We start from the raw sequence: 54,942 nt of genomic DNA, 5'->3' as shown, positions 1-54,942 counted from the left end.
CAGCTGCTGTTCGCCCAGCAGGCCGAGTTCGCCGAAGAATTCGCCGCTGCCCAGTTCGATCATGGTGTTGTCGGGCAGATGCACGGCCACGGCGCCCGAGGCCACGAAACACATCTCTTCGCCGTGACGGCCCTTGGTCAGCACACGCTGGTCCGGCAGCGCCAGGCGCGGCTTGAGCAGCTTGCTGATGGCGCGCAAAGAGTCCGCGGACAGGCCTTCGAACAGTGGCACGCGCTTGATCAGTTCGGCCGCACTCATTTCGATGTCCAGCGGCGGATGCTTGTCGATGTGGGCCCAGCGGCTCTTCAACTGCGCCATCAGGTCCGCGTACACCTCGCCGCTGATCAGGAACTGCTCCAGCATGTCGCGGTAGCGGATGCGCTCCATTTCGCGGGCCACGCGGCCCAGGTAGCTTTCCTGCAGCCACTGCGCGTAGGACGGGTATTGCAGGTTCAGGGCCTGCATGGCGTTTTCGATCAGGTCCAGGCGGCGCTGGTGCAGGGACACGATGCGCTGCGTGGCTTCCTCGCCCAGCAGCGGCGTGATCTGTTCGCGCGCGAAGGCGATCAGGCGTTGCGCCACCGACCGCTTGCTCATCAGGTTGGCGAAGCGCTGGCCCAGTTCGCGCGCCAGCCAGCCCTGGAAGCCGAACAGGTAGTGCAGGCGCAGGGCAAGGCGGAAACCGGTGGAATAGCGCACGTCGGCAACAATGGCGCGCTCGAAGCCGGGAATACCGCCCAGCCGGATCGCGTCCTCCAGCCTTTCCGCCCGCGCCAGCAGGGTTTCGGCCATGCGCCAGTCCACGATCTGCGCCTTCAGGATATCGAAGAACATTTCCTCTTCGCGCTGGGCCACGATGGCCAGGCCTACCGACACGCGCTGGTCGTCGGTCATCTGGCTGACCTGGCCGTCGTGCACGCTGGTCAGGCTGGCATCGAACACGGCGCGGATGCGGTCGCGGACCTCGGTGCCGATGTGCTCGGTCTTGGCGACCTCTTCGGTCTTGCCCTGCAGGTCTTCCAGCGCCACCGCCAGGGCCTGGTTGCGGATGGTGCGCTCGACCGGCGACAACTGGTTCAGGCCCAGCATGCGGATCAGCGGGCGCAGGCTGATGCCGTTGATGAACAAGGTCAGCAGCACATAGCTGGTGGTGGCCACCGCGATGAACTGGCGCGCCTCTTCGGCCACGCCGGTCTGCTCGGTCACGGCCAGCGCCAGCGCCAGCGACACGGCGCCGCGCAGGCCGCCCCACAGCATGACGACCTTATAGGGGTTGCTGACCTTGGTTCCCAGCCGGGTCAGCCCCAACAAGGGCAGCAGCCCGAAGACGACGATGGCGCGCGCCACCAGCGTCGCCACGAACACCACCGCCACCAGCGCCAGTTCCTGCCAGTCGGCGGCCGCCATCAGCTTGGGAATCAGCATGGCCGCGAACAGGAAAATCAGCGAATTGGCCCAGAACCCGAATTGCTCCCAGGCGCTGGACAGGTACTCGAAGGTGGTGGGCGACATGCGCGTGCGCCCGGTGGACCCGACCACCAGACCGGCGATCACGGTGGCGACCACGCCCGACACGTTCAGGTAGTGCTCGGAAATGAAGAAGGACAGGTAGGCCAGTGTCAGCGTCAGCGTGATTTCCGCGGTGGGAAAGCCGCGCAGCCAGGCGAACAGGAAGCAGGCCAACCGGCCCATGGCGAAGCCGGCCACGCCGCCGCCGATGAAGTGCACGATGAAGTCGTTGAAGATGCCGCTGGCAGTGAGTTCGCCGTGGCCGCCCAGGACGGCCAGCAGCACCGAGTACAAGGCGATCGAGGCCGCGTCGTTGAACAGGCTTTCGCCTTCGACCAGGGTAGTCAGGCGCTTGGGCGCGCCCACTTCGCGGAAGATGCCCACCACGGCCACGGGGTCGGTGGTGGCGACGATGGCGCCCAGCAACAGGCAGACCACCAGGCCGTAGGGCGAGATGGCGTCCAGCGTCAGCCCGACCACCACGGTGCAGACCACCACGGCCACGATGGCCATCATGAGGATGGGGCCGATGTCGTCCATCAGGCGCCGCACGTTCATGGACAGCGCGGTCTCGAACAAGAGCACCGGCAGGAACACCATCAGGAAGGTTTCGGACGAGATCTCGAAGCGTTCCAGCGAGTCCAGGAAGTCGCCGATCCAGCTGGGCGCCCAACCGTGCACGTGCACGATGATGCCTAGCAGACAGCCGACGATGGCCAGCAGCACCGAGTAGGGCAGCTTGAGACGGCCCGCCAAAGGCGGCATGAAACAGACCAGCGTCAGCAAGCCTGCCAGGCCGAATACGAGAAAACCTACATCCATGTTCTATTGGTGGAGCTTGTGTGAAGTTCCACAAGAATAGCGGCTTTTTCCCCCGCGATCGGGCCGGAAACTGTCTGGAATCGTGGAGAATGCACGTTTCGTTACCCCAATGCGGACAAGCGATACGCGTCGCGCCGTGTTTTTTGGGTAATGTGGAATCGCACAAAAACTTTGCAGGAGCGGCACTTGGCCCGGATCCATTCCTTGACCCGGCGCGACGACGCGCCCGCCATGCTGGTCCAGCTGACCGACAGCCATCTGTTCGGCGAGCCCGAAACCTCGATGCTGGGCGTCAACACGGACGCCAGCCTGCGCGCGGTACTGCGCCAGATCGAAGCGGACGGCAAGCATCCCGATCTGCTGCTGGCCACCGGCGACATGTCCCAGGACGGCGAGGCCGCGGCCTATCGCCGACTGGCGCGCGTTCTATCCGAGGCGCCCGCCCTGGCGCAGGCCAGCATCCGCTGCCTGCCGGGCAACCATGACCTGCCGGCCGTGATGCGCCAGGAACTGCCGCAATGGTCGGTTCCGGTGACCGACGTGGGCGCCTGGCGCGTGGTCGCGCTGGACACCACCGTGCCCGGCTCCAACGCCGGCCATCTGCCCGCGAGCCAGCTCGACCTGCTGGAAGCCGCGCTGGCCGAGACGCCGGGCCGCCACACGCTGATCGCCATGCATCACAATCCCATGCAGATCGACAGCCACTGGCACGATTCGATGATGATCGACAACCCGCAGGCGCTCTTCAAACTGCTGACGCGCTGGCCGCAGGTCCGCGTGCTGCTGTGGGGCCATGTGCATCACGAGTTCGACCGCCGCCGCCACAACCTGCGCATGCTGGCCACGCCGTCGACCTGCTTTCAGTTCAGCATCCGCGACGGCAAGCACGTGGTGGACAACATGGCGCCCGGCTATCGCTGGATCAAGCTGTACCAGGACGGTTCGATGGCGACCGGCGTGCGGCGCGTGCAGGACGCGCTGTGGCATGGCGCCAAGGCGGCTGCCGACAACGCCCAGGCGGCCTAGGCAAGTCGCCCTTTTTCGCGCCGGCGGCGCATGGCGTACGCCGAGCCCGCCATCCCAAACCGGACGCGCATAAAAAACGGGGCACCAGATATGCATGGTGCCCCGCAAGCATCCGTCTCATAGGGGAGGGGAAAGAGGAGAAGCCGAGACGGATGACAAGACTGCTAACCGAAGTTCGCGGTCTACATGAAGTTAGGCGGGGCGATCCTCATTAAGTTTCTTGCGCCGCGCAAAATTTCCGCTCGAATTTGTATCAATTTATTCATGCGCGGCCGCGGGTCCGCCGGAAAAGCAAAAGGGCCGCGATCAGCGGCCCTTTGCGTGGCTCAAGCAGGCTCAGGACGCGAGATTGCCACGCATCTTCTTCAGGGCGGCCGCTTCGATCTGGCGGATGCGCTCGGCCGACACGCCGAACTCCTGCGCCAGTTCGTGCAGCGTGGCGCCGCCGTCATCCTGCAGCCAGCGGGCCTCGACGATGCGGCGCGAACGCGGGTCCAGCGCTTGCAGCGCGTCGGTCAGGCCGGCGCTTTGCAACTGGTCGCGGGCGGCACGTTCCAGCACCCGGGTGGGTTCCTGGCGGCCTTCGTCGGACAGGTAGGCGATGGGCGCGTAGCTGTCATCGTCGTCGTCCTGGTTTTCCAGCGACATGTCGCGGCCGGACAGGCGCACTTCCATTTCGCTGACGTCCTCGCGGCGCACGTTCAATTCGCGCGCGATGTGGTCGACCTGGTCCGGATCCAACGTCTGGCCGTCGGGACGCATGCTGCGCAGATTGAAGAACAGCTTGCGCTGGGCCTTGGTGGTCGCAACCTTCACCAGGCGCCAGTTGCGGATGATGTATTCGTGGATTTCGGCCTTGATCCAGTGCACGGCGAACGACACCAGGCGCACGCCGCGCTCGGGGTCGAAGCGCTTGACGGCCTTCATCAGGCCGACGTTGCCTTCCTGGATGAGATCGGCATGCGGCAAGCCGTAGCCTAGGTACTGGCGGGCCACCGACACCACCAGGCGCAGGTGCGACAGAATCAGTTCGCGCGCTGCGCCCAGGTCTTCCTGGTCGCGCAGGCGGCGGCCAAGCTCGGTTTCACGTTCCGCGGACAGGACCGGCAGGCGGTTGACCGAGGAGATATAAGCGTCGATCGTGCCAAGTGCGCCCGGATTGGCGATGGCCAACGCCAGGGCGTTGCCGGAAGCGGCCAACGAGGTACTGGGTTGCTTCATAGCGGGGGTCTCCGGATGGCGAAGGGATAACGACATGGATTCGATGTTAGCACTCTAGTATTGGGAGTGCTAATTCGACTATTGCGGCGCGTCAAAGTTTCCTTGATAGAAATATGTCCCCATTTATTTTTTGATGTGGCGGGGTCCACCGCTACCTCGCCGTGTCACGGCGAGGGCCACACGCCTCCCAGGGGGCAGCCAGCTCGCTCAGCGGACGCGGTGCGGAAGCGCCACTACCAGCCCAGACGTTTCAGGCCTTCGGCCGTGGCCTCGCCGTCGGGTCGCACGAACAGCGCCCCGCGCGGATCCATCAGCACCTGGTAACGCGCACCGTCGAACATCGGCATATACGCGCCGCTGCCAAATTGGACATCGACAAAGGGGAACCAGTTCGGGAAATTCTTCTTCAGCGACGCCAGATCAGGCGCCGGCCAGTCGTCCAGCGCATGCACCGAACGCGTGGCCGAGGCCTCTCGCGCCGCGTCGCTATAGCGGCCGGACAAGCGTTCCAGCCGATACAGCGGCGGCACGCCGGCCATCAACGCCGGCAAGCGCCAGCGCACCACCCGCGCGTCGATCTGCCACTGGTCGCCGTAGAGCACGTACTGCTTGCTCCCGGTGCCGGGCGCGCTGGCGTTGACCTGGAACTGGCCGTCGGCCACCTGGCGGACTTCGATGCGCGCCACCGGCTCGTCGGCCGTCAGGCGGAAGAACTGCACCAGCGACAGCGCCAGCAGGCCCGACACACAACCCAGCAGCACCAGCATCAGGCCGAACAAGCGCCGCACCGGCCGGAACTGGAACACCTTGCGGCCGCGCTCGTCGCGCGGGCCGCCGCGGCCCAGCAGCATGACGATGCCAGGCAGCAGGACGACGACGGCGCCCAACAGTATCCAGACGAAGGGAGCGATTCCGTTGATCAAATCAGGCGTTCCTATTGAGCACAGACCGCAGGCGGCGCCCCAGGGCGCGATATAAGCCTGCGGCGGCAGGCTCGCCAGTATAGAAGCGCCCCCTCAGGGCGCCGGTTTTCCAAGCCGCTCGACGTGAAACCGGATGTGATCCTCGATGAAGGTCGAGATGAAGTAGTAGCCGTGGTCGTAGCCCGGGTGGCGTCGCAGGTCCAGCGGCTGTCCAGCGGCGGCGCAGGCCGCCTCGAATACCTCGGGATACAACTGTTCGGCCAGGAACTGATCCGACTCGCCCTGATCGATCAGGATGCCGGCGGGGAACGGGTTGGCCGCGCCCCGCATCAACGCGGACGCGTCGTAAGCGGCCCAATCCTCGACTTTGTCGCCCAGGTAAGCGCCGAACGCCTTCTTGCCCCAGGGGCACTGGCTGGGCGCGGCGATAGGCGCGAACGCCGACACCGAGCGGAACTTGCCGGGGTTGCGCAGCGCCAGCACCAGCGCGCCATGGCCGCCCATGGAATGGCCGAAGATGCCGGTGCGCGAGGCGTCGCCGGGCAGCGCCTCGCCTGTGACGATGCCGTGCAGTTCCTGCGTCACGTAGCTGTACATGCGGTAGTGGCCGCGCCAGGCGGGCGTGGTGGCGTCCACGTAGAAGCCCGCGCCGGTACCCAGATCCCAGCTTTCTTCTTCGCCAGGCACATTGGCGCCGCGCGGGCTGGTGTCCGGCGCGACCAGCATGACGCCCAGCTCCGCGGCCAGGCGCTGCGCGCCCGCCTTGATCATGAAGGTTTCTTCCGTGCAGGTCAGGCCAGCCAGGTAGAACAGCACCGGCACTGGACCTTGTTCTGCCTGCGGCGGCACGTAGACGGAGAAGCGCATGGGCAGGCCGATCTCCGCGGACTCGTGGCGGTAATAGCGCTGCCAGCCGCCGAAGCAGCGATGCTGCGAAATGAGTTCCAGGGCGACTGCCATTGCTTTCCTCCGGTCGTAGGGGTCGGAAAAAACGCCCGCGGATTAGGGGATACCCACGGTGCGACGTTCCGTCGCCGAATGTTAACCTGGGCTTTATGGGGTACGAACGACAGAAAAAAAATGCGATTTCCTGCCCCGACATGATCACGGGACTTGACCAGCGCCCACCGTGGCACTATTTATATACCGTGAGCGAAGACAACCCGTTCTTCCAGATACGCAAGTCCTGACACTATGGCCCGTCTGCCCCGTCTGTACGCCCCTGGGCTGCCCCAACTGGTGCAGGCCAACTTCATCCAGCCGCTGGCGGCGCCGTCGCAACCCGCGCCGGCCGACATCTTGAACCAACTGGCCACGTGGCTGGGCGAGTCCGCCCAACGCCACCGCGTCTCGGTTCACGGCTGGTTGCTGGCCAATGACCGCATCCTGCTGCTGGCCACGCCCGCGGACGAGGAAGGCCTGCCCCGCCTCATGCAAACGCTGGGCCGCAACCTGGCGGCGCGCCTACGCGGCGGCCGGGTCTTCGCGGGCCGCTACCGCTCGGCCTTGCTGGAGCCGGGCGCCTGGGTGCTGCCATCCCTGGTCTGGCTGGAAACCTATCCGGTGCGCAGCGGCGCATCGCAGGATCCGGATTCCTGGCCCTGGTCCTCCGCCGCCAGCCATACCGGCAATACTACCGCGGCTCCAGCGCAGTGGCAGTCGGATCACGCGGACTATTGGGCCTGTGGCAATACCCCGTTCGACCGCCAGGCCAATTACCGCAAGCGCTTGCAGGACGGCCTGTCGCGCGAGGAAACGCAGCGCATCGACCAGGCGGTCTCCGGACAATGGGCGCTGGGCGGTCCCGCTTTTATCGCCAGCCTGGCTCATACGGCCAGCCGCCGGGTCGCCCCGGGGCAGCGCGGACGTCCGCGCAAGAAACCTGCCGCCGCATCGTCCGACGCTGAGTCGAGTTCCGCGCCTCCCACCACGACGCCTACGTCGACCTCTTCCTGATTGAGGACCCGCCTGAATGGCGGGTTCTTCTTTTTCCCCGGCCGCGGCAGCGCAGGCCGGCGGATGCATTTGCATTTCCGCAACGCCAAGCATCGCTTCATACCTGCAAAATTCCCCATTAAATTGGGGACGTATAATCGGAAAAATGGCCATTTCCCAGGCGTGGAGGCACCCTCCTGGTGCATACCCCAGCGGCAAGCCCCGCGTGGCGCGGCTCTTGATGCGTCACCGAATTAACTCAGGATGACGCATCTTATATATAAATAGGGACACACCCTATTTATTCCTATTGCACCCTACTCCCACCGGGGGTATTGTCCGTCTCCTGCACTGCAACATTACGACGCAGGCCCACTGCGGAGCGCGCCATGCCCCAAATTACCCCGATCGACTCCTGTCCCCCGCCCAAGGCGACCCCCATCGATGCCAGCCGCATCGGGCTGCCTTCCGCGCAGGGTCTGTACAACCCCAAGAACGAACATGACGCCTGCGGCGTCGGTTTCGTGGCCCACATCAAGGGCAAGAAAAGCCACGCCATCATCCAGCAGGGCCTGAAGATCCTGGAAAACCTGGACCACCGCGGCGCGGTCGGCGCGGACAAGCTGATGGGCGACGGCGCCGGCATCCTGATCCAGATTCCCGACACGCTCTACCGCGACGAACTCGGCCATCAAGGCATCACGCTGCCGCCTCCCGGCGAGTACGGCGTGGCCATGGTGTTCCTGCCCAAGGAAACGGCTTCGCGCCTGGCCTGCGAACAGGAGCTGGAACGCTCCGTGCGCGCCGAGGGCCAAGTCGTCCTGGGCTGGCGCGACGTGCCGGTGGACGTGGACATGCCCATGTCGCCCACCGTGCGCGCCTGCGAACCCGTGATCCGCCAGCTGTTCATCGGCCGCGGCGCCGACGTGATGGTGCCGGACGCGCTGGAGCGCAAGCTGTACGTGATCCGCAAGACCGCCAGCCACGCCATCCAGAACATGCATCTGGCGCACGGCAAGGAATACTTCGTGCCTTCGGCCTCGGTGCGCACCGTGGTCTACAAGGGCCTGCTGCTGGCCGACCAGGTCGGCCGCTACTACCGCGACTTGGCCGATACCCGCACGGTGTCGGCGCTGGCGCTGGTGCACCAGCGCTTCTCGACCAACACCTTCCCGGCCTGGCCGCTGGCCCACCCGTACCGCATGATTGCCCACAACGGCGAAATCAACACGGTCAAGGGCAACTTCAACTGGCTGCGCGCGCGCGAAGGCATGATGCAGTCGGCCGTGCTGGGCGACGACCTGAAGAAGCTGTACCCCATCGTCTACGAAGGCCAGTCGGACACCGCCACGTTCGACAACTGCCTGGAACTGCTGGTGAATTCGGGCTACTCGCTGGCCCACGCCATGATGATGATGATCCCGGAAGCCTGGGAACAGCACACGCAGATGGACGAAAGCCGCCGCGCTTTCTACGAGTACCACGCCGCCATGATGGAGCCGTGGGACGGCCCCGCCGCGGTCGCGTTCACCGACGGCCGCCAGATCGGCGCCACGCTGGACCGCAACGGCCTGCGTCCGGCCCGCTACCTGGTCACCGATGACGATATGGTCATCCTGGCGTCCGAAGCCGGCACGCTGTCCATCCCCGAAAATCGCATCGTCAAGAAGTGGCGCCTGCAGCCGGGCAAGATGTTCCTGATCGACCTGGAACAGGGCCGCATCATCGACGACGCCGAGATCAAGCTGCAGCTGGCCAACAACCGGCCCTACCGCCAGTGGATCGAACGCCTGCAGATCAAGCTGGAATCGCTGCCGGCGCCGCGCCAGGCCGCCGTCGCCACGCAGTCGTCGGTGTCGCTGCTGGACCGCCAGCAAGCCTTCGGCTGGACCCAGGAAGACTACAAGTTCATCCTCGAACCCATGGCCTCGTCGGGCGAGGAAGTCATCGGCTCGATGGGCAACGACGCCCCGCTGGCCGTGCTGTCCGACCGCGCCAAGCCGTTCTACAACTACTTCCGCCAGTTGTTCGCGCAGGTCACCAACCCGCCGATCGACCCCATCCGCGAACAGCTGGTGATGTCGCTGGTGTCCTTCATCGGCCCCAAGCCGAACCTGCTGGACATCAACAACGTCAATCCGCCGCTGCGCCTGGAAGTGTCCCAGCCGGTGCTGGACTTCGCCGCCATGGCGCAGATCCGCGACATCGAGCAGGTCACGGGCAAGAAGTTCCGCAGCTTTGAGCTGGACATCACCTATCCCGCCGCCTGGGGCCCCGAGGGCATCGAAGCCCGCGTGGCTGCGCTGTGCGCGCGCGCCGTCGACGCGGTGCGCAGCGGCTACAACATCCTGATCGTGTCCGACCGCCTGGTCGACAGCGAGCGCGTGGCCATCCCCGCGCTGCTGGCGACGTCCGCGGTCCACCAGCACCTGATCCGCGCCGGCCTGCGCACCAATACCGGCCTGGTGGTGGAAACCGGCTCGGCGCGCGAAGTGCACCACTTCGCGCTGCTGGGCGGCTACGGCGCCGAAGCCATCCACCCCTACCTGGCGCTGGAATCGCTGGGCAAGATGAACGACCCCGAAAAGGCGGTCAAGAACTTCATCAAGGCCATCGGCAAGGGCCTGAACAAGGTCATGTCCAAGATGGGCATTTCCACCTACATGTCCTACACCGGCGCGCAGATCTTCGAAGCCGTGGGCCTGCAGACCGCCCTGGTGAACAAGTACTTCACCGGCACCGCCTCCAACATCGAAGGCATCGGCATCTTCCAGGTGGCCGAGGAAGCGCTGCGCCAGCACCGCGCCGCCTTCAGCACCGATCCGGTCCTGGCCAACGACCTGGACGCGGGTGGCGAATATGCCTACCGCGTGCGCGGCGAAGAGCACATGTGGACGCCAGACTCCATCGCCAAGCTGCAGCACGCCTCGCGCGCCAACAACTACCGCACGTACAAGGAATACGCGCAGATCATCAACGACCAGAGCCGTCGCCACATGACCCTGCGCGGCCTGTTCGAGTTCCGCTTCGATCCGTCGCGCGCCATTCCGCTGGACGACGTCGAATCCGCCAAGGATATCGTCAAGCGTTTCGCCACCGGCGCCATGTCGCTGGGCTCGATCTCCACCGAGGCGCACTCGGTGCTGGCCGTGGCCATGAACCGCATCGGCGGCAAGTCCAACACCGGCGAAGGCGGCGAGGACGAACTGCGCTACCGCGCCGAAATGCGCGAAGGCAAGAGCACCATCAAGGACGGCGACACGCTGGCCTCGGTGCTGGGCACGGACCGCATCGAAGCCGACGTCGAACTGAAGAAGGGCGACTCGCTGCGCTCGAAGATCAAGCAGGTGGCCTCGGGCCGTTTCGGCGTGACCGCCGAATACCTGTCGTCGGCCGACCAGATCCAGATCAAGATGGCGCAAGGCGCCAAGCCCGGCGAAGGCGGCCAGTTGCCCGGCCACAAGGTGTCCGAGTACATCGCCAAGCTGCGCTACTCGGTGCCGGGCGTGGGCCTGATCTCGCCCCCGCCGCACCACGACATCTACTCGATCGAAGACCTGGCCCAGCTGATCCACGACCTGAAGAACGTGAACGCCAAGGCTTCGGTGTCGGTCAAGCTGGTGTCCGAGGTGGGCGTGGGCACGGTGGCCGCGGGCGTGGCCAAGGCCAAGGCCGACCACGTCGTGATCGCTGGCCATGACGGCGGCACGGGCGCGTCCCCGGTGTCGTCCATCAAGCACGTGGGCACGCCCTGGGAACTGGGCTTGGCCGAGACGCAGCAGACGCTGGTGCTCAACCGCCTGCGCAGCCGCATCCGCGTGCAGGCCGACGGCCAGATGAAGACCGGCCGCGACGTCGTCATCGGCGCGCTGTTGGGCGCCGACGAATTCGGCTTCGCGACCGCGCCGCTGGTCGTGGAAGGCTGCATCATGATGCGCAAGTGCCACCTGAACACCTGCCCGGTGGGCGTGGCCACGCAGGACCCGGTCCTGCGCAAAAAATTCCAGGGCAAGCCCGAGCACGTCGTGAACTTCTTCTTCTTCATCGCCGAGGAAGTGCGCGAAATCATGGCCCAGCTGGGCATCCGCAAGTTCGACGACCTGATCGGCCGCGCCGACCTGCTGGACATGCGCTCGGGCGTGGAACACTGGAAGGCCCAGGGCCTGGACTTTGCCCGCGTATTCCATCAAACCCAGTCCGACGCCGACGTGCGCCAGACCGAAGAGCAGGACCACGGCCTGGCCGGCGCGCTGGACCACCAGTTGATCGAGCGCAGCAAGCCGGCACTGGAACGCGGCGAGAAGGTTTCGTTCATCGTCCCCGTGCGCAACCGCAACCGTACTATCGGCGCCATGCTGTCGGGCGCGGTGGCTTCGCGCTACGGCCATGAGGGCCTGCCGGACGACACCATCCACATCCAGTGCAACGGCACCGCCGGCCAGAGCTTCGGCGCGTTCCTGGCCCACGGCATCACGATGGACCTGGTGGGCGAAGGCAACGACTACGTCGGCAAGGGCCTGTCCGGCGGCCGCATCATCGTGCGCTCGCCCAACGACTTCCGCGGCTTCGGCCCCGACCACATCATCGCCGGCAACACCGTGCTGTACGGCGCGCTGGCGGGCGAGGCGTTCTTCAACGGCGTGGCCGGCGAACGCTTCGCGGTGCGCAACTCGGGCGCGGCCACCGTCGTCGAAGGCACCGGCGACCATGGCTGCGAATACATGACCGGCGGCACCGTCGTGGTGCTGGGCGCCACCGGCCGCAACTTCGCGGCCGGCATGTCGGGCGGCGTGGCCTATGTGTGGGATCCGGAACGCACGCTCAAGCAGCGCGCCAACCTGTCCATGGTCGAACTGGAAAGCATCGTGCCGCACGCGGAACAGCTTGCCCAGAACAACATCGACGTCTGGCACAGCGCGCAGCGCGGCGGCGAACGCGAAACGGACGAAACCATCCTGCGGCGCCTGGTGGAAGACCACTTCCGCTACACCGGCAGCTTCCGCGCCCGCGAAATCCTGGGCGACTGGGAAGCCTCGCGCGGCAAATTCGTGAAAATCATGCCGACGGACTACCGCCGCGCATTGGGTGAAATGTGGCGTGCAGCCAACCCGCAACAACTGGCTGCGTGAGGGATACCATGGGAAAGATAACCGGCTTTATGGAATTTCAGCGTCTGCAGGAGGCCTCCGAGGCCCCGCAGAAGCGGCTGAAGAACTGGCGCGAATTCGTGCTGCACCTGAGCGACGACCAGGCCAAGCAACAGGCGGCGCGCTGCATGGACTGCGGCATCCCGTTCTGCAACAACGGCTGCCCGGTCAACAACATCATCCCGGACTGGAATGACCTGGTGTACCGGCAGGACTGGAAGCGCGCGCTGGACGTGCTGCATTCCACCAACAACTTCCCCGAGTTCACCGGCCGCATCTGCCCGGCGCCGTGTGAAGCCGCCTGTACCTTGAACATCAACAGCGACGCTGTCGGCATCAAGTCCATCGAGCACGCCATCATCGACAAGGGCTGGGCCGAAGGCTGGGTGTCGCCGCAGGTGCCGGCGCGCAAGACCGGCAAGAAGGTCGCCGTGGTGGGCTCCGGCCCCGCCGGCATGGCGTGCGCGCAGCAGCTGGCGCGCGCCGGCCACTCGGTGACGCTGTTCGAAAAGAGCGACCGCATCGGCGGCCTGCTGCGCTACGGCATCCCCGACTTCAAGCTGGAAAAGCACCAGATCGACCGCCGCATCTCGCAGATGGAAGCCGAGGGCGTGGAGTTCGCGCCGTCGACCTACATCGGCAACCCCAGCGATCCCGTGGCCGACGGCCTGACGGTGCGCGCGCCGGAATCGCTGCTGGCCGAGTTCGACGCGGTGGTGATGAGCGGTGGTTCGGAAACCCCGCGCGACCTGCCGGTGCCCGGCCGCGAGCTGTCGGGCGTGTACTACGCCATGGACTTCCTGCGCCAGCAGAACAAGGCGGTGGCGGGCGACCGCCTCACCAACCAGACGCTGGCCAAGGGCAAGCACGTGGTGGTGATCGGCGGCGGCGACACGGGTTCCGACTGCGTCGGCACCAGCAACCGCCACGGCGCGGCCTCGGTCACGCAGTTCGAGCTGATGCCCCAGCCGCCGGAGAGCGAAAACAAGACCATGACCTGGCCGTACTGGCCGCTCAAGATGCGCACCTCCTCCTCGCACGAGGAAGGCTGCGAGCGCGACTGGTCCGTGACCACCAAGCTGCTCCAGGGCAGCAACGGCAAGGTCGAGAAGCTGGTCGGCGCGCGCGTCGAATGGTTCAAGGACGAAGCCACCGGCCAGATGAAGATGCGCGAGGTCGAGGGCTCGGAGTTCGAGATCAAGGCCGACCTGGTGCTGCTGGCCATGGGCTTCGTGTCGCCCGTGCAGACGGTGCTGGACGCCTTTGGCGTGGACCGCGACGCGCGCGGCAACGTGCGCGCCAATACCGATGATTACCGCACCAACGTCGAGAAGGTCTTCACCGCCGGCGACATGCGCCGCGGCCAGTCCCTGGTGGTCTGGGCCATCCGCGAAGGGCGCCAGTGCGCGCGCTCGGTGGACGCCTACCTCATGGGCAGCAGCGAACTGCCGCGCTGATCACCCCGATCAGGCTTAATCAGATCGCCGCCGAGCGCTTTGCGCCGGCGGCGATTTTTTTGTCTGCACGCCGGCGTGTTGCAACATAACCACTTTTCAATTGCGGTCTTTTCACGATTTGACACACATCAAGCGGGCCGGACGCCAGGTTTGAGAACCTGTTGTCTCACCCAATGGAAAGATCGGAGAAGAGAATGTTTTCGCTGAACGGCCGTATCCGCGCCACCGCCATCGCCGGCCTGATCGCCGCTGGCACGCTCGCCGCCCCCGCGCACGCCCACGAAGCGGGCGACGTGCTGTTCAAGGTCGGCGTTACGCAGGTCCGCCCCTCGTCCAACAACGGCACCGTGCTCAATGGCAGCGTCGGGCTGGACGTGAACAACAACGTGCGCCCGAGCTTCACGCTGACCTACATGGCCACGCGCAACATCGGCATCGAATTGCTGGGCGCTTGGCCGTTCCAGCATGACGTCAGCGGCAGCGGCCTGGGCAAGATCGGCTCGACCAAGCAATTGCCGCCGACGCTGAGCCTGCAATGGCACATCCTGCCCGACAGCATGATCCAGCCCTACATCGGCGTGGGCATCAACTACACCCACTTCTTCGACACCAAGGCGGAAGGCGCGCTGAAGGGCTCGAACCTGAAGCTGGGCGACTCCTGGGGCGTGGCGGCGCAACTGGGCGCGGACTTCAAGATCAACGAACGCTGGTTCATGAATGCGGATATCCGCTACATCGACATCCGCTCCAAGGTGAAGCTGGACGGCCAGCACATCGGTACCGCGCGCATCGACCCGTGGGTCGCGACCATCGGCGTCGGCTACCGCTTCTAAAGCAAGCGGAGCGCAGCCTGCCTCAGCCTTGCGGCGCCGCCAGCTTGTGCCGCAGGGCCTGCAACGCCGGCGTATCGTCGTCGGCGCGCCAGACCAGCTGGGTCAGGGCCCGGCCATGCGAGCCGGACAGGGCGCCGACGCGCACCGTGTGCTCCGCGCCCAGCACCGCCAGCACCGAGCGCGGCACGATGGCCACGCCCGAGCCCGCGGCCACGCAGGCGACGATGGCGTGATACGAGGCGAACTCCATCACCTTGCCAGGCGCGACACCTTCCTGGTTCAACCATGATTCCAGGATGCGCCGGTACGAGCATCCCGACGCGAAGGCAATGACGCTGCGGTCGCCCAGATCCCTGGGACTGTCGATCGGATCCCAGGCCAGCGGCGAAATCAGCGCCAGCTCTTCCTTGAACGCATCCAGCGCCGCCAGGCCCTCGGCCGGAAAGGGCTGGGCCACGAACGCGGCCTCGATCTCGTAGTTGCGCACCTTGGCCGCCAGCGCGGCCGACGTGCCTGTCACCAGTTCGATCCGCACCTGCGGCCAGGCCGCGTGATAGGCCGCCAGGATGGGCGGCAAGCGCGCGGCCGCCGTGCTTTCCATGGTGCCGATGCGCAGCACGCCCTGCGGGGAACCGTCACGAACCGCGGCCTGGGCTTCATCCGCCAGGCGCAGCAGGCGGTCGGCGTAGGACAGCAGCACGCGGCCCTGGTCCGACAACACCAGCCGGCGGTTCTGCCGCCGGAACAGCGGCGCCTGCAACGAGGCCTCCAACTGCTTCAGGCGCGTCGACACGTTGGACTGCACGCGATTCAGGTGCGCGGCGGCGCGCGCCACCCCGCCCTGGTCGGCGACCGCCTTGAAGATCTGTAGCGCATCGAGGTCCAAGTTTCTCATTTTGAGAACTCACTATCTTAATTATTCACTACTAAAGATATTAGTACAGCCGTAGAGTGGGGCTATGTCAACGCCCATTTACCCTTCCGTCTCCGCGTCGCGCAGCGCCGCCGCCCTGGCTTGGCCGGCGGCGCTGGCCCTGGCAGCCGCCATGGGGATAGGCCGGTTCGCCTTCACGCCGGTCTGGCCCCTGATGGCGCAGGAGGACGGCCTGTCGCTGGCGCAGGGCGGCTGGCTGGCCTCGGCCAACTACGCGGGCTATCTGCTGGGCGCACTGGCCGCCGTGGTCTGGCCCATCCGCCGCCTGCGCGGCACGCTGGCGGCCAGCCTGCTGGCGGTGGCGCTGCTGACCCTGGCCATGCCGCTCTGGCACGGCATGGCGGTCTGGTGCGCGCTGCGCTTGGCCGCCGGCTACGCCAGCGCCAGCGCCTTCATCTGCGTGGCGGCGTGGCGGGCGGTGCCCGCGGGCGACCCGCGCGAAGCGGACGCCTCCGCCGTGACCTTTGCCGGCGTAGGCGCGGGCATCGCACTGACGGGACTGGCTTGCCTGGCATTGGCGGCCTGGAACGCGCGCGCCGACACGGTCTGGATGGCCCTGGGCGGTCTGGCACTGACGCTGTCCGCCATCGCCTGGCCAGGCTTGCGCCGCCAGTCAGTAGCGGCCGCTACGTCGACGGCGAGCGCGGCGTCCGCCGCCCGGCTGCCGCGCGATATTCCGCGGCTGGCGCTGCACTACGGCGTCTTCGGCGTGGGCTACATCATTCCCGCCACCTTTCTGCCGGCGATGGCCAAGGAGATCATTCCCGACCCGGCCATTTTCGGCTGGGCCTGGCCCCTGTTCGGCTTGGCGGCGGCCGTGTCCTGCCTGCTGGTTCCACGCCTGGCTCGGGGCCGCGACAGCGTGCAGGTCTGGCGCGCCGCCCAGGCCTTGATGGCGCTGGGCATGGTGGCCGTGGCGTTGTGGCATCACATTGGCGCCGTGATCCTGGCTGCGGTGCTGGTGGGCGGCACCTTCATGGTGATCACGCAGGCGGGCATGATGGCCGCCAGGCGTTCGGCCGGCGCCTCGGCGCCGCGCGCGGCGGCTCTCATGACCGCGGCGTTCGCCGCGGGGCAGATCCTGGGACCGTTGCTGGCGTCGTACGCGGCGCGCTGGGGCGCGGGCCTGCCGCAAGTGTTGGCGGCCAGCGCGGCGCTGCTGGCGCTGTCCGCATGGCGTTTGGGAAAGATCACGACAGATGACGCTGGCGCTGGGCATAATGCGATCGGCCCGCGGGCCCGTTCACATTAAAAAAACAAAACCAGGAGTCATCTGTATGAAAGCATTGCGTCCCCTTATTGCCGCCCTGGCAGCCACCGCCGCCTTCAGCGGCGCCGCCCAGGCCCAGACCGCCGACTGGCCGGCCAAGCCCATCACCATGATCGTGCCCTACGCGCCGGGCGGCTTCGCCGACACCCGGGTGCGCCTCCTGGCGCGCAAGCTGGGCGACTCGCTGGGCCAGCCCATCGTGGTCGAGAACAAGGCAGGCGCGGGCGGCGTGGTCGGCACCAACCTGATCGCGCGCGCCGCGCCGGACGGCTACACCATCGGCACGGGCAACCTGGCGCCCATGGCGGTCAATCCGACGCTGATGAAGGACATGCCGTACAACCCGCAGAAGGATCTGGCCCCGATCATCCTGATCGAAAACAGCCCGCTGGTGCTGAGCGTGAACAACGAACTGCCGGTGAAGACCCTGGCGGACCTGATCGCGCTGGCCAAGAAGCAGCCCGGCAAGCTGTCCTTCGGTTCGTCCGGCGTGGGCGGCGCGCACCACCTGTCCGGCGAAATGTTCCGCGAACAGGCCAAGATCGACATCGTCCACGTGCCCTACAAGGGCGGCAGCCTGGCCGCGACCGATCTCATGGGCGGCCATATCTCGATGATGTTCGAAATGGGCTATTCCGCACTGCCCGCGATCCAGGGCGCCAAGATCCATCCCATCGCCGTCACGTCCGCCAAGCGCCTGGCCGTGCTGCCCGACGTGCCGACCATGGCCGAATCCGGCCTGCCGGGCTTCGAGTCCTACAACTGGCAGGGCATCGTCGCCCCCGCCGGCACGCCCGCGCCCATCATCGCCAAGCTCAACGCCGAGTTCAACCGCATCCTGAAAGAGCCGGACGTGCAGAAGGCCATCGCCGACACCGGCAGCCAGGCCGGCGGCGGCACGCCCGAGGAATTCGGTGCCTTCATCAAGAGCGAAACCGAGAAGTGGGCCCACGTCATCAAGGCTGGGAACATCCAGCTTCAGTAACCTTCCAGGAGACTTCCATGGCTTCCCGTCTGATTGATCTGCTCAAGCTGCACCATCCCATCGTCCAGGCCCCCATGGCCGGCGGCGCCACGACGGTGGAGCTGGTATCCGAATCATCGAAGGCGGGAGTCCTGGGTTCGCTCGGGGCGGCCTATATGAGTCCCGAGCAGATCGAGGCGGCGGCGCGCGACATCCGTGCGCGCACGCCGCTGCCGTTCGCCATCAATCTGTTCGCCGCCGTGCCGGAAGAGCCCATGCGCGGCGACGCCAACCGCATGCTGGCCCTGATGGCGCGCTACCACCAGCAGCTGGGTCTGGCGGCTCCCGCCGCGCCCGGCCCGCAGGCGGACCCGTTGCCGCAACAGATCGAGGCCATCCTGCGCGTGCGCCCGGCCGTCTTCAGCTTCACCTTCGGCCGCATGCCGGCCGCAGCCATCGCGCGCTGCCGCGAGCTGGGCATCCTGACCGTGGGCACCGCGACCACCGTGCGCGAAGCGGTCGCGCTGCAACAGGATGGCGTGGACGCCATCGTGGCGCAGGGCGCCGAGGCGGGCGGCCATCGCGGCACCTTCCTGGGCGGTTTCGAGGAGTCGCTGATCGGCACCATGGCGCTGGTACCTCAGGTGGCCGATGCAGTATCGGTCCCTGTTATTGCGTCTGGCGGCATCATGGACGGCCGCGGCATTGCCGCCGCGATCGCGCTGGGCGCCGACCTGGCCCAAATGGGGACGGCCTTCCTGACCACCCAGGAGTCCGGCATCAATGAGGCCTACAAGGCGCTCCTGCTCGCCTCCCGGGCGGAACAGTCCCGGGTGACCCGGGCGTTTTCCGGGCGGCCCGCCCGCGGCATCGAAAACGCCTTCATGCGCGAGGCCGACGCCATCGCGGCCGACATCCTGCCGTATCCCCTGCAGAACGCGCTGACGCGCCCCATGCGCACGGCGGGCGGCAAGGCCGGCAACACCGATGTGCTGTCCCTGTGGGCCGGCCAGGGTGCGCCGCTCGCGCGGCGCGAGACCACCGCTGGCCTGGTGGCGCGGCTGGCCCGGGAAACCGCAGCGGCACAGGCGCGGCGCTGACCCGTATTGTTCCCTGAACCGAAAACACTGTTCCACTTGCGGGGTCCCGCGTTGTGATTACAAAGCGTCGGGCTACAATGGCGCCTCGCCGCCGGGAGCCCAGGCACCATCTCGCCCCCGGCATATGAGTAACAGGGCGCTTCCCGACGCCGCCTGTCTTAGCCGCGCCGGCCCCACGTATTGCCGGATGCGCCTACCGGACAGCAGGGCAAGCTCCGCCGCCGAAACACCCTTTCGTTGCCCATGCCCGCTCAAACCAGCAAGACCCCGGAATTCGCCCTGCGCCTGGAAGGTGTGGCGCTAGGCTATGGTGATTTCACCGTCTTGCGCGACATCTCCATGGACGTGCGCGCCGGCCAGGTGGTCGCCATCATGGGCGGATCGGGTTCGGGCAAGACCACGCTGTTGCGCGCGGCCACCGGCCAGCTCACCGCGCAGCAAGGCCGGGTGCTGGCCTTCGGCCAGGACATGGCCCACGTCAACCGCGCCGAACTGGAATCGCTGCGCACGCGCATGGGCGTGCTATTTCAGCAGGGCGCGCTTTTCACCGACCTGAACGTGTTCGAGAACGTGGCTTTCCCGCTGCGCGAGCACACCAAGCTGGCGGAACCGGAAGTCACCGAGCGCGTGCTGGACAAGCTCGACGCCGTCGGCCTGCGCGCGGCCGCGCACCTGAAGGTGGCCGAGATCTCGGGCGGCATGGCCCGGCGCGTGGCACTGGCCCGCGCCGTGGTGCTGGAACCCGAACTCATTCTGTACGACGAACCGTTTGCCGGGCTGGACCCGATCTCGCTGGGCATTACCGCCCGCCTGATCCGCAGCCTGGCCGACCGCCTCGGCTGCGCCTCGGTGCTGATCACGCACGACGTGCACGAATCGTTTGCCATCGCGGACCAGGTGTACCTGGTCGGGCAGGGCAAGCTTGCCGCCGCCGGTACCCCCGAAATGCTGTCGGCGTCGCAGGACCCCTACGTGCAGCAGTTCCTCAAAGGGGAGCCCGACGGCCCGGTCGCGTTCCAATACCCCGAGACGCCCGCTTTCAAGAAGTGGCTTTCGCAACAGGAGGGACGCCGCGCATGAGCGGATCCAACAACGCCATCGGCGCGCTGGGCGGCTGGGTGCGCACCCGCGTTTCCGGCATCGGCTACTTCACCCGGTTCTTCGGCGCCATGCTGGCGCGCAGCGGCATTGCCCTGTCGCGTCCGCGCCTGGTGTCGCAGCAGGTCCACTTCATCGGCAACTACTCGCTGCTGATCATCGCCGTGTCCGGCATGTTCGTGGGCTTCGTGCTGGGGCTGCAGGGCTATTACACGCTGAACCGCTACGGCTCCGAAGAAGCCCTGGGCCTGCTGGTGGCCCTGTCGCTGGTGCGCGAACTGGGGCCCGTGGTCACGGCGCTGCTGTTCGCCGGCCGCGCGGGCACTTCGCTCACCGCCGAAATCGGCCTGATGAAAGCCGGCGAACAACTGGCGGCCATGGAAGTCATGGCGGTCGACCCCATACGCCGCGTGCTGGTGCCGCGCCTGTGGGGCGGCATCATCGCCATGCCCATTCTGGCGGCGGTGTTCTCCATGGTGGGCATCCTGGGCGGCTGGGTCGTGGGCGTGCTGCTGATCGGCGTGGACGCCGGCGCGTTCTGGTCGCAAATGCAGAACGGCGTCGACGTCTGGAAAGACGTGGCCAACGGCGTCATCAAGAGCCTGGTCTTCGGCGTCACGGTGACGCTGGTCGCGCTCTACGAGGGCTGGCAGGCCAAGCCCACCCCTGAAGGCGTTGCCCGCGCGACCACGCGCACCGTGGTGGTGGGCTCCCTGGCGGTACTTGGGCTGGACTTCCTGCTCACCGCCTTGATGTTTGGAAATTGATACGGATCGATCATGTCTCGCGAAAAAACCGACTTCTGGGTAGGCCTGTTTGTATTGCTGGGCGCGGTCGCGCTGGCGTTCCTGGCGTTGCGCGCCGGCAACTTGAGCACCTTTTCTTTCGCCCCGACCTATACGCTGACGGCCAACTTCGATAACGTAGGCGGCCTCAAGGTGCGCGCGCCCGTCAAGAGCGCGGGGGTCGTCGTGGGCCGGGTTGCCGGCATCTCGTTCGATGACAAGACCTTCCAGGCGGTCGTCTCGGTCAACCTGGAAACGGCCTACCAGTTCCCCAAGGACACTTCGGCGTCCATCCTGACGTCGGGCCTGCTGGGCGAACAATACCTGGGCCTGAGCGCGGGCAGCGAAGAGGAAAACTTTGCCGACGGCGGCAAGATCCGCTACACGCAAAGCGCTGTGGTGCTTGAACAACTGATCAGCCAGTTCCTGTACGGGTCGGCGGAGAAGCAAGGCTCGAACGCGCCGGAACCCGCCGCGAAAACGCCAAATTAAAGACAATGCGACAGACGCGGTAACAGCAGCGCGTCCGCAGTACGCAATATGATAAGAATCGTTGATAGGGATGTCCTGATCATGAACAAGAAAGCTATTAGCAGGATTGCCACCGTCGCCGCCGCGGGCGCGCTCATGGCAGGCTGCGCCGCGCCGCAGAACCCGGATCCGCGCGACCCCTGGGAAGGCTTCAACCGGGGCGTCTACAAGTTCAACGACACGGTCGACCGCGCCGTCTTCAAGCCGGTGGCGCAGGCCTATACCTTCGTCACGCCGCAGCCGGTGCGCAGCTGCGTGCACAACATCTTCAGCAACGTCGGCGACCTCTGGTCCGGCGCCAACAGCTTCCTGCAAGGCCGCGGCCACGACTTCGTCAACACGCTGGGCCGCTTCCTGTTCAACACCACCATGGGCGTGGGCGGCTGCTTCGACGTCGCCTCGGCCAATGGCGCGCGCCGCATCCCGAACGACTTCGGCACGACGCTGGGCGTGTGGGGCTTCAGCCAGGGCCCGTACCTGGTGCTGCCGTTCTTCGGCTCGTCGTCGGTGCGCGACGGCGCAGGCCTGATCGGCGACTACGCAGGCACGACCTACGGCTACATGGGCGTGGATTCCATCGACAACGTCCGCCTGCGCAACTCGCTGTGGGGCCTGCGCGTGGTCGATACGCGCGCCAGCCTGCTGAGCGCCACCGACACCATCGACCGCGTCGCACTCGATCCCTACAGCTTCGTGCGCGATGCCTACCTGCAGCGCCGCGCCGCCATGGTGCTGGGCCAGAAGGTGGACGACGAGTCCGCGCTGCCCAACTACGAAGACGACGAGGACGATGCCGCCCCCGCCGCGCAGCCGGCGGCACAGCCTGCTGCGCAACCCGCGGCGCAACCTGCGGCCAAGTAATCCGCCGCGTTGCGTCCTCAGTACAAGTAAGGAGTTTTGATGCGAGTTTCCTTTGTTTCCCTGCTGCAGCGTCTGGTTTTCACGGGCCTCCTGGCCCTGGGCCTGACCGCCGGCGCGCAGGCCAAACCCGACCCCAACGGTTCTCCCGACCAGTTCGTGCTCGCCACGGCCAATGAGGCCCTGGACGTGCTGAAGGCCGACGGCACCGTCAAGGCGGGCAACACCGCCCGCATCAACCAGGTCGTCAACGAGCACATCCTGCCTTACGTCAACTTCCAGAAGACCACCCGGCTGGCCACCGGCCGCTACTGGCGCCAGGCTACCGATGCGCAGAAAAAAGCGCTGGCCGAGGCCTTCCGCGGCACCTTGGTGCGCACCTACAGCGGCGCGCTGACCCGCGTCACGCCCAGCACCAACGTCACCGCGCTGCCGTTCCGCGGCGATCCCAAGGCCGACGACGTGGTCGTGCGCACGCTGATCAGCCAGGCCAACGGCCAGCCCACCGGCGTGGATTACCGCCTGGAAAAGACGCCCCAGGGCTGGAAGATCTACGACATGAACGTCGAAGGCATCTGGCTGATCGAGAACTACCGCAACCAGTTCGCCCAGCAGATCAATCAGAACGGCATCGACGGCCTGATCCAGGCGCTGAACCAGCGCAATCAATGACCGGCCTTGCGGCTATCGCGGCCCGGCGCGCCCTTGTGGCCCGCCGGGCCGATTGTTTTAGGGACAGACTAATCGGATACCCGGCGAGATGCCAGGGGTACCGACCCGGCCCGCAGCGACGCGCTTATATAATGATCAATTCGCTCTTTCCGGGCCATTTCCCCCCGTCATGTCCGCCGTCAGTCTAGAAAACGTCTCCAAGGTCTACTCCCCGCGCCAGCGCGGCTGGCAGAAGCTGCTCGGGCGCGCGCCCGCCGCCGGCTTCCAGGCGCTGGACAATGTCAGCCTGAATATTGAACACGGCGAGTTCTTCGGCCTGCTCGGCCCCAATGGCGCCGGCAAGACCACGCTGATCTCGATCCTGGCCGGCCTGGCGCACGCCAGTTCGGGCCGCGCCACGGTCTGTGGATACGACGTCGTGGCCGACTACAAGTCGGCGCGGCGAGCTTTGGGCGTGGTGCCGCAAGAGCTGGTCTACGACCCGTTCTTCACGGTACGCGAGACCCTGCGCATCCAATCCGGCTATTTCGGCCTGCGCAAGAACGACGACTGGATCGACGAAATCCTGTTCAACCTGGGGCTGGCCGACAAGGCCAACTCCAATATGCGGGCGCTGTCCGGCGGCATGAAGCGCCGCGTGCTGGTGGCCCAGGCGCTGGTGCACCGCCCGCCGGTAATCGTGCTGGACGAACCCACCGCCGGCGTGGACGTGGACCTGCGGCGCACGCTGTGGGAATTCATCTCGCGCCTGAACAAGGCCGGCCACACCATCATGCTGACCACCCACTACCTCGAAGAAGCGGAAGCCCTGTGCGGCCGCATCGCCATGCTCAAGCGCGGCCGCATCGTGGCGCTGGACACCACCCAGGCCCTGATGGCCCGCGTCGGCGGGGTCGACCTCGAAGACGCCTTCGTGCGCATCATGCACGCAGGCGACGAGCAGCCCGCGCCCGCCCTGCAACCCGAAGAGATCTCGTCATGACCCAGCCCGCCGCGACCGCCAGCCAGCCGCTGGTGCAGCCCCGCCTGGATGCGGGCTCCGGCTTCCCGACCTTGCTGCGCAAGGAATTGCTGCGCTTCTGGAAGGTCAGCTTCCAGACCATCGCCGCCCCCGTCATCACCGCGCTGCTGTACCTGCTGGTCTTCGCTCATGTGCTGGAAGGGCGCGTCATGGTGTACGGCAGCGTGCCCTACACGGCGTTCCTGATACCCGGGCTCATGATGATGAGCATGCTGCAGAACGCCTTCGCCAATCCCTCGTCGTCGCTCATCCAGAGCCGCATCACGGGCAACCTGGTCTTCATGCTGCTGCCGCCGCTGTCGCACCGCGACATCTTCGCCGCCTACGTGCTGGCGGCGATCGTGCGCGGCCTCGCGGTCGGGCTGTGCGTGTGGGTCGTGGCGCTGTTCTTCGTGTCGCTGATCCCCGCCCACCCGCTGTGGCTGGCCGTCTTCGCCGTGCTGGCCTGCGGCATCATGGGCGTGCTGGGCCTGATCGCGGGCCTCTGGTCCGAGAAATTCGACCAGCTCGCGGCCTTCCAGAATTTCCTCATCATGCCGGCCACCTTCCTGTCTGGCGTGTTCTATTCCATCCATACGCTCCCCGCCTTCTGGCAGAGCGTGTCCCACTGGAACCCCATCTTCTACACCATCGACGGCTTCCGCTACGGATTCTTCTCGGTGTCGGACGTCTCCCCCTGGCGCAGCCTGGCCGTGGTGACGGGGGTGTTCCTCGCGCTATCGCTCTATGCGCTGCGGCTACTGGCCAGCGGCTACAAACTCAGGAACTGACGTCCATGCTTCCCACTCCCGCGCAAGTCCGCCAATACATTGCGGACGGCCTGCCCTGTGAACATCTCGACGTGCAAGGCGACGGCTCGCATTTCGACGCCGTCATCGTCAGCACCGCCTTCGAAGGCAAGCGCCTGATCCAGCGCCATCAACTGGTCTATGCCGCGCTCGGCGACCGCATGAAGGCCGAGATCCATGCGCTGTCCATGCGCACCCTGACGCCCGCCGAATACCAGCAAGCAGGCAAGTAATGGACAAGCTACGCATCACCGGAGGTTCGCGCCTGCACGGCGAAATCTCCATCTCCGGCGCCAAGAACTCGGCCCTGCCCATCCTGTGCGCCGGCCTGCTGACCGCCGACGCGCTGACCCTCAGCAACGTGCCGCACCTGAACGACACGGCCACCATGCTGCGCCTGCTGGGCCGCATGGGCATGCGCGCCGAGCGTGACGCGGACGGCACGGTCACGCTGCAGGCCAACCAGGTCGACAAGCTGGAAGCCCCCTACGAACTGGTCAAGACCATGCGGGCCTCCATCCTGGTGCTCGGGCCGCTGTTGGCGCGCTTCGGCGAAGCCCGCGTCAGCCTGCCTGGCGGCTGCAGCATCGGCCAGCGTCCGGTGGACCAGCACATCAAGGGCCTGGCCGCCCTGGGCGCGGAAATCAGCATCGAACACGGCTTCGTGGTGGCTCGCGCCAAGCGCCTGAAGGGCGCCTCGGTGCGCACCGACATGGTCACCGTCACCGGCACCGAGAACCTGCTGATGGCCGCGGTGCTGGCCGAAGGCCAGACCGTGCTGGAGAACGCCGCCTGCGAACCTGAAGTGGTGGACCTGGCCGAACTGCTCATCAAGATGGGCGCGCGCATCCAGGGCCACGGCACCAGCCGCATCGTGATCGACGGCGTGGACCGCCTGCACGGCGCCGAACACCGCGTCATCTCCGACCGCATCGAAGCCGGCACCTTCCTGTGCGCCGTCGGCGCGGCGGGCGGCGACATCGTCCTGCGCAACACCGACGCGGACATCCTCGGCGCCACCCTGAGCAAGCTGACCGAGGCCGGCCTCACCATCGAGACCGGCCCCGACTGGATCCGCTGCGCCATGTCCTCGCGCCCCCGCGCCGTGGGCTTCCGCACGCTGGAGTACCCCGGCTTCGCCACCGACATGCAGGCCCAGGTCATGGCGCTGAACGCCGTGGCCGACGGCACCTCGGTCGTCGTCGAGACCATCTTCGAAAACCGCTACATGCACGTGCAGGAACTGCGCCGCATGGGCGCGGACATCGACATCGACGGCCACACCGCCATCGTGCGCGGCGTGCCGAAGCTGTCGGGCGCTACCGTCATGGCCACCGACCTGCGCGCCTCGGCCAGCCTGGTCATCGCCGGCCTCGCGGCCGAAGGCGAAACCCTGGTCGACCGCATCTACCACCTGGACCGCGGCTACGACCAGATGGAAGTCAAACTGCGCGCCCTGGGCGCGAACATCCAACGCGTTACCAAGGAACAGGCATGAACGATGCCACCGTCGTCCCCCCCCTGACCCTGGCGCTGTCCAAAGGGCGCATTTTCGAAGAGACCATGCCGCTGCTGGCCGAGGCCGGCATCGAAGTCCCCGAGAACCCCGAAAGCTCGCGCAAGCTGATCCTGCCCACCAGCGATCCCGGCCTGCGCCTGATCATCGTGCGCGCCTCGGACGTGCCCACCTACGTGCAGTACGGCGCGGCCGACCTCGGCATCGCGGGCAAGGACGTGCTCATCGAGCACGCCAAGGAACAGCCCGGCGGCCTGTACCAACCCATCGACCTGAACATCGCCAAGTGCCGCCTGGCCGTGGCCGTGCGCAAGGGCTTCGACTACGAAGGCGCCGTCCACCAGGGCGCGCGCCTGCGCGTGGCCACCAAGTACGTGCAGTCAGCCCGTGAACACTTCGCGGCCAAGGGTGTGTACGTGGACATCATCAAGCTGTATGGTTCGATGGAACTGGCGCCGCTGGTGGGCCTGGCCGACTGCATCGTGGACCTGGTGTCCACCGGCGGCACCTTGCGCGCCAACGACCTGGTCGCGGTGGAAGACATTATGCCGATCTCCTCGCGCCTGATCGTCAACCAGGCCGCGCTGAAGACCCGCGGCGCCCGCCTGCAACCGCTGCTGGACGCCTTCGAGAGAGCTACCTCCCGCAACGCCTGACCCTCGCCCGCCGCGACGCCGCGGCGGCCGTTACCTGCTTGCTGCATGACGCCATGGCCCTGATCAATCGTCTCGACTCCCGCGATCCCGGATTCAAATCCGCCCTGTCCACGCTGCTGGCCTTCGAGGCCACCGAGGATGAATCCATCGACCGCGCCGCAGCCGGCATCCTGGCCGACGTGCGCGCCCGCGGCGATGCCGCGCTGGTGGAATACACGCAGCGCTTTGACCGCATGCCCGGCGCATCGGCCCAGACGCTGGAGATCCCCAAGGCGGACTGGCATGCGGCGCTGGCCGCGCTGCCGGCTGCGCAGCGCAATGCGCTGGAAGCCGCCGCCGAGCGCGTGCGCAGCTACCACGAACGTCAGCGCGCCGAGACCTGGACCTACACCGACGCCGACGGCACCATGCTGGGCCAGCAGGTCACCCCGCTGGACCGCGTGGGCCTGTACGTGCCTGGCGGCAAGGCCGCCTACCCGTCCTCGGTGCTGATGAACGCCATCCCGGCCAAGGTCGCGGGCGTGCAGGAACTGGTCATGGTCACGCCCACGCCCGACGGCGTGCGCAACCCCATCGTGCTGGCCGCTGCGGCCATCGCCGGCGTGGACCGCGTCTTCGCCATCGGCGGCGCGCAGGCCGTGGGCGCGCTGGCCTATGGCACCGCCACCGTGCCGGCCGTCGACAAGATCGTCGGTCCGGGCAACGCCTACGTCGCCGCCGCCAAGCGCCGCGTGTTCGGCGTGGTTGGCATCGACATGATCGCCGGCCCCAGCGAAATCCTGGTCATCTGCGACGGCAAGACGCCGGCCGACTGGATCGCCATGGACCTGTTCTCGCAGGCCGAACACGACGAACTCGCGCAATCCATCCTGCTGTGTCCGGACGCCGCCTTCATCGAAGAGGTGCAAGCCTCGATCGAACGTCTGCTGCCCACCATGCCGCGCGCCGACATCCTGCGCGTCAGCCTGGCCAACCGCGGCGCGCTGATCCTGGTCCAGGACCTCGAAGAAGCCTGCCGCATCGCCAACGACATCGCACCCGAGCACCTCGAGATCTCCACCGAGCAGCCCGAGAAATGGACCGCGCAGATCCGCCACGCCGGCGCCATCTTCATGGGCCGCTTCAGCTCCGAATCCCTGGGCGACTACTGCGCCGGCCCCAACCACGTGCTGCCGACCTCGCGCACGGCCCGTTTTTCGTCGCCGCTGGGCGTCTATGACTTCCAGAAGCGCTCCAGCCTGATCCAGGTTTCACACCAGGGCGCCCAGAAGCTGGGCCGCATCGCCGCCGAACTGGCGCTGGGCGAGGGCCTGCAGGCGCACGCCGCCAGCGCCCAGTACCGGATCGACCAGCCATGAGCCTGCCGGACCGCCCCGAAGGCAATCCCGCAAGCGTGGCTCCCGCGGCAGGCGTTGCCGGCCGCATTGCCGGCACGGTCCGGGCGGACATCCGCGAACTGGCCGCCTATCCCGTGGCCAACGCCGAGGGCTGCATCAAGCTCGACGCCATGGAATGCCCCTACGAGCTGCCCGAGGCGGCGCGCGAGGACATCGCCCGCGCCGTGCGCGACACGCCGCTGAACCGCTATCCCGCAGCCGACCTGTCTGCGCTGCAAGATGCCGTGAAAACGGCCTTCGGCGTGCCGGACGCCGCGGACGTGCTGTTCGGCAACGGCTCGGACGAACTCATCCACATCGTGGTGCAGGCCTGCTGCAACCCCGGCGACGCGGTGCTGTCGCCCTGGCCGTCGTTCGTCTACTTCGACATGGCCGCGCGCTTCGACCACGCCCGCTTCGTCGGCGTGCCGCTGACGGCCGACCTGACCCTGGATTTGCCGGCCATGCTGGCCGCCATCCGCGAACACCAGCCCAAGGTGGTGTTCCTGGCCGTGCCCAACAATCCCACCGGCGGCCTCTGGTCCGACGAGGACGTAGCGGCCATCATCGCCGCCGCCCCCGGCCTGGTGGTGCTGGACGAGGCCTACCAGCCCTTCGCCGACCGCACCTGGATGCCGCAGGTGCTGGACGCGCCGAACGTGGTCGTCATGCGCACGGTGTCCAAGATCGGCCTGGCCGGCCTGCGCTTCGGCTACCTGGCTGGACACCCCGCCTGGATCGCGGAACTGAACAAGGTCCGCCCGCCCTACAACCTGGACGTGCTGACCCAGGCCACGCTGTCGGCCGTGCTGCGCCACAAGCCGGTGCTGGACGAACAGGCCGCCCGCCTGCGCGCGGACCGCGAGCCGCTGGCCGCCGCGCTGGCCCAGTTGCCCGGGGTGCGGGTATTCCCTTCCGCCGGCAACTTCGTTCTTGCCCGCTTTTCCGGCAAGCTGGACGGCAACGCCGTGCATCTTGCCCTGAAAACGCGCAAAATATTGATTCGCAACTTCTCCAACGCCCATCCGCTACTGGCCGACTGCCTGCGCATCTCGGTGGGCGCCCCGGCTGAAAACGCCGCCTTGCTATCCGCCCTGCAAGAGATTTTGAGTGCTTAACATGCGTACCGCTGAGATCACCCGCAACACCAACGAAACCCGCATCCGCGTGGCCGTCAATATCGACGGCACCGGCAAGCAGACGATCGACACCGGCGTGCCGTTCCTGGACCACATGCTGGACCAGATCGCGCGCCACGGCCTGATCGACCTCGACATCAAGGCGGAAGGCGACCTGCACATCGACGCGCACCACACCGTCGAAGACGTGGGCATCACGCTGGGCATGGCCATCGCCAAGGCGGTCGGCACCAAGGCCGGCCTGCGCCGCTACGGCCACGCCTACGTGCCGCTGGACGAAGCGCTGTCGCGCGTGGTGGTGGATTTCTCGGGCCGTCCCGGCCTGGAATATCACATCCCCTTCACCCGCGCCCGCATCGGCGACTTCGACGTGGACCTGACGCGCGAATTCTTCCAGGGCCTGGTCAACCATGCCCTGATCACGCTGCACATCGACAACCTGCGCGGCGTCAATGCCCACCACCAGGCGGAAACGGTCTTCAAGGCCTGTGGCCGCGCCCTGCGCATGGCCATGGAAGTCGATCCCCGCATGGGAGACGTCGTGCCCTCCACCAAGGGCGTGCTGTAACCTCCGCCCTCCACCCCGCAGCAGGCAGAAAGAAGTGACCACTATCGCCATCGTCGACTACGGAATGGGCAATTTCCATTCCGTCGCCCGCGCCCTGAAATACGCCGCCCCCGATGCCGACATCCGCATCTGCAGCCAGCCCCAGGAAATCGCCGCGGCCGACCGCGTCGTGTTTCCCGGCCAGGGCGCCATGGCCGACTGCATGCGTACCCTGAACGAATCCGGCCTGCGCGAGGCCGTCGTGCGCGCCGCGCGCGAGAAGCCCCTGCTGGGCGTGTGCGTGGGCGAACAGATGCTGTTCGATTCCAGCGAGGAAGGCGGCACCGCCTGTCTGGGGCTGTTCCCCGGCGTGGTGCGCCGCTTCGCGGGCCCTGGCTTTGCGGACCCCGTCAGCGATGACGACGCCTGCCTGGCCGATACCGGCGCCGCCGGCCTGGCCGACACCCGCCCCGAACGTCTCAAGGTCCCGCACATGGGATGGAACAAAGTGCGCCAGACGCGCTCTCATCCTATCTGGGCCGGCATTCCGGACGACACGCACTTCTATTTCGTCCATAGCTACTACGCCGATCCGGAAGATCCGGACCTGACTGTTGGTGAAACCGAGTATGGCCTCGCCTTTACCTGCGCGGTAGCGGCAGCTAACATTTTCGCGGTGCAGTTTCACCCCGAAAAGAGCGCCGAGCACGGTTTGCGCCTGTATCGCAATTTTGTAGACTGGCAGCCGTAGGCTCCAAGCCCACGCCCGCCAGCCCTTTCAACCCCTATATTTATTCGCTGCCCACCATGCTGCTGATCCCCGCCATCGATCTCAAAGACGGGCGCTGCGTGCGCCTGCGCCAGGGTGACCTGGACGATGCAACGGTGTTCTCTGAAGACCCCGCCGCCATGGCCACACGTTGGCTCGACCAAGGCGCGCGCCGCCTGCATCTGGTCGACCTGAACGGCGCCGTCGCCGGCAAACCCAAGAACGAAGCCCCCATCAAGGCGATCCTGGACGCTGTCGGCGACGACATCCCCGTGCAGATCGGCGGCGGCATCCGCGACCTCGACACCATCGAACGCTACCTTGACGCCGGCATCTCCTACGTGATCATCGGCACCGCCGCGGTCAAGAACCCGGGCTTCCTGCAGGACGCCTGCGGCGCTTTCCCCGGCCAGATCATCGTCGGCCTGGATGCCCGCGACGGCAAGATCGCCACCGACGGCTGGAGCAAGCTGACCCGCCACGACGTGCTCGACCTGGCCAAGAAGTTCGAGGACTACGGCTGCGAAGCCATCATCTACACCGACATCGGCCGCGACGGCATGCTGTCCGGCGTCAACGTAGAAGCCACGGTCCGCCTGGCCCAGCACGTGCGCATCCCGGTCTACGCATCGGGCGGCATCGCCGGCATCCAGGACATCGAAGCCCTTTGCGCCGTCGAAGAAGAGGGTGTCGAAGGCGCCATCCTGGGCCGCAGCATCTACGAAGGCACGCTCGACTTCCAGGCAGCGCAGGCGCGCGCCGACGAACTGGCAAAATGACCACCTCCAGCAGCACCCCCGGGGCCGGCGCGCCCGCACAGAGCGCGCTGACCCGCCGCATCATCCCCTGCCTTGACGTCACCGCGGGCCGCGTCGTCAAGGGCGTGAACTTCGTCAACCTGCTCGACGCAGGCGACCCCGTCGAGATCGCCCGCCGCTACAACGAGCAGGGCGCCGACGAACTCACCTTCCTCGACATCACCGCCACCAGCGACGGCCGCGACCTGATCCTGCCCATCATCGAGCAGGTGGCCTCGCAGGTCTTCATTCCGCTGACGGTGGGCGGCGGCGTGCGCCAGGTCTCCGACATCCAGCGCCTGCTGAATGCCGGCGCCGACAAGATCAGCATCAACAGCGCCGCCGTGGCCAATCCGGAACTGGTGCGCGCAGCCTCGGACTACCACGGCTCGCAATGCGTGGTGGTGGCGATCGACGCGCGCCGCGTGTCGGCCGCCGGCGAACCCGCCCGCTGGGAAGTCTTCACCCACGGCGGCCGCAAGGCCACCGGGCTGGACGCCGTGGCCTGGGCGCGCCGCATGGCCGCCTACGGCGCCGGCGAAATCCTGCTGACCAGCATGGACCGCGACGGCACCAAGTCCGGTTTCGACCTGGAACTCACGCGCGCCGTCTCGGACGCCGTGCCGGTGCCCGTCATCGCCTCGGGCGGCGTGGGCAACCTGCAGCATCTGGCCGACGGCGTCACCACCGGCCGCGCCAGCGCGGTCCTGGCCGCCAGCATCTTCCACTTCGGCCAGCACACCGTGGGCGAGTGCAAGCGCTTCATGGCCGATCAGGGCATCCCAGTCCGGATGTAGTCCCTGCCCCGGGCGCCTGCGGCGCTTCGGGGAACCCCGGTCAGGCGTGCAACAAGGTATTGCCGTAAGATTATGAGTCCCCACGCGACTGTGGCGGTCCGCAAGCTGCCGCGCGAGGACAATGGATGAATGAGATGAGCAACGAACCCGCCTGGATGGCCGATGTCGTCTTCGACGAAAACGGCCTGATACCCGCCATCGCGCAAGACGCCGAAAACGGCCAGATCATGATGGTGGCCTGGATGAACCGCGAATCGCTCGCCGAAACGGCCGCCACCGGGCGCGCCGTCTACTGGTCGCGTTCCCGCCAGCGCCTGTGGCGCAAGGGCGAGGAATCCGGCCACGCCCAGGAAGTGCACGAACTGCGCCTGGACTGCGACGGCGACGTGATCCTGCTCAAGATCCACCAGCAGGGCGGCATCGCCTGCCACACCGGGCGCGCCAGCTGCTTCTACCGCCGCCTGGAAGGCCAGTCCGACCAGGCCTCCTGGATCACGGTGGACCCCGTGCTGAAAGACCCCGAACTGATCTACAAATGACCGCTCAAGCCGCAAGCGCCGCAGAAATCCTGGCGCGCATCGCCGATACCCTGGAAACCCGCCGCCCCGAAAACGGCGGCGATCCCCAAGCCTCGTATTCCGCCAAGCTGCTGGCCAAGGGCCCGGACGCCTTTCTCAAGAAGATCGGCGAGGAAGCCACCGAACTGGTCATGGCCGCCAAGGACGGCGTGCCCGACCGCATCGTCAGCGAAACCGCCGACCTGTGGTTTCATTGCCTGGTGGCCCTGACGCATTTCAAGCTGCGGCCCGAAGACGTATTGGCCGAACTGGCCCGCCGCGAAGGCCTGTCCGGCCTGGCGGAAAAGGCGAGCCGCCCGCAAGACTGACCACGGAACCCGGAAAAATGAGCGACAACTGTCTCTTCTGCAAGATCGCCGCTGGCGACATCCCGTCCAAGAAAGTCTACGAAGACGAGGACTTTGTTGCGTTCCACGACATCAATCCGGCCGCGCCGGTACATTTATTGCTGATCCCTCGACGTCATGTCACATCCATGCAGGATATTAAGGGGGAGGACGCAGAATGGTTGGGTAGAATGATGTCATTAGCGCCGCGGTTAGCCGCTGAAAACGGTTGCCGTCCGGGCCCTGATGGCGGGTTTCGCATCATGATCAATTCTGGCGTCGAAGGCGGCCAGGAAGTCCCGCATCTGCATTTCCACATCATCGGCGGTTCGCGACCCTGGAAAGGGCGCGTGGCCCCCAACGCGTAATTCGGAGAAACATCATGGGTAGTTTCAGCATCTGGCATTGGTTGGTTGTCCTGGTCATCGTGGCGCTGATTTTCGGCACCAAGAAGCTGCGCAACATCGGCTCGGACCTGGGCGGCGCGGTCAAGGGCTTCAAGGAAGGCATGAAGGACGCCAACGGCGACAAGCCGGCCGAACCGATCGCGCAGCAGCGCGTCTCCGCCGACACCATCGACGTGCAGGCCAAGGAAAAATCCAACTCCTGAGCGCCTGCTCGGCTCCCGGGCCGTCCTGAAAAGGCCGGCCCTTATTGCATCCACTCCCGAGCGGCCGTCGAATGTTTGATGTCAGCTTCACTGAACTGATGGTGATCGGCGTCATCGCCCTGATCGTCATCGGCCCCGAACGCCTGCCCAAGGTTGCCCGCACCGTCGGCCACCTGCTCGGGCGCGCGCAGCGTTACGTCAATGACGTGAAATCCGATATCCAGCGCGAAATCGAGCTCGACGAACTGCGCAAGTTCAAGAGCGAAATGGAAGATGCCGCCCAGGGCGTGCAACAGTCGCTGAACGAAACCCAGGCCTCGCTGCAGGAACCCGTCCAGCAGTTCCGCGCCGAACTCGACGAGGTCGCGCGCGAAGCCAGCATCAAGGCCGAACCGGCCGCCGCCAGCGACACGCCTGCCGAGCCCGAGCGCAGCATCGCGCCGCCCCCCGGCCAGAACCACAGCCTGGACCTGGACCTGCCGCCGGCGGCCGTACCCGCCCCCGCCGCAACCCAACAACCCGCGCCCAGCGCGCCCAAGGCCGACGACGCCGCGCCCGCCGCCAAGCCCGTCGCGCCCTCCGGAACACCGACGTGACCCAGGACGCCACCCAAGAAGAGGGCCAGCAGGAGACTTTCATCTCCCACCTGGTCGAATTGCGCACTCGCCTGCTGCGCGCCGTTGGCGCCGTGGTCGTCGTGTTCATCGTGCTGTTCATCTACCCCGGCGCGTCGGCCATCTATGACGTGCTGGCCCAGCCCATGCTGGCTTCGCTGCCGGAAGGCACCCGCATGATCGCCACCGGCGTCATCACGCCGTTCATGGTGCCGGTCAAGGTCACGATGATGGCCGCGTTCATCGTGGCGCTGCCCGTGGTGCTGTACCAGGCCTGGGCCTTCGTGGCGCCCGGCCTGTATCGGCACGAAAAGCGCCTGGCGCTGCCGCTCATCATTTCCAGCACCTTCCTGTTCATCGCGGGCATGGCATTCTGCTATTTCGTGGTGTTCCGCACGGTCTTCCACTTCATCGCCACCTTCGCGCCGCAGTCCATCACGCCGGCGCCGGACATCGAGGCCTACCTGAGCTTCGTCATGACGATGTTCATGGCCTTCGGCATCACCTTCGAAGTACCCGTGGCCGTGGTGCTGCTGGTGAAGATGGGCGTGGTCGAACTGTCCAAGCTGAAGGCCGCCCGCGGCTACGTGGTGGTGGGGGCCTTCATCATCGCCGCCGTGGTCACGCCGCCCGACGTGGTGAGCCAGTTCATGCTGGCCGTGCCGCTCTGCCTGCTGTACGAGGTCGGACTGATCTGCGCCCGCATGGTCACGCCAAAACCAGGAACGGAGAGCGAAGCCAGCTCGGATTCGCTGACCGAACGCCACTGATCTTCCTCTGGACGGTCCTGCCCACAAAGCAGGACCGTTTCACCTTGTGGGCGACACGCGGCAACTCTACATTGCCCTCATGTCACTCGCCCAAAGACTGCACACCCTGATGCGATGGCGCGGCATCAAAAGCCAGAACCAGCTGGCGCGCATTTCCGGCGTGCCGCAATCCTGCATCCATCGCATCCTCATGCGCGAAGACTGCTATTCGCCGTCTCGCGCCACCCTGCTGCGGCTGGCGCGCGCACTGGACACCAGCGTGCCCTGGCTGACCGATGGCGTGGGGCCGGGCGGGGATGCGCCGCCTGGCAGCGTCGGCCCGCCGGAAGGCGCCCCGGACGGCTATTGCACGGAAATCTGGGCGCTGCTGCGCAATCAATCCGAAAACACCAAGAAGGCCATCGTGTCGGCGGTGCGCCTGATGGCCAAAGACCCCGCCGCGACCTGACTTCCAGCCGCGCCCCGTGCGGAATCCCGGCCCGGTCCTAGCGCGGCTTGCCCGGGCGCGTACCCACCACCACCGCCAGCTCGGCCGGCTTGCCGCCGCGTAGTATGCCCAGCTTGGCGCTCTGGCCCGGCGGCAGCTGCGCAATCTCCGACAGCAGGCTGGTGGTGTCTGCCATGCGCTTGCCGTTGACCGACTGCACGATATCGCCCACCTTCAAGCCGCCACGCGCGGCAGGTCCATCGCGCATCACGCCGGCGATGATCACGCCGCGGGTGTCGCGATCCAGCCCGAACGCCCGCGCCAGTTCCGGCGTCACGTCCTGCGGCTCCACGCCCAGCCAGCCGCGCTTGACCCCACCGGTCCTGACGATCTCGTCCATCACCTTGCGCGCGATCTCGATCGGAGTGGCAAAGCCTATGCCCATGGACCCGCCCGATTCGGAATAGATGGCGGTATTGATACCGACCAGATTGCCCGCGGCGTCGACCAGCGCGCCGCCCGAATTGCCGGGGTTGATCGCGGCATCGGTCTGGATGAAGTTCTCGTAGGTGTTCAGGCCCAGCCCGTTGCGGCCCAGCGCCGACACGATACCCAGCGTCGTGGTCTGCCCGACGCCGAACGGATTGCCGATAGCCAGCACCACGTCGCCCACCCGCAAGCCCCGGTCCGGCGCCAGCGTGGCCGCGGGCAAAGCGCGCAAGGTGGCCAGCTTCAGCACGGCCAGATCGGTGTCCGGATCCGCGCCCACCACCTTGGCGGCATCGCGGCGGCCGTCCGCCAACGCGACCTCGATCGCGTCCGCGGCCTGCACCACGTGGTAGTTGGTCAGCACATAGCCGTCCTGGTTCACGATCACGCCGGACCCCAGGCTGGTCGAGGCCTGGCGCCGTGTCACGCCCGGCACCTGGCCGAAGAACTGGCGCAGCACCGGATCGTCGGGCAGCGGAATCAGCGGCACGTTCACGTGCTTGGTGGTGTATACGTTGACCACGGACGGCGCGGCGCGGGCCACGCCATCCGCATAGGACACCGTGGCCTGGGCGCGTGCCGCCGGCGGTGTGGCGGCCGCAGCTGCGGGCTGAGGCCCTGCCGCCGGCCCGGCCAGCCGCAGCAGGTCGGGCCGCAAGGTCGTCACCACGAATAGAATACCCAGGCAGACCGTGACGGCCTGAGCAAAGATCAGCCAATATCGGCGCATGATTCTGATAGGACTAGCTATGAGTAAAGTGGACTCCCACGTCCTGGCCAACTGGCTGGACGATACCCTGCAAGCGGCGCGCTTCAAGGACTATTGCCCCAACGGGCTGCAGGTGGAAGGCCGATCCGAAATCGCACACATTATCGCCGGAGTCACGGCCAGCGAAGCCCTGCTGCGCGTGGCGGTCGAACGCGGCGCCGATGCGGTGCTGGTACACCACGGCTGGATGTGGCGCAACGAGGACCGCCGCATGATCGGCACCCGCCGCGCGCGCATGGCCCTGGCCCTGAAAAACGACCTGAACCTGTACGCCTACCACCTGCCGCTGGACGCGCATTCCACGCTGGGCAACAACGCGCAGCTGGCGCGCGTGCTGGGCCTGACGCCCGCGCTGCGCGATGACGGCGCACCGCAAACCTGTGGCCCCGACAATCTGGTCTGGCTGGGCGCCGCCCAAGGCGTGGCGACGCTGGGTCAGTTGGGCGTGCGCGTGGCCGAGCGCCTGGGCCGCCAGCCGCTGGTAGTGGGCAATCCGGACCTGCCGCTGACGCGCGTGGCCTGGTGCACGGGCGGCGCGCAAGGCATGCTGGGCGACGCCGTGGACGCTGGCGCCAGCGCCTACATCACTGGCGAAGTCTCCGAATCCACGGTGCACCTGGCGCGCGAGACCGGCGTGGGCTTCATCGCCGCCGGCCACCACGCCACCGAACGCTACGGCGTGCAGGCGCTGGGGCAGGCGGTCGCGGAACGCTTCGGCATCAAGGTCGAATTCGTCGACATCGACAACCCGGCATAGCCGCCGCTACTCCCCGCCATCCGCCCCCGCAAGGGGGCGTTTTCGTTTCACGGCGGCGGCAGCCGCGCATGCCGCCAGCGTCCGAATCGGCCGGACTTGCCTAGGGGAAAACCAGAGGGCGCGATCAAGGGCGCGGCTGTGCGTCGCATCTGGTCAATCGCGGTTCTCTCCCTGTCAATTCCGGGCGCAGTCCACAGCCCTAGCATTCCATCCAATCGCCCGCGGCCGGGCCTTTTCCGGCTGGGCCTCCTACACACGGAGCCATGGAATGCTGACCCTCTACGACCACCCGCGCTCCGGCAACTGCTACAAGGTCCGCCTCTTTCTTGCGCTCATCGGCCGGAACTACCAAAGCGCATTCATCGACGTACTGGCCCGCAAGAACCAGACCGCGGAATTCGAAAGCGTCAGCGCCTTCCAGCAGATCCCCGCGCTGACCGATGGCGACACCGCCATCTGGGACAGCCACGCCATCCTGCTGCACCTGGCGCACCACTATGCCCCCGAATGGCTGGCGCCATTGGCGCGCATCGGCGCCATGCACGCCTGGATATCGGTATCCGCCAATGAAATCGCCAACAGCCTGCAGCCGCTGCGCTTGACGCGCGTGGTCAGCAACGCCGAAGCCGCGCACCACCTGGGCGTGAGCGAGGCGCTGCTCGACGTGCCCGGCATGCAAGCCCGCACGGACCGCGTGCTGCAACGCCTGGACAAGCGCCTTGCGGAAAACGCATGGCTGGCAGGCGGCGATGCGCCGAGCGTGGCCGACATTGCCTGCTACGGCTACCTGGCGCTGGCCGAGGAGGCCGCGATCGACATGGCCGCCTATCCCGCCATCGAGGCATGGCGCAAGCGCATACAGCAGTTGCCGGGATACGTGCCGCCGGGCCCCTGAGCCCGCGCGCGACCACAAACACAAAAACTATTACTACAAGACAAGAGGGAACCACATGGACGCCATACAGGCCGCGCAGCCTATTACCCAATCACACAAGAAACCGAACCTGTTCCGGGTCGCCGTCGCGACCGTTGTCGGCACCGCCGTGGAAGCGTTCGACTTCCTCGCCTACGGCACCGCCGCGGCGTTGGTATTCAACAAGATATTCTTCCCGCAATTCGATCCGGTAACCGGCACGCTGGCGGCCTTCGGCGCGTTCGCCAGCGGCATGCTGGCGCGGCCCATCGGCGGCATCCTGTTCGGCCATTTCGGCGACCGCATCGGCCGCAAGTCCATGCTGACGCTGAGCCTGCTGCTGATGGGCATATGCACCGTGCTCATCGGACTGCTGCCGACCTATGAACAGATCGGCATCTCGGCGGCGGTGCTGCTGGTGGTGCTGCGGATCGGCCAGGGACTGTCATTCGGCGGCGAGATGGGCGGCGCCATGCTGATGGCGGTCGAGCACGCGCCACCGAAGTGGAAGGCCTTCTTCGGCAGCCTGCCGCTGGTGGGCGCGCCCCTGGGCATCCTGCTGTCGGTGGGTTCCTTCGCGCTGGTGACGCGGCTGCCGGAAGCGGATTTCCTGTCCTGGGGCTGGCGCCTGCCGTTCCTGGCCAGCGCCGTGCTCATCGTCGTCGGCCTGTTCATCCGCCACGGTATCGACGAGTCGCCGGAGTTCGAACAGGTCAAGCGCGAAAAGGCGCTGGCCAGGCAGCCCCTGGAAGACAAGATGCCCCTGGGCGAGCTGCTGCGCAAGCACGGCAAGTCGCTGCTGCTCTGCATAGGCTGCAAGATCGCCGAGGTCACCCTGATCTACACCTTCCTGGTGTTCTCCGTGTCCTATGCCGTTTCGAAGCTGGGCTTCAGCCGGGCCGACGCGTTGCACGCCTTGCTCTACGGCGCCGGCCTGCTGATGTTCACCATTCCGCTGTTCGGCGTGGTGGCCGACCGCATCGGCGCGCGCCGCGTCTGTGGCTGGGGCGGCATGTTCCTGGGGCTCATGGCCATCCCGATCTTTCTCGCGGTGGGCAGCGGCTCGCTGATGGCATACAGCCTCGCCGTTTTCGTCGCCATGGCCTTCAACTACGCGATCATGATCGCGCCCCAATCCAGCCTCTACAGCGCCCAGTTCCCTGCGGAGCTGCGCTATTCCGGGCTGTCCATCGGGGTCCAGTTCTCGGCGGCCATCGGCGGCGGCCTGGCGCCGCTGATCTCGGCCACGCTGGTACAGAAGTTCGACAGCATTCTTCCGGTCGGCGTCTACCTGGCCTTCCTCGGCATCGTCGCGGGCACTTCGGCGTTTCTCATGAAGCCCACGCCGCAGGACCTGCGCCGCAGGTAACGCGCAAACGCGGCGCGAACAGGCGGCGCGACACTACGCGCCGCCGCTGCCGCTTCTGGCCGTCTTACGGTACAGGGCCGGCGACATGCCGAAGCGTTCATGGAAACGGCGGATGAAATGGCTGGCATGCAGAAAGCCGCAAGACGCCGCAATCTCCTTGACCTCGACGTGCGCGCGCCGCGGATCCTCCAGCGCTTCCCTGGCCAGCTGCAGGCGGCGTTCGCGCACATAGCTGGTGTATTGCAGCGACCGCATCTTGAACAGCCTGTGCACCCAGCGCGTCGTCACGCGCAGCACGTCCGCCACCGCCTGCACCGACAACTCCGGATCGGTGATGTGGGCATCGATGTAGCTCGCCAGCACCTGCCAGTTGTCGGCCGGCGCGCGCGCATCGCCCGGTATCTTCTCCAAGGCCTGGCTGGTATAGATCGAAGCCAGCAGCGCAAGCAGCGCCTGCTCCGCAAAAAGCGACGAGGTGGGATTGGATTCCGCCTTGTCGAAGAACACGTGATGCAGGCAGCGATGCGCGGTCTGCACCATCGGCAAGGCGGCCACGCCGCGCTGCGCCGTGAACTGCGACATCGCCAGGCTGTGCGCGCCCAGCAGGCGCGACAGCGGCCCCTTGACCACCACGATGCGCGAGTCGGTGTACATGCGGATTTCGGAAGGCAGCGCGGTGGTGCGGAAGATGATGTCGCCGGGTTCCAGCGGCAGCGTGGCCTCGTTCTGCACGATGACGCCGTGCCCCGCAATCACGAAGCTCGCCAGAAACTCCGCATGTTCCAGGTCGGCCGCGTGCTCCGCGCGGTGGTGCACGCTGATCGGCGTGGATTCCAGGCTCACCACCAGCCCGCCCGCGCGCAGCCTACAGGCCTGCAATTGCAGCCTGGGCTGTTCGGTCAAGGCCCGGAACTCCCCTGGCAGGACCAGCTTGTCCAGCTCTCGCTCGTAGCCCGCGATCTCCTGCGCATAGAAGGGGCGGAACTGCGGCGCGAAGTTGAGATCCGCCTCGGAACAGGCGGGCCGGGCGGATGGATTCACTGTCTGGCTGGCGCGTGGCATGCTGGGAACACTCTGTCGGGCCGGCCAACACTGGCCGAAAAGCGCCTGCCTTCCTGTCGCATTGAGTCAACCCTCGTTCGTGATCGGTCAATCGCTGGCGGCAGAGGCGGGCGTGTAATTGAGCCATTATCCCAAGGAGACCCCATGCTGGAAAAACAAGCCCATGCCGACGCCTTCTTTGCGCGCTCCGCGAACAAGCTCGACTTCGGGAACTGGGGCGAGAAGGAGAAGGTGGCCTTGAGCTGCCGCATTCTCGCCAGCGAAGGCCATTCGGAAACCCTGGCGGGCCAGATCACCGTGCGCCAGGAAGACGGCACGTTCCTGACCACGCCCATGGCCCAGGCCTTCGACGAAATCGTCCCGGCCTCGGTCATCCGCATCAACGACAACATGGAAGTGCTCGACGGCCCGGGCACGCCCAACCCCGCCGTACGCTTCCACTTCTGGGTCTATCGCCAGCGGCCCGACGTGCAATGCATCATCCACACGCACCCGCCCCATGTCTCGACGTTGTCCATGACGGGCCAGCCGCTGGTCGTCGCGCACATGGACGCAACGCCCTTCCATAACGACTGCGCCCACCTGAAGGAATGGCCCGGCCTGCCCATCGCCGACCAGGAAGGCGAGATCATTTCAGCGGCGCTGGGCGACAAGCGCTGCATCCTGCTGGCCAACCACGGCTTTCTGGCCGCTGGCTCCTGCGTCGAGGAAGCGCTGTACCTGTCGGTGCTGATCGAACGCGCGGCCCGCAATCAGCTGCAGGCCGCGGCCGCATACGGCGAAGTCAAACCGGTGAATGACGCGCTGGCCGCCGAATCGCACGACTTTCTGTTGAAGCCCAGCATCGTGCGCGCGAGCTTCGCCATGTTTGCGCGACGCGTCGAACGGCAAATGGCGGCGGAATAGGACTAGCGGGGAAAAACCAGCAGCGGATCGTTCAGCGGAGGCCGGCATGCGCCGGCGGGAACGTCCGCCTGCCGCGGCCCGCGATCCGCTGCTGCGCGGATCCCGGACCTGCGGCAGTGTCGGATCAGGGCTTCTTGAGCAGATCGCGGATTTCGCGCAACAGCGCCACATCTTCGGGCGTCGCGGCCGGTGCGGCCGGCGCTTCCTCGGCCTTGGCGCGGGCCTTGTAGATGGCCTTGACCATCCAGAAGATCACGAAGGCCAGCAACACGAAGTTGATGATGATCGTGACGAAGTTGCCCCACGCGAAAACGTTGGCGCCAGCCTTGGTAAGGTCGGCGTAGGTCATGGGGCCGTTGTAGCCGGCCGGCATCGACAGAACCAGGAACTTGTTCGAAAAATCGACCGAGCCGCCGAGTATGAAGTTGACCAGCGGCATGACGATGTCTTTGACCAGCGAGTCGACGATCTTGCCGAACGCCGCGCCGATGATGACACCGACTGCCAGGTCCACTGCGTTGCCTTTGACAGCGAAATCTCGGAATTCTTTGACGAAACCAGTCGCTTTGCTCATAAAAGCACTCCCTTCGTGATACGCCCGTGAGTGGGCTGGCGCTATAATACGCGGTTGCTATGTTGTTACAAATTCCCGCGAAGCCGATGCCGCAGAAGTGATGCTACTCGTAGAGCGGGCGCATCAACAAGGATAGGAAGATGAGTCAGGATACGCTGGTGCACGATGAGGACGGTGCGGTTGATCCCAACCTGCCACCTGATCCTTCGCGACGTTTCTGGGTTACCACCGCCTGTGCTGTGGGTGGCGTAGCAGGTGTCGCAACGGCAGTGCCGCTTGTGAGCACGTTTTCTCCCTCCGAAAAAGCCCGCGCTGCCGGGGCTCCCGTAGAAGTGGATATTGGCGACATTCCCGTCGGCACCATGAAGACGGTTGAATGGCGCGGAAAGCCGGTCTGGATCATCCACCGGTCTCCTGAACAACTCGCCGGTCTGAAGACCCAGGACGCCTTGCTGGCCGATCCTGACTCCAAACGCCCCGGCTTCACGCCCAAATACGCCGAAAACGAAGGCCGTTCGCGCAAGCCCGAGCTCTTCGTCTGCGTCGGCATCTGTACCCATCTGGGCTGCTCGCCTACCTCGCACTTCGAAACAGGCGGCGGCGGTGGCTTGGGCGCCGACTGGCAAGGCGGTTTCCTCTGTCCTTGCCACGGCTCCACGTTCGATCTGGCTGGCCGTGTCTACAAGAACAAGCCCGCGCCCGACAACCTCGAAGTCCCGCCGTACCAATATCTCACCGACACCCGCATCATCGTGGGCGTCGATGAAGACAACAAGGCCTGACGCTCGCGTCGCGCTTTTTTCCCGAATTACGTAAGTAAAACAAATACGCCACGTATTAGAGAAGGAGCCGTTACATGGCTGGCGAGAAAACCGTCGAGACGACAGGCCTGTTGGGCTGGCTGGACCGGCGCTTCCCGGTGACCTCCACCTGGAAAGCCCATCTGTCCGAGTACTACGCACCGAAGAATTTCAACTTCTGGTACTTCTTTGGCTCACTGGCCCTGCTGGTGCTGGTGCTGCAGATCGTGACCGGCATCTTCCTGGTCATGCACTACAAGCCGGACGCCGAACGCGCGTTCCAGTCCGTCGAATACATCATGCGCGAAGTCCCATGGGGCTGGCTGGTGCGCTACATGCACTCCACCGGCGCGTCGATGTTCTTCGTCGTCGTGTACCTGCACATGCTGCGCGGGCTGCTTTACGGTTCCTACCGCAAGCCGCGCGAACTGGTATGGATCTTCGGCGTCGCGATCTTCCTCTGTCTGATGGCGGAAGCCTTCTTCGGCTATCTGCTGCCCTGGGGCCAGATGTCCTATTGGGGCGCGCAGGTGATCGTGAACCTGTTCGCGGCCATTCCCTTCATCGGTCCTGAGCTGTCCATCTGGATCCGCGGCGACTATGTCGTGTCGGACGCCACGCTGAACCGCTTCTTCGCCTTCCACGTCATCGCCATCCCGCTGGTGCTGGTGGGCCTGGTCGCGGCCCACCTGGTGGCGCTGCACGAAGTCGGCTCGAACAACCCGGACGGCATCGAAATCAAGCAAGGCCCGAAGGACAAGTACGGCCGCCCGAAGGACGGCATCCCGTTCCACCCGTTCTACTCCGTGCATGACCTGATGGGCGTGGCCGGCTTCCTGCTGGTGTTCGCGTTCATCGTGTTCTTCGCGCCGGAAATGGGCGGCTACTTCCTCGAGTTCAACAACTTCATCCCTGCCGACTCGCTGAAGACGCCTCCGCACATCGCCCCGGTCTGGTACTTCACGCCGTTCTACTCGATGTTGCGCGCCACCACCGACGAGTTCACCTGGGTGCTGGCGGGCGCTTCCGTGCTGGGCGCCATCGCGCTGCTCGTCAAGAGCAACCTGAAGGGCTTCATGCGCATCGCCGTCCCCGGCATCCTGATCGTCGTGGCCGTGCTGCTGCGCGTGATCGACGCCAAGTTCTGGGGCGTGGTCGCCATGGGCGGCACGGTCGTCATCCTGTTCTTCCTGCCGTGGCTGGACCATTCCCCGGTCAAGTCGATCCGCTACCGCCCGACCTGGCACAAATGGATCTACGGCATCTTCATGGTCAACTTCCTGGTGCTCGGCTACATCGGTACGCAGCCGCCCAGTCCGCCGTTGAACATCACGTCGCAAATCGGCACGCTGCTGTACCTGGCATTCTTCTTCCTGATGCCGGTCTGGAGCCGCCTGGGCACTTTCAAGCAAGTGCCCGAGCGCGTCACGTTCCACGCCCACTGAGCCCACCAGATAACGGATTAACCATGATCAAGAAGCTGATTGGTGCCGTGGCCTTGATGCTCACGTGTACCGTTACCCTCGCCGCCGGCGGCGGCTACCCGCTGGACAAGGCCCCGTACCGCGTCAACGACATGTCGTCGCTGCAGAACGGAGCCAAGCTGTTCGTCAACTACTGCCTGAACTGTCATAGCGCGTCCTCGATGCGCTACAACAAGCTCAAGGACATCGGGCTGACCGACCAGCAGATCAAGGAAAGCCTGCTGTTCACCGGCGAAAAGGTCGGCGACATGATGAACGTCGCCATGACCCCGAAGGATGCCAAGCAGTGGTTCGGCACGACGCCCCCGGACTTGTCCGTGATCGCGCGCGCCAAATCCGTGAACGCCGGCCCCTCGGGCGCCGACTACATCTACACCTACCTGCGCACCTTCTACCGCGACACGTCGCGCGCCACGGGCTGGAACAACCTGGTCTTCCCGGCCGTGGGCATGCCCCACGCCCTCTGGGAAGTGCAGGGTCCGCGCGAGCTCACGACCGTCGCCATGCACGAGGTCGAAAGCAAGGGTGACGCCCCCAAAACCTGGGAACGCGTCACCACGGTGTACGATGCACAGGGTTTTTCCACGGTCAAGGCCGAACCGGTAGCCAACTACCACGGCCATGCCACCTTCGATGCCAAATTTAAGGCCGCCAACCCGGCCCAAGTCGCAACATACGACAACGACGTCGCCGACCTGACTGCGTTCATGTCCTGGATGGCCGAACCCGTCCAGACATTCCGCGTCCGTCTCGGCGTCGGTGTCATGTTGTTCCTGCTGCTGTTCTTCCTGGTTACCTGGCGCCTCAATGCCTCGTACTGGAAACACGTGCGCTAACCGCAACGCCCCGCCAGGTTTTTATCCGTCCCCGATTGCAATTAGGGACGGAATTGGCGGATAGGGCTGTACGCCTATCCCGCCTGGCAATTGGGGCCAGCGCCTGCTAGATTAAGGCGCTGGCCTTTCGTTTTTCAATAAAGGACTTACCGCCATGATGGTGCTCTATTCCGGAACCACGTGTCCGTTTTCGCAACGCTGCCGCTTCGTGTTGTTCGAGAAAGGCATGGATTTCGAGATCCGCGACATCGACCTGTACAACAAGCCCGAAGACATCTCGGTGATGAACCCGTACGGTCAAGTGCCCATTCTGGTCGAACGCGACCTGGTCCTGTACGAGTCGAACATCATCAACGAGTACATCGACGAGCGCTTCCCGCATCCGCAGCTGATGCCCGCCGACCCGGTCATGCGCGCCCGCACCCGCCTGTTCCTCTACAACTTCGAGAAGGAACTGTTCGTTCACGTCTCGACGCTGGAAGACCGCAGCGCCAAGCCCGACGAAAAGAAGCTGGCCAACGCCCGCCAGAACATCCGCGACCGCCTGGCCCAGCTGGCCCCCATGCTGCTGAAGAACAAGTACATGCTGGGCGAGGAATTCTCCATGCTCGACGTGGCCGTGGCTCCGCTGCTGTGGCGCCTGGACCACTACGGCATCGAACTGCCCAAGAACGCGGCGCCGCTGCAAAAGTACGCCGAACGCATCTTCTCGCGTCCGGCCTACATCGAAGCGCTGACGCCTTCGGAAAAAGTGATGCGTCGCTAAGGCTGTTGCGTGATGGGTGAAACTTCGACCAAACCGTACCTGATCCGCGCGCTGCACGAATGGTGCACCGATAACGGCTACACGCCCTACATCACCGTGCAGGTCGACGAGCACACCATGGTGCCCGTCGCCCATGTGCGCGACGGCCAGATCACGCTGAACGTAGGCACGCTGGCCACCAACCGCCTGACGCTGGGCAACGAATTCATCGAATTCCAGGCCCGCTTCAGCGGCGTGACCGAAAACGTCTACGTTCCCGTGGGCGCCGTCAGCGCCATCTACGCGCGCGAAACCGGCGCCGGCATGGGCTTCGAAGTGCAGCCCTACGAACCGCCGGAAGCAGGCGCCCAGGGTGCGACGGTCCCCGCCGCGCCCGAAGGCTCCGACGCCGACGCCGCCCCCGGCGACGACGGCGGAGACGACGACGAACCCAAGCGTCCGCGCCTGACCATCGTCAAATAAGGCCTCCACGCAAGGTCTGCATTTTTTTCATTACAATGCAGCCCTTCGCGTGCGCCTGGCACGCAGCGCCGGTGTAGCTCAGTTGGTAGAGCAGCTCACTTGTAATGAGAAGGTCGAGGGTTCGATTCCTTTCACCGGCACCAGATTCCAGATGCAGATCCGTCCAGAGACGATCTGAAAAACCCGCACCGGCTATGACGGCGCGGGTTTTTTATTGCCCGAATCCGGCCCTGAACGCCCGGCTCTGAACCCGCTCATGGCACTTGGTCCTATTAACGCGCCGCCGGACTCTGCAACCAGGCCTTTACGCGAAATCGCTGACTACAATCGCGCCAAGTTCCGCCCAGAAGGCACGGTTCCATGCATATCAATCATCTCCCCGGCGTGCGGCAAAAGCGCCTCTGGCAAAAGCGGTGGCCCAGGGAAGTCCTGTTCAACGGCCCGCCCATCCTCGTTGCCGGAACCGCCGCAGTGAAGAGCTGGCGCGAACCGCTCTTGGAATCATGGATGTTCGGCCTGACGGCGGCTACTGGCGTCTGGCTGATTCTGGCTGCGCTGGTTCGCGTGGCTGTGGCACGCGCCGAAGACGACATGGACGGGCCGGACGTCGTCCACGAAGGTCTGGGTGCAGCGGTTTCCACAATGCACACCATGCTTGCCGAATGGTGCAACAAGCGCAAGTGCGGAGCCGACCTGCGCACCACCTTCCACCGTGTCGTTCCTCCCGTTCATGAACCGCGGGAAATCGAGCAGATCATCAACTACGCGGGCGCAGGCGGCGAGGGCGCAGGGCGGACCTTTCCCGTGCACACCGGCATCGCGGGCAGGGCCGTCCGCAGCAAAACACCGCTGGTCATGTCCAGCCAGCACCGAACGGAAGATCAACTCCGTGCGGAGCTGGTGCTTGAATGGGGTTATACGGCGACCCAAGCCCGCCGGCTTGGGCCGGGGCGCTATTCGGCAATGGCGGTGCCTGTCCTGGACCGTTCAGGCCAGCATCCCGTAGGCGTGATTTATATGGACTCGAGCGACCGTGCGCTTTTCGAACGCAACGATGTCGCGGAGATCGTAGGCGCCGGCGCCAAAGCCATCAGCGACTTCGTCACCAAAAGGTATTGATATGACCACTGCCGCCAGCAAGAAACCTGAAGCCTTCTTCAAGGGATCCCGACTCATTTCCAGGCCGGGCGCGGTAATCCAGGTTCGGGAACTGATACTCACGGACTACGGGTTGCGCGCCATTACAAGTGGCAGCACGGGTATCCGGCAAGGAGCCATTGAAGACGCTGGCCCGCCGTCGGCGCTGAAGGGAATGGTTCCCGCCTGACCCCGTTGGTACTGCCCCACCCGGACTGCGTTTTGGTACGGCAAATGCCCGCTGCATGCGCCCGCGCGTTGGTAAGACAGGCAAATATTCGCCGCGTCGACCTCCCGCGCCCACCCCGTTTTGCATTCTTCCGTTTTTTTGTGCATAATTCGCCCCCTCTACCTGTTCCCCGATAGCTCAGTCGGTAGAGCGACGGACTGTTAATCCGCAGGTCGCTGGTTCGAGCCCAGCTCGGGGAGCCAAAGAATGCAGTACTGAAGGGCCCGCAACTTGTTTGCGGGCCTTTTGCATTTGAAAGCGGCTATCCAGCCCATTTGCCGGGCGGCGCGCGGCGTACGATGATGCGCATTCCATCATCACGGTTTTCCACGTCTCCATGCGTTCCGCGCGATCCCTGCCCGCCCTGGTTTCCCTGCGCGCTTTCGAAGCCGCCGCGCGGCGCATGAGCTTTTCGCTGGCCGCGCAGGAACTCTTCGTGACGCAAAGCGCCGTCAGCCACCATATCCAGCGCCTGGAAGCCGAGTTGGGGGTGGCGTTGTTCGAACGGCGTACGCGCGCCGTGGCGTTGACTGCGGCAGGACAGGCCTACTACGAACGCGTGCACGCGGCTTTCGAACTGCTGCGCCAGGGCACCGACGAACTCCGCGCGCCCGCAACGCCGCGCCAGACGCTGCGCGTCGGATTGCTGGCGTCTTTCGCCACGCGCTGGCTGGCGCCGCGCCTGGCGGCGTTTGGCGCGGCCCATCCGGACGTCGATCTGCAATTGCAGCCCGACATCGGTTTGGCTGACGTGGCGGGCGGAGAGGTCGACGTCGCCATCCGCTACGGCCGCGGCGTGTGGCCTGGCGTGCGCTCCCGGCTGATCATGGCGGAGCGGCTGTCGGTCGTCTGCGCGCCCGCGCTGATCGCGGGCAGGAAGCGCCCGCGCACGCCACAAGACCTGCTGCGCTTTCCGCTGCTGGCCTCGCATGCGCGCCATCCCTTCGAATGGGACGCGTGGGCGCGGCATCATGGCGTGGACCTGGGCGGCGTGCAACCCGTGCGCCTGCATGACTACAACATCGTCGTGGAGGCTGCGCTGGCCGGCCAAGGCATGGCGATGGGCCGCCACCGCCTGATCAGCGCCCAGCTCGCCAGCGGGGCGCTGGTGCATGCTCTGCCGGGTACTACGCTGGAGGCGCCGCGCATCGGCTGGTGGTTCGTGACGCCGCGCGGCGCGCTGGGCGAGGCCGCGCAACGCTTCCTTGATTGGCTGTTGCAGGAAGCGCAGGCGCAGGGCGATACGCATTAGTTTTGCTCATGTGTACTGCGCAAAAATTGATTGGTCAGGGTCGGCAGCGGCCGATAGCATGAGGCTTGCCCTTCTTTTCCCATTCAGGAGTCCCTCATGACCCGTTCTATCTCCGGCCGCGTAGCCGAACTTGGCCTGACCCTCGAAGCCGCTTCCGCGCCCGCCGCCAACTACGTGCCTTTCGTGCAGGAAGGCAACCTGCTGTATATCTCCGGCCAGATTTCCCGCAAGGACGGCAAGGCAGCCTATCTGGGACGCCTGGGCGACCAGATTTCGGATGCCGACGGCGTAGAGGCGGCGCGCTTGTCCGCGTTGGGCCTGCTGTCGCAGATCGCGGCCGCCACCGGCGACAAGCTGGACCGCGTGGCCCGCGTCGTGCGCCTGGGCGTGTTCGTGGCCAGCACGCCCGACTTCAACCGCCAAAGCGCCATCGCCAACGGCGCCTCGGACCTGATGGTCGAGGTCTTCGGCGATGCCGGCCGTCACGCGCGCAGCGCCGTCGGCGTGGCGTCCCTGCCGCAGGGCGTGGCAGTCGAAGTCGAAGCGGTCATCGCGCTCACGCAAGCCTGATCCCTGCCGGAGCCGCCATGTCCGCCCCCTTGACCCCCAGCGTCGTGGAAGCGTTGCGCGCCCAGACTCCCGGCGCCCACACCACGGTCCATTTCAATCACGCCGGCGCGTCGCTGCCCTCGGCGGCGACGCTGCAGGCCATCCACGCGCACCTGCAACGCGAAGCCACTCAAGGGCCGATGGAAGCCGGCGTGAGGTCCCGCGAGCTGATTGAGAACGCTCGCACGCTGGCGGCCCGGCTGCTTAACGCGGACCCAAGCGAAATCGCGCTGACGGGCGGCAACTCGCCCGGCTGGGGCGCGGCTTTTGCGGCGCTGGAACCGTGGCGCCCCGGCGATCGCATTCTGGTGGGCCGCCACGAATGGGGCGGCAACCTGGCCGCCATGCGGCTCAGGGCGCAGCGCGCCGGCGCCACGCTGGAAGTCATCCCTTCGGACGATAGCGGCTGCACCGACGCGCAAGCGCTGGAGGCCATGCTGGACGAACGAGTGCGCCTGATCGCGCTGACCTGGCTGCCGGCCAACGGCGGCCTGATCAATCCCGCCGCCGCCATCGGCAACGTGGCGCGCCGCCATCGCATCCCGTACTTCGTGGATGCGGCGCAGGCGGTCGGCCAGTTGCCCGTGGACGTGGCGCAGATCGGCTGCGACGTGCTGAGCGGGGCAGGGCGCAAGGCGCTGCGCGGCCCGCGCGGCACCGGCCTGCTGTACGTGCGGCGCGGCTTCCTGGACCGGCTCACGCCGGCCTTCGTCGACACCCATTCCGCTCCCCTGGGCGCGGACGGCGAGCCCGTGCTGCGCCAGGACGCCGCTCGCCTGGAATCGGCGGAGGCTTCACTGGCGCTGCGCTGCGGTCTGGCCAATGCCTTGCAGGAGGCGCTGGACATCGGTCTGCCGGCCATCCGCGCGCGCATTGACGCCACAGCCCGGGCCCTGCGGACGGAACTGGCAGCCATCCCCGGCATCACCGTGCTGGACCAGGGCCACGAACGCTCTGGCCTGGTGTCCTTCAACCTGGCCGGCCAGGACGCGGTATCGGTGCAGCGCGCCATGGCGGCGCAGGGCATCACCATCGGCAGCAACGGCGTGCCCTATACCCCGCTGGACATGGAGGCTCGCGGCCTGACGCAGATTGCGCGGGCATCGGTCAGCTATCTGACCAACGACGAAGAAATCGACCGCCTGCTGGAAGGGCTGCGCGCCCTGGCCCGCTAGGGCCTGTTCACCCCAAGCAGCCTTGCACAGGGCTCCAGGCGGCGCTCAAGCCGCCGCGCGCCGCGCGAAGGGCGTCCACTTCGTGAAGACCAGCAAGTTGCCCAACATCACCAGCGCCAGGCCCAGCAGGGCCGGCGCTGTCCACTGATAGCCTTCGGCAAACGTGGACACGCTCAGGGCCACGACCGGGAACAGCACCGTGCAGTAGGCGGCGCGAGCCGGCCCCATGCGCCCCACCAGCGTCAGATAGGCCGTGAACCCGACCACGGATCCGAGAATGGCCAGGTAGAGCAGAGCGCCCACGTACGAGGCGGAACTATCGAACTCGAACGGCAGGCCCGCCGCCACGCAACCCGCCAGCAGGATGGCCGCGCCATAGAGCATGCTGTAGGCATTGCCGGTCAAGGGCCGGATGCCGGCGCGCTGCTGCAACGACGACAGCATGTTGCCGGTGGAAAAACAGAACGTGCCCAACAAGGCGAAGCCCAGGCCCAGCAAGGTTTCGTGGCTGGCCTGCTGCCCGGCCAGTTCCGGCCAGAACAGCAGCACCAGACCCGAGAAACCCAAGGCGCCGGCCGCCATCACGCGCGGCGCGACGCGGGTGCCAAACCACAGGCGGGCATTCAGCGCGTTCCACAGCGTGGCCGCCGAAAACACCACCGACACCAGGCCGCTGGGGATCCATTGGGTTGCCGTATAGAAGCACAGGAAGTTCAGGCAGAACAGGCACAGGCCCTGGCCCACGCACAGCCAGTGGCCGCGCCGGTCCATTTTTTGCAGCTTGCGGGTCAGAGCCAGGGCCGCGAACAGGATCAGGCCCGCCAGCGCAAACCGATAGAAGATCGAGACGGGTATGGCCACCACGCCCAGCTGCAGCTTGATGGCGATCCAGGTAGTGCCCCAGATGACGACAGTGAGGAAATACAGGAAAAGATTCACGATGCGGTGCCGAAACAGGGAACGGCGGTCCGGAAAACCGCCCAGGAATCCAGTTTGCGCCCGCCCGGCCAGCGAGGATTGCCGGTTCTTGCGGTTTTCTTCTTCGCGCGCACGCGGCGCGCGCGGGATCGCAGTAGCATTCCACTCATATGCCTACCGTCGCTTCGGCTCCAGCCGATTTCTCCGTCTTCCGCACCCTGGCGAGCTCCACCGCGACGCTGGGGCGGGCCGCTGCGCTGGGCGAGGGCATCGCCATCTCGCAATGGTCGCGCAGCGCGCACGAGACCATGGGCTACGACAACCCCGGCCATCACACCCTGTCGCTCTATCTGCACGGCGGCGACAAGTCGTTCCGCCTGGGCCAGGACCGGCTGCACGGCGGCGCCGGCAAATTCTGCGTGCTGCCCTCGGAGCACTACTCGCGCTGGAGCATGAACGACTCCGTGCACTTCCTGCATCTCTACATCGCGCCGGAACGCCTGGCCCGCGAAGCCGTCATGCGGCTGGACTGCGAGCCTCGCACGCTGGAACTGCGCGACCGCACGTACATCCACGACGACTCGCTGATCGACGTATGCCGGCAACTGCTGGAGACCGACTGGAACCAGCCCGCCGACCGGCTGGCGGCCAGCAGCGCGGCCGAGACCGTGCTGCACCATCTGCTGAACCAAGGCGTGGCGCGCAAGCCTGCGGCAACGCTGCGCGGCGGCCTGGCGCCCGTGGTGCGCCGGCGCATCATGGACTACGTCGACGCGCATCTGGCCGAACCGTTGACGCTGGACGAGCTGGCGGGCGTGGCGGCGCTCTCCACCTACCACTTCGCCCGCATGTTCCACACCTCTTTCGGCGAACCACCGCACGCCTGGGTACGGACACGGCGGCTGGCGCACGCACGCAAGCTGCTGGCGGCCGGCAAGGGCGATCTGGCCGGCATTGCCCAAGCCAGCGGCTTCGGCAACGCCAGCCATCTGGCGCGGGTCTTCCGCGACGCCGTCGGCGTCACGCCGGGACAATACCGCAGCGCGCGCACCAGGCACTGAGCAGCGCTGCGGCCCCGTTTCGCGGCCCGCCCGGTCTACAATGGCCCACCGCCCCCAGGGCCTGACCGTACCGCCGCCCGACGCGATGCCGTCTACGACCTCTCGCGATTCCTCCCCCACGGCTGACCCCCTCGGCGCCGGCCCCGTGCGCGCGCACTGGCTGGCAGAATTGATCCGCCTGCGTGAAGCGCATTGGGGGCCGCTGGAAGACGCAGACACGGTGCGCCGCGTGCGCCAGCAGGACGGCGATCTGCCGTCACGCATCCTGGCCCGCGCCGAGTTGCTGGCACAACGCGAGAACCTCGTCTCCCTGGTCGAAACATGGCGCCGCAGCGCGCTCGCCATCCTGGCCTTGCTATTCCTGCTGGCCGCGCTTTCCGGCGCGGGCGCGGCGCTGGGCGCGTTGGGCGACGGCTCCCGCGCAGTCAACGTGCTGTGGGCACTGGGCGCCTTGCTGGGCCTGCATGCGCTCACCTTCCTGCTCTGGCTGGCCAGTTTCCTGCTGCGGGCGTCCTCCGTCACGGGACTGGGACGGGTCTGGCTGTGGGCCACCCGCAAGCTGGCGCGCGGCCCCGACAGCGCGCTGGTGCCGCAGGCCTTCCTCAACCTGCTGGCCCGCGCCGGCGCCTTGCGCTGGCTGTTCGGCAGCATCAGCCATCTGCTGTGGCTGACTGCCTTGTGCGCGGCGTTGGCGGTGCTGCTGGCCGTGCTGTCCACCGCCAGCTACCGCTTCATCTGGGCCACCACCTTGCTGGCGCCCGACACCTTCGTGCGCCTGACGCAGGCTCTGGGCTGGCTGCCGGCCCAACTGGGCTTTCCGATGCCAGACGCTGCCATGATCCGCGCCAGCGACGGCGCCCAGGCCCTGCCCGCCGAAGCGCAGGTGCAGTGGTCGCTCTGGCTGATCGGCGTGCTGGTGGTCTACGGCATCCTGCCCCGTCTGCTGGCCGGCGCGCTGTGCGTGGCGGGTTCGCTGCGCGCCTTGCGCGGCCTGCGCATCGATCCCGCGCTGCCCGGCTTCTCCGCTCTGCGCGACCGCCTGGAACCGCCCGCCCTGTCCACCGGCATAGACCGCCCGGTCGATCCCTTGCACGAACCCCGGGTCGGCGCGCCGCCACTCGCGGGCCTGGGCGGCCAGCCCGTGCTGCTGGGACTGGAACTGCCGGCGGACCTGGCCTGGCCGCCCGCGGACATGCCCGCGGGCATCCAGCAGGCCGGCAATCTGGACAACCGCGAAGAACGCAACCGCGTGCTGGACGCATTGGCCGGCAAGGCCGCCAAGCGTCTGCTGATCGCCTGCGACGCGCGCCAGACTCCCGACCGCGGCACGCTGTCGCTGATCGCCGAACTGGCCGCGCATGCGGAACAGACGCGCATCTGGCTGATCACGCCGCATGCGGACACCGTTGCCCCCGCCACCCGCGCGCCGCTATGGCGCGAACGCCTGCTTGCCCTCGGCCTGCCTGCCGACGCGGTGCTGCAAGCGCCCATTGCCCCGCTCTCGTGGCTGGAGTCCGGCCATGGCTGAAGACATCATCAGGATCGCGCTGGTCGGCCA

The 54,942-nt window shown here is 66.3% G+C and carries 57 protein-coding genes and 2 tRNA genes (2 of these 59 running past the window's edge); 50 read left to right on the top strand and 9 right to left on the bottom strand.

Going from position 1 to position 54,942, the window contains the following annotated elements; translation table 11 throughout:
* Window positions 1-2,331: the 5' portion of a cation:proton antiporter gene (locus AC3WOB_RS18210; RefSeq protein ID WP_492275783.1), read on the bottom strand. It extends 408 nt beyond the left edge of the window; only the first 2,331 of its 2,739 coding nucleotides appear in the window; it begins with the start codon at window positions 2,329-2,331; its stop codon lies off the left edge, out of view.
* 186 nt (window positions 2,332-2,517) lie between these two features.
* Between AC3WOB_RS18210 and cpdA the strand changes: the two genes are divergently transcribed.
* Window positions 2,518-3,357, top strand: a complete 840-nt coding sequence (cpdA, locus tag AC3WOB_RS18205; protein ID WP_492275782.1) for a 3',5'-cyclic-AMP phosphodiesterase — start codon at window positions 2,518-2,520, stop codon at window positions 3,355-3,357.
* Between the two features lie 336 nt (window positions 3,358-3,693).
* Here cpdA and rpoH read toward each other — a convergent pair whose 3' ends face one another.
* The 3 genes from rpoH to fghA all read right to left on the bottom strand — a co-directional run bounded on the left by rpoH (window position 3,694) and on the right by fghA (window position 6,461).
* The gene (gene rpoH / locus AC3WOB_RS18200) at window positions 3,694-4,578 is read right to left on the bottom strand and encodes an RNA polymerase sigma factor RpoH (protein ID WP_173144569.1); all 885 of its coding nucleotides are present in this window, start codon (window positions 4,576-4,578) and stop codon (window positions 3,694-3,696) included.
* A gap of 233 nt (window positions 4,579-4,811) precedes the next feature.
* Window positions 4,812-5,501 carry a hypothetical protein gene (locus tag AC3WOB_RS18195; RefSeq protein WP_207469200.1) on the bottom strand — a complete coding sequence of 230 codons (690 nt, stop codon included), beginning with the start codon at window positions 5,499-5,501 and terminating at the stop codon, window positions 4,812-4,814.
* 93 nt (window positions 5,502-5,594) lie between these two features.
* Entirely contained in the window at window positions 5,595-6,461 is an 867-nt protein-coding gene (gene fghA, locus AC3WOB_RS18190) for an S-formylglutathione hydrolase (RefSeq protein ID WP_492275781.1), read from the bottom strand.
* 234 nt (window positions 6,462-6,695) lie between these two features.
* On the opposite strand from fghA, the gene AC3WOB_RS18185 reads away from it, so the two are divergent.
* From AC3WOB_RS18185 to AC3WOB_RS18170, 4 genes are all read left to right on the top strand, one after another.
* Window positions 6,696-7,457, top strand: coding sequence for a hypothetical protein (locus AC3WOB_RS18185; protein WP_013390968.1), 762 nt, complete (start codon window positions 6,696-6,698; stop codon window positions 7,455-7,457).
* 368 nt (window positions 7,458-7,825) lie between these two features.
* The gene (locus AC3WOB_RS18180; RefSeq protein WP_492275780.1) at window positions 7,826-12,565 is read left to right on the top strand and encodes a glutamate synthase-related protein; all 4,740 of its coding nucleotides are present in this window, start codon (window positions 7,826-7,828) and stop codon (window positions 12,563-12,565) included.
* Window positions 12,566-12,573: 8 nt separating this feature from the next.
* Window positions 12,574-14,040 (top strand): glutamate synthase subunit beta, encoded by a 1,467-nt coding sequence (locus tag AC3WOB_RS18175; RefSeq protein WP_492275779.1) that lies wholly within the window; start codon window positions 12,574-12,576, stop codon window positions 14,038-14,040.
* 194 nt (window positions 14,041-14,234) lie between these two features.
* A complete protein-coding gene (locus tag AC3WOB_RS18170) occupies window positions 14,235-14,873 on the top strand; it encodes an OmpW/AlkL family protein (protein WP_013390965.1) in 639 nt (212 codons plus the stop codon).
* 22 nt (window positions 14,874-14,895) lie between these two features.
* On the opposite strand, the gene AC3WOB_RS18165 is transcribed toward AC3WOB_RS18170, so the two are convergent.
* Window positions 14,896-15,768, bottom strand: a complete 873-nt coding sequence (locus tag AC3WOB_RS18165) for a LysR family transcriptional regulator (RefSeq protein ID WP_492275778.1) — start codon at window positions 15,766-15,768, stop codon at window positions 14,896-14,898.
* A 64-nt stretch (window positions 15,769-15,832) separates the two neighbouring features.
* On the opposite strand from AC3WOB_RS18165, the gene AC3WOB_RS18160 reads away from it, so the two are divergent.
* From AC3WOB_RS18160 to AC3WOB_RS18035, 26 genes are all read left to right on the top strand, one after another.
* Complete coding sequence (locus AC3WOB_RS18160; protein WP_492275777.1) at window positions 15,833-17,059, top strand: YbfB/YjiJ family MFS transporter; 1,227 nt, start codon at window positions 15,833-15,835, stop codon at window positions 17,057-17,059.
* Window positions 17,060-17,084: 25 nt separating this feature from the next.
* Complete coding sequence (locus tag AC3WOB_RS18155) at window positions 17,085-18,062, top strand: Bug family tripartite tricarboxylate transporter substrate binding protein (protein ID WP_013390962.1); 978 nt, start codon at window positions 17,085-17,087, stop codon at window positions 18,060-18,062.
* Between the two features lie 17 nt (window positions 18,063-18,079).
* Complete coding sequence (locus tag AC3WOB_RS18150; RefSeq protein WP_492275776.1) at window positions 18,080-19,141, top strand: NAD(P)H-dependent flavin oxidoreductase; 1,062 nt, start codon at window positions 18,080-18,082, stop codon at window positions 19,139-19,141.
* Between the two features lie 243 nt (window positions 19,142-19,384).
* The gene (locus AC3WOB_RS18145; RefSeq protein ID WP_013390960.1) at window positions 19,385-20,221 is read left to right on the top strand and encodes an ABC transporter ATP-binding protein; all 837 of its coding nucleotides are present in this window, start codon (window positions 19,385-19,387) and stop codon (window positions 20,219-20,221) included.
* A complete protein-coding gene (gene mlaE / locus AC3WOB_RS18140) occupies window positions 20,218-21,006 on the top strand; it encodes a lipid asymmetry maintenance ABC transporter permease subunit MlaE (RefSeq protein WP_013390959.1) in 789 nt (262 codons plus the stop codon). Before AC3WOB_RS18145 ends, mlaE begins: the two co-directional genes overlap by 4 nt.
* A gap of 12 nt (window positions 21,007-21,018) precedes the next feature.
* Window positions 21,019-21,516, top strand: a complete 498-nt coding sequence (gene mlaD, locus AC3WOB_RS18135) for an outer membrane lipid asymmetry maintenance protein MlaD (protein WP_013390958.1) — start codon at window positions 21,019-21,021, stop codon at window positions 21,514-21,516.
* Window positions 21,517-21,597: 81 nt separating this feature from the next.
* On the top strand, window positions 21,598-22,416 hold the full coding sequence (locus AC3WOB_RS18130; RefSeq protein WP_013390957.1) for an MlaA family lipoprotein: 819 nt from the start codon (window positions 21,598-21,600) through the stop codon (window positions 22,414-22,416).
* A 39-nt stretch (window positions 22,417-22,455) separates the two neighbouring features.
* Window positions 22,456-23,085, top strand: coding sequence for an MlaC/ttg2D family ABC transporter substrate-binding protein (locus AC3WOB_RS18125; protein WP_013390956.1), 630 nt, complete (start codon window positions 22,456-22,458; stop codon window positions 23,083-23,085).
* Between the two features lie 169 nt (window positions 23,086-23,254).
* Entirely contained in the window at window positions 23,255-24,067 is an 813-nt protein-coding gene (locus AC3WOB_RS18120; protein WP_013390955.1) for an ABC transporter ATP-binding protein, read from the top strand.
* Window positions 24,064-24,876 carry an ABC transporter permease gene (locus AC3WOB_RS18115; RefSeq protein ID WP_013390954.1) on the top strand — a complete coding sequence of 271 codons (813 nt, stop codon included), beginning with the start codon at window positions 24,064-24,066 and terminating at the stop codon, window positions 24,874-24,876. The genes AC3WOB_RS18120 and AC3WOB_RS18115 overlap by 4 nt, the downstream gene beginning before the upstream one ends.
* A 5-nt stretch (window positions 24,877-24,881) precedes the next feature.
* A complete protein-coding gene (locus AC3WOB_RS18110) occupies window positions 24,882-25,127 on the top strand; it encodes a BolA family protein (RefSeq protein WP_013390953.1) in 246 nt (81 codons plus the stop codon).
* Window positions 25,127-26,392, top strand: coding sequence for a UDP-N-acetylglucosamine 1-carboxyvinyltransferase (murA, locus tag AC3WOB_RS18105; protein WP_492275775.1), 1,266 nt, complete (start codon window positions 25,127-25,129; stop codon window positions 26,390-26,392). Before AC3WOB_RS18110 ends, murA begins: the two co-directional genes overlap by 1 nt.
* Window positions 26,389-27,066, top strand: coding sequence for an ATP phosphoribosyltransferase (hisG, locus tag AC3WOB_RS18100; protein WP_013390951.1), 678 nt, complete (start codon window positions 26,389-26,391; stop codon window positions 27,064-27,066). Before murA ends, hisG begins: the two co-directional genes overlap by 4 nt.
* Window positions 27,067-27,119: 53 nt before the next feature.
* Complete coding sequence (gene hisD / locus AC3WOB_RS18095) at window positions 27,120-28,424, top strand: histidinol dehydrogenase (RefSeq protein ID WP_013390950.1); 1,305 nt, start codon at window positions 27,120-27,122, stop codon at window positions 28,422-28,424.
* A complete protein-coding gene (gene hisC / locus AC3WOB_RS18090; RefSeq protein ID WP_492275774.1) occupies window positions 28,421-29,560 on the top strand; it encodes a histidinol-phosphate transaminase in 1,140 nt (379 codons plus the stop codon). The genes hisD and hisC overlap by 4 nt, the downstream gene beginning before the upstream one ends.
* Before the next feature lies 1 nt (window position 29,561).
* Window positions 29,562-30,149: an imidazoleglycerol-phosphate dehydratase HisB gene (hisB, locus tag AC3WOB_RS18085; protein ID WP_013390948.1), complete on the top strand. Its 588-nt coding sequence runs from the start codon at window positions 29,562-29,564 to the stop codon at window positions 30,147-30,149.
* A 34-nt stretch (window positions 30,150-30,183) separates the two neighbouring features.
* On the top strand, window positions 30,184-30,879 hold the full coding sequence (gene hisH / locus AC3WOB_RS18080; protein WP_013390947.1) for an imidazole glycerol phosphate synthase subunit HisH: 696 nt from the start codon (window positions 30,184-30,186) through the stop codon (window positions 30,877-30,879).
* Window positions 30,880-30,935: 56 nt separating this feature from the next.
* The gene (hisA, locus tag AC3WOB_RS18075) at window positions 30,936-31,676 is read left to right on the top strand and encodes a 1-(5-phosphoribosyl)-5-[(5-phosphoribosylamino)methylideneamino]imidazole-4-carboxamide isomerase (protein WP_006224535.1); all 741 of its coding nucleotides are present in this window, start codon (window positions 30,936-30,938) and stop codon (window positions 31,674-31,676) included.
* Window positions 31,673-32,491, top strand: coding sequence for an imidazole glycerol phosphate synthase subunit HisF (gene hisF, locus AC3WOB_RS18070; RefSeq protein WP_492275773.1), 819 nt, complete (start codon window positions 31,673-31,675; stop codon window positions 32,489-32,491). The genes hisA and hisF overlap by 4 nt, the downstream gene beginning before the upstream one ends.
* A gap of 134 nt (window positions 32,492-32,625) precedes the next feature.
* The gene (gene hisI / locus AC3WOB_RS18065; RefSeq protein WP_492275772.1) at window positions 32,626-33,030 is read left to right on the top strand and encodes a phosphoribosyl-AMP cyclohydrolase; all 405 of its coding nucleotides are present in this window, start codon (window positions 32,626-32,628) and stop codon (window positions 33,028-33,030) included.
* A complete protein-coding gene (locus tag AC3WOB_RS18060; RefSeq protein ID WP_013390944.1) occupies window positions 33,027-33,377 on the top strand; it encodes a phosphoribosyl-ATP diphosphatase in 351 nt (116 codons plus the stop codon). Before hisI ends, AC3WOB_RS18060 begins: the two co-directional genes overlap by 4 nt.
* Before the next feature lie 17 nt (window positions 33,378-33,394).
* Entirely contained in the window at window positions 33,395-33,763 is a 369-nt protein-coding gene (locus AC3WOB_RS18055) for a histidine triad nucleotide-binding protein (protein WP_013390943.1), read from the top strand.
* A 14-nt stretch (window positions 33,764-33,777) separates the two neighbouring features.
* Window positions 33,778-34,005, top strand: a complete 228-nt coding sequence (tatA, locus tag AC3WOB_RS18050) for a Sec-independent protein translocase subunit TatA (RefSeq protein WP_492275771.1) — start codon at window positions 33,778-33,780, stop codon at window positions 34,003-34,005.
* Window positions 34,006-34,076: 71 nt separating this feature from the next.
* A complete protein-coding gene (gene tatB / locus AC3WOB_RS18045; RefSeq protein WP_424238489.1) occupies window positions 34,077-34,601 on the top strand; it encodes a Sec-independent protein translocase protein TatB in 525 nt (174 codons plus the stop codon).
* The gene (tatC, locus tag AC3WOB_RS18040; protein ID WP_207473148.1) at window positions 34,598-35,389 is read left to right on the top strand and encodes a twin-arginine translocase subunit TatC; all 792 of its coding nucleotides are present in this window, start codon (window positions 34,598-34,600) and stop codon (window positions 35,387-35,389) included. Before tatB ends, tatC begins: the two co-directional genes overlap by 4 nt.
* A 79-nt stretch (window positions 35,390-35,468) precedes the next feature.
* A complete protein-coding gene (locus tag AC3WOB_RS18035; protein ID WP_492275770.1) occupies window positions 35,469-35,837 on the top strand; it encodes a helix-turn-helix domain-containing protein in 369 nt (122 codons plus the stop codon).
* A 37-nt stretch (window positions 35,838-35,874) separates the two neighbouring features.
* On the opposite strand, the gene AC3WOB_RS18030 is transcribed toward AC3WOB_RS18035, so the two are convergent.
* Complete coding sequence (locus tag AC3WOB_RS18030) at window positions 35,875-37,035, bottom strand: trypsin-like peptidase domain-containing protein (protein WP_492275769.1); 1,161 nt, start codon at window positions 37,033-37,035, stop codon at window positions 35,875-35,877.
* A gap of 19 nt (window positions 37,036-37,054) precedes the next feature.
* On the opposite strand from AC3WOB_RS18030, the gene AC3WOB_RS18025 reads away from it, so the two are divergent.
* The 3 genes from AC3WOB_RS18025 (at window position 37,055) to AC3WOB_RS18015 (ending at window position 40,113) form a co-directional block, all read left to right on the top strand.
* A complete protein-coding gene (locus AC3WOB_RS18025) occupies window positions 37,055-37,831 on the top strand; it encodes a Nif3-like dinuclear metal center hexameric protein (RefSeq protein ID WP_492275768.1) in 777 nt (258 codons plus the stop codon).
* 268 nt (window positions 37,832-38,099) lie between these two features.
* Window positions 38,100-38,726 carry a glutathione S-transferase family protein gene (locus AC3WOB_RS18020; RefSeq protein ID WP_492275767.1) on the top strand — a complete coding sequence of 209 codons (627 nt, stop codon included), beginning with the start codon at window positions 38,100-38,102 and terminating at the stop codon, window positions 38,724-38,726.
* A gap of 55 nt (window positions 38,727-38,781) precedes the next feature.
* A complete protein-coding gene (locus AC3WOB_RS18015; protein ID WP_492275766.1) occupies window positions 38,782-40,113 on the top strand; it encodes an MFS transporter in 1,332 nt (443 codons plus the stop codon).
* Between the two features lie 33 nt (window positions 40,114-40,146).
* Here AC3WOB_RS18015 and AC3WOB_RS18010 read toward each other — a convergent pair whose 3' ends face one another.
* Window positions 40,147-41,175 (bottom strand): AraC family transcriptional regulator, encoded by a 1,029-nt coding sequence (locus AC3WOB_RS18010; RefSeq protein ID WP_492275765.1) that lies wholly within the window; start codon window positions 41,173-41,175, stop codon window positions 40,147-40,149.
* A gap of 144 nt (window positions 41,176-41,319) precedes the next feature.
* Between AC3WOB_RS18010 and AC3WOB_RS18005 the strand changes: the two genes are divergently transcribed.
* Entirely contained in the window at window positions 41,320-42,081 is a 762-nt protein-coding gene (locus AC3WOB_RS18005; RefSeq protein WP_492275764.1) for an aldolase, read from the top strand.
* Between the two features lie 124 nt (window positions 42,082-42,205).
* Here the strand turns inward: AC3WOB_RS18005 and mscL are convergent, their stop codons facing one another.
* Window positions 42,206-42,655: a large conductance mechanosensitive channel protein MscL gene (gene mscL, locus AC3WOB_RS18000; RefSeq protein WP_013390932.1), complete on the bottom strand. Its 450-nt coding sequence runs from the start codon at window positions 42,653-42,655 to the stop codon at window positions 42,206-42,208.
* 140 nt (window positions 42,656-42,795) lie between these two features.
* Here mscL and petA point away from each other — a divergent pair, with 140 nt between their 5' ends.
* The 12 genes from petA to AC3WOB_RS17940 all read left to right on the top strand — a co-directional run bounded on the left by petA (window position 42,796) and on the right by AC3WOB_RS17940 (window position 51,405).
* On the top strand, window positions 42,796-43,437 hold the full coding sequence (gene petA, locus AC3WOB_RS17995; protein ID WP_492275763.1) for a ubiquinol-cytochrome c reductase iron-sulfur subunit: 642 nt from the start codon (window positions 42,796-42,798) through the stop codon (window positions 43,435-43,437).
* Window positions 43,438-43,511: 74 nt separating this feature from the next.
* Window positions 43,512-44,900: a cytochrome b gene (locus AC3WOB_RS17990; RefSeq protein ID WP_013390930.1), complete on the top strand. Its 1,389-nt coding sequence runs from the start codon at window positions 43,512-43,514 to the stop codon at window positions 44,898-44,900.
* Window positions 44,901-44,923: 23 nt separating this feature from the next.
* Entirely contained in the window at window positions 44,924-45,775 is an 852-nt protein-coding gene (locus AC3WOB_RS17985) for a cytochrome c1 (RefSeq protein ID WP_013390929.1), read from the top strand.
* A 154-nt stretch (window positions 45,776-45,929) separates the two neighbouring features.
* Entirely contained in the window at window positions 45,930-46,541 is a 612-nt protein-coding gene (locus AC3WOB_RS17980) for a glutathione S-transferase N-terminal domain-containing protein (protein WP_006388039.1), read from the top strand.
* A 12-nt stretch (window positions 46,542-46,553) separates the two neighbouring features.
* Window positions 46,554-47,003, top strand: a complete 450-nt coding sequence (locus tag AC3WOB_RS17975; RefSeq protein ID WP_013390928.1) for a ClpXP protease specificity-enhancing factor — start codon at window positions 46,554-46,556, stop codon at window positions 47,001-47,003.
* A 67-nt stretch (window positions 47,004-47,070) separates the two neighbouring features.
* Window positions 47,071-47,146, top strand: a tRNA-Thr gene (locus AC3WOB_RS17970).
* A gap of 217 nt (window positions 47,147-47,363) precedes the next feature.
* On the top strand, window positions 47,364-48,122 hold the full coding sequence (locus AC3WOB_RS17965; RefSeq protein ID WP_013390927.1) for a hypothetical protein: 759 nt from the start codon (window positions 47,364-47,366) through the stop codon (window positions 48,120-48,122).
* Between the two features lies 1 nt (window position 48,123).
* Entirely contained in the window at window positions 48,124-48,330 is a 207-nt protein-coding gene (locus AC3WOB_RS17960; protein WP_013390926.1) for a hypothetical protein, read from the top strand.
* A gap of 166 nt (window positions 48,331-48,496) precedes the next feature.
* Window positions 48,497-48,572 (top strand) — tRNA-Asn (locus tag AC3WOB_RS17955).
* A gap of 134 nt (window positions 48,573-48,706) precedes the next feature.
* Window positions 48,707-49,621 carry a transcriptional regulator GcvA gene (gene gcvA / locus AC3WOB_RS17950; RefSeq protein WP_492275762.1) on the top strand — a complete coding sequence of 305 codons (915 nt, stop codon included), beginning with the start codon at window positions 48,707-48,709 and terminating at the stop codon, window positions 49,619-49,621.
* Between the two features lie 96 nt (window positions 49,622-49,717).
* The gene (locus tag AC3WOB_RS17945; protein ID WP_013390924.1) at window positions 49,718-50,191 is read left to right on the top strand and encodes a RidA family protein; all 474 of its coding nucleotides are present in this window, start codon (window positions 49,718-49,720) and stop codon (window positions 50,189-50,191) included.
* 17 nt (window positions 50,192-50,208) lie between these two features.
* Window positions 50,209-51,405 carry an aminotransferase class V-fold PLP-dependent enzyme gene (locus AC3WOB_RS17940; protein ID WP_013390923.1) on the top strand — a complete coding sequence of 399 codons (1,197 nt, stop codon included), beginning with the start codon at window positions 50,209-50,211 and terminating at the stop codon, window positions 51,403-51,405.
* Window positions 51,406-51,450: 45 nt separating this feature from the next.
* On the opposite strand, the gene AC3WOB_RS17935 is transcribed toward AC3WOB_RS17940, so the two are convergent.
* Window positions 51,451-52,344 carry a DMT family transporter gene (locus tag AC3WOB_RS17935; protein ID WP_013390922.1) on the bottom strand — a complete coding sequence of 298 codons (894 nt, stop codon included), beginning with the start codon at window positions 52,342-52,344 and terminating at the stop codon, window positions 51,451-51,453.
* A 149-nt stretch (window positions 52,345-52,493) separates the two neighbouring features.
* Between AC3WOB_RS17935 and AC3WOB_RS17930 the strand changes: the two genes are divergently transcribed.
* The 3 genes from AC3WOB_RS17930 to AC3WOB_RS17920 all read left to right on the top strand — a co-directional run.
* On the top strand, window positions 52,494-53,384 hold the full coding sequence (locus AC3WOB_RS17930; protein ID WP_013390921.1) for a helix-turn-helix domain-containing protein: 891 nt from the start codon (window positions 52,494-52,496) through the stop codon (window positions 53,382-53,384).
* Window positions 53,385-53,469: 85 nt separating this feature from the next.
* Complete coding sequence (locus AC3WOB_RS17925) at window positions 53,470-54,912, top strand: DUF2868 domain-containing protein (RefSeq protein ID WP_492275952.1); 1,443 nt, start codon at window positions 53,470-53,472, stop codon at window positions 54,910-54,912.
* A protein-coding gene (locus AC3WOB_RS17920; RefSeq protein ID WP_492275761.1) for a GTPase/DUF3482 domain-containing protein crosses the window boundary here: on the top strand, window positions 54,905-54,942 show its beginning. The gene runs 1,351 nt beyond the window's last position; only the first 38 of its 1,389 coding nucleotides appear in the window; its start codon is at window positions 54,905-54,907; the stop codon falls past the right edge of the window. Before AC3WOB_RS17925 ends, AC3WOB_RS17920 begins: the two co-directional genes overlap by 8 nt.

The sequence above is a fragment of the Achromobacter sp. FW305-C-30-7 genome (assembly GCF_058783105.1).
This window is presented reverse-complemented; position numbering and strand designations above follow the sequence as displayed.

Bases quoted from the DNA above. Each gene is read 5' to 3' on its own strand.
- rpoH (WP_173144569.1), bottom strand. From the start codon at position 4,578: ATGAAGCAACCCAGTACCTCGTTGGCCGCTTCCGGCAACGCCCTGGCG.
- fghA (WP_492275781.1), bottom strand. From the start codon at position 6,461: ATGGCAGTCGCCCTGGAACTCATTTCGCAGCATCGCTGCTTCGGCGGC.
- AC3WOB_RS18185 (WP_013390968.1), top strand. From the start codon at position 6,696: ATGGCCCGTCTGCCCCGTCTGTACGCCCCTGGGCTGCCCCAACTGGTG.
- AC3WOB_RS18180 (WP_492275780.1), top strand. From the start codon at position 7,826: ATGCCCCAAATTACCCCGATCGACTCCTGTCCCCCGCCCAAGGCGACC.
- AC3WOB_RS18175 (WP_492275779.1), top strand. From the start codon at position 12,574: ATGGGAAAGATAACCGGCTTTATGGAATTTCAGCGTCTGCAGGAGGCC.
- AC3WOB_RS18170 (WP_013390965.1), top strand. From the start codon at position 14,235: ATGTTTTCGCTGAACGGCCGTATCCGCGCCACCGCCATCGCCGGCCTG.
- AC3WOB_RS18165 (WP_492275778.1), bottom strand. From the start codon at position 15,768: ATGAGAAACTTGGACCTCGATGCGCTACAGATCTTCAAGGCGGTCGCC.
- AC3WOB_RS18160 (WP_492275777.1), top strand. From the start codon at position 15,833: ATGTCAACGCCCATTTACCCTTCCGTCTCCGCGTCGCGCAGCGCCGCC.
- AC3WOB_RS18155 (WP_013390962.1), top strand. From the start codon at position 17,085: ATGAAAGCATTGCGTCCCCTTATTGCCGCCCTGGCAGCCACCGCCGCC.
- AC3WOB_RS18150 (WP_492275776.1), top strand. From the start codon at position 18,080: ATGGCTTCCCGTCTGATTGATCTGCTCAAGCTGCACCATCCCATCGTC.
- AC3WOB_RS18145 (WP_013390960.1), top strand. From the start codon at position 19,385: ATGCCCGCTCAAACCAGCAAGACCCCGGAATTCGCCCTGCGCCTGGAA.
- mlaE (WP_013390959.1), top strand. From the start codon at position 20,218: ATGAGCGGATCCAACAACGCCATCGGCGCGCTGGGCGGCTGGGTGCGC.
- mlaD (WP_013390958.1), top strand. From the start codon at position 21,019: ATGTCTCGCGAAAAAACCGACTTCTGGGTAGGCCTGTTTGTATTGCTG.
- AC3WOB_RS18130 (WP_013390957.1), top strand. From the start codon at position 21,598: ATGAACAAGAAAGCTATTAGCAGGATTGCCACCGTCGCCGCCGCGGGC.
- AC3WOB_RS18125 (WP_013390956.1), top strand. From the start codon at position 22,456: ATGCGAGTTTCCTTTGTTTCCCTGCTGCAGCGTCTGGTTTTCACGGGC.
- AC3WOB_RS18120 (WP_013390955.1), top strand. From the start codon at position 23,255: ATGTCCGCCGTCAGTCTAGAAAACGTCTCCAAGGTCTACTCCCCGCGC.
- AC3WOB_RS18115 (WP_013390954.1), top strand. From the start codon at position 24,064: ATGACCCAGCCCGCCGCGACCGCCAGCCAGCCGCTGGTGCAGCCCCGC.
- AC3WOB_RS18110 (WP_013390953.1), top strand. From the start codon at position 24,882: ATGCTTCCCACTCCCGCGCAAGTCCGCCAATACATTGCGGACGGCCTG.
- murA (WP_492275775.1), top strand. From the start codon at position 25,127: ATGGACAAGCTACGCATCACCGGAGGTTCGCGCCTGCACGGCGAAATC.
- hisG (WP_013390951.1), top strand. From the start codon at position 26,389: ATGAACGATGCCACCGTCGTCCCCCCCCTGACCCTGGCGCTGTCCAAA.
- hisD (WP_013390950.1), top strand. From the start codon at position 27,120: ATGGCCCTGATCAATCGTCTCGACTCCCGCGATCCCGGATTCAAATCC.
- hisC (WP_492275774.1), top strand. From the start codon at position 28,421: ATGAGCCTGCCGGACCGCCCCGAAGGCAATCCCGCAAGCGTGGCTCCC.
- hisB (WP_013390948.1), top strand. From the start codon at position 29,562: ATGCGTACCGCTGAGATCACCCGCAACACCAACGAAACCCGCATCCGC.
- hisA (WP_006224535.1), top strand. From the start codon at position 30,936: ATGCTGCTGATCCCCGCCATCGATCTCAAAGACGGGCGCTGCGTGCGC.
- hisF (WP_492275773.1), top strand. From the start codon at position 31,673: ATGACCACCTCCAGCAGCACCCCCGGGGCCGGCGCGCCCGCACAGAGC.
- hisI (WP_492275772.1), top strand. From the start codon at position 32,626: ATGAGCAACGAACCCGCCTGGATGGCCGATGTCGTCTTCGACGAAAAC.
- AC3WOB_RS18060 (WP_013390944.1), top strand. From the start codon at position 33,027: ATGACCGCTCAAGCCGCAAGCGCCGCAGAAATCCTGGCGCGCATCGCC.
- AC3WOB_RS18055 (WP_013390943.1), top strand. From the start codon at position 33,395: ATGAGCGACAACTGTCTCTTCTGCAAGATCGCCGCTGGCGACATCCCG.
- tatA (WP_492275771.1), top strand. From the start codon at position 33,778: ATGGGTAGTTTCAGCATCTGGCATTGGTTGGTTGTCCTGGTCATCGTG.
- tatB (WP_424238489.1), top strand. From the start codon at position 34,077: ATGTTTGATGTCAGCTTCACTGAACTGATGGTGATCGGCGTCATCGCC.
- AC3WOB_RS18035 (WP_492275770.1), top strand. From the start codon at position 35,469: ATGTCACTCGCCCAAAGACTGCACACCCTGATGCGATGGCGCGGCATC.
- AC3WOB_RS18030 (WP_492275769.1), bottom strand. From the start codon at position 37,035: ATGCGCCGATATTGGCTGATCTTTGCTCAGGCCGTCACGGTCTGCCTG.
- AC3WOB_RS18025 (WP_492275768.1), top strand. From the start codon at position 37,055: ATGAGTAAAGTGGACTCCCACGTCCTGGCCAACTGGCTGGACGATACC.
- AC3WOB_RS18020 (WP_492275767.1), top strand. From the start codon at position 38,100: ATGCTGACCCTCTACGACCACCCGCGCTCCGGCAACTGCTACAAGGTC.
- AC3WOB_RS18015 (WP_492275766.1), top strand. From the start codon at position 38,782: ATGGACGCCATACAGGCCGCGCAGCCTATTACCCAATCACACAAGAAA.
- AC3WOB_RS18010 (WP_492275765.1), bottom strand. From the start codon at position 41,175: ATGCCACGCGCCAGCCAGACAGTGAATCCATCCGCCCGGCCCGCCTGT.
- AC3WOB_RS18005 (WP_492275764.1), top strand. From the start codon at position 41,320: ATGCTGGAAAAACAAGCCCATGCCGACGCCTTCTTTGCGCGCTCCGCG.
- mscL (WP_013390932.1), bottom strand. From the start codon at position 42,655: ATGAGCAAAGCGACTGGTTTCGTCAAAGAATTCCGAGATTTCGCTGTC.
- petA (WP_492275763.1), top strand. From the start codon at position 42,796: ATGAGTCAGGATACGCTGGTGCACGATGAGGACGGTGCGGTTGATCCC.
- AC3WOB_RS17990 (WP_013390930.1), top strand. From the start codon at position 43,512: ATGGCTGGCGAGAAAACCGTCGAGACGACAGGCCTGTTGGGCTGGCTG.
- AC3WOB_RS17985 (WP_013390929.1), top strand. From the start codon at position 44,924: ATGATCAAGAAGCTGATTGGTGCCGTGGCCTTGATGCTCACGTGTACC.
- AC3WOB_RS17980 (WP_006388039.1), top strand. From the start codon at position 45,930: ATGATGGTGCTCTATTCCGGAACCACGTGTCCGTTTTCGCAACGCTGC.
- AC3WOB_RS17975 (WP_013390928.1), top strand. From the start codon at position 46,554: ATGGGTGAAACTTCGACCAAACCGTACCTGATCCGCGCGCTGCACGAA.
- AC3WOB_RS17965 (WP_013390927.1), top strand. From the start codon at position 47,364: ATGCATATCAATCATCTCCCCGGCGTGCGGCAAAAGCGCCTCTGGCAA.
- AC3WOB_RS17960 (WP_013390926.1), top strand. From the start codon at position 48,124: ATGACCACTGCCGCCAGCAAGAAACCTGAAGCCTTCTTCAAGGGATCC.
- gcvA (WP_492275762.1), top strand. From the start codon at position 48,707: ATGCGTTCCGCGCGATCCCTGCCCGCCCTGGTTTCCCTGCGCGCTTTC.
- AC3WOB_RS17945 (WP_013390924.1), top strand. From the start codon at position 49,718: ATGACCCGTTCTATCTCCGGCCGCGTAGCCGAACTTGGCCTGACCCTC.
- AC3WOB_RS17940 (WP_013390923.1), top strand. From the start codon at position 50,209: ATGTCCGCCCCCTTGACCCCCAGCGTCGTGGAAGCGTTGCGCGCCCAG.
- AC3WOB_RS17930 (WP_013390921.1), top strand. From the start codon at position 52,494: ATGCCTACCGTCGCTTCGGCTCCAGCCGATTTCTCCGTCTTCCGCACC.
- AC3WOB_RS17925 (WP_492275952.1), top strand. From the start codon at position 53,470: ATGCCGTCTACGACCTCTCGCGATTCCTCCCCCACGGCTGACCCCCTC.